60 protein-coding genes, 1 tRNA gene, 1 other RNA gene and 3 pseudogenes (1 of these 65 running past the window's edge) are annotated in these 56,010 nt (G+C 46.6%); 27 read left to right on the forward strand and 38 right to left on the reverse strand.

Annotated features, from left to right (window positions below):
* Positions 1-17 precede the first annotated feature (17 nt).
* The 6 genes from SK62_RS04480 (at position 18) to SK62_RS04505 (ending at position 4,326) form a co-directional block, all read left to right on the forward strand.
* Positions 18-94, forward strand: a tRNA-Arg gene (locus SK62_RS04480).
* A gap of 126 nt (positions 95-220) precedes the next feature.
* Positions 221-787, forward strand: a complete 567-nt coding sequence (gene yqaB, locus SK62_RS04485; protein WP_015571665.1) for a fructose-1-phosphate/6-phosphogluconate phosphatase — start codon at positions 221-223, stop codon at positions 785-787.
* On the forward strand, positions 784-1,212 hold the full coding sequence (locus tag SK62_RS04490) for a YqaA family protein (protein ID WP_017692791.1): 429 nt from the start codon (positions 784-786) through the stop codon (positions 1,210-1,212). Before yqaB ends, SK62_RS04490 begins: the two co-directional genes overlap by 4 nt.
* A gap of 83 nt (positions 1,213-1,295) precedes the next feature.
* Positions 1,296-2,840: a glutamate--cysteine ligase gene (gshA, locus tag SK62_RS04495; RefSeq protein ID WP_045331244.1), complete on the forward strand. Its 1,545-nt coding sequence runs from the start codon at positions 1,296-1,298 to the stop codon at positions 2,838-2,840.
* Positions 2,841-2,992: 152 nt separating this feature from the next.
* Positions 2,993-3,508 carry an S-ribosylhomocysteine lyase gene (gene luxS / locus SK62_RS04500; RefSeq protein WP_017382778.1) on the forward strand — a complete coding sequence of 172 codons (516 nt, stop codon included), beginning with the start codon at positions 2,993-2,995 and terminating at the stop codon, positions 3,506-3,508.
* A gap of 53 nt (positions 3,509-3,561) precedes the next feature.
* Positions 3,562-4,326: an AraC family transcriptional regulator gene (locus SK62_RS04505; protein ID WP_003862181.1), complete on the forward strand. Its 765-nt coding sequence runs from the start codon at positions 3,562-3,564 to the stop codon at positions 4,324-4,326.
* Here the strand turns inward: SK62_RS04505 and leuA are convergent.
* The 13 genes from leuA to SK62_RS04570 all read right to left on the reverse strand — a co-directional run bounded on the left by leuA (position 4,313) and on the right by SK62_RS04570 (position 19,156).
* A complete protein-coding gene (gene leuA / locus SK62_RS04510) occupies positions 4,313-5,968 on the reverse strand; it encodes a 2-isopropylmalate synthase (protein WP_032649278.1) in 1,656 nt (551 codons plus the stop codon). The two genes, SK62_RS04505 and leuA, sit on opposite strands and share 14 nt — an antisense overlap.
* 185 nt (positions 5,969-6,153) lie before the next feature.
* Entirely contained in the window at positions 6,154-7,701 is a 1,548-nt protein-coding gene (gene emrB / locus SK62_RS04515) for a multidrug efflux MFS transporter permease subunit EmrB (RefSeq protein WP_006811709.1), read from the reverse strand.
* Between the two features lie 16 nt (positions 7,702-7,717).
* Complete coding sequence (gene emrA / locus SK62_RS04520) at positions 7,718-8,890, reverse strand: multidrug efflux MFS transporter periplasmic adaptor subunit EmrA (RefSeq protein ID WP_017382776.1); 1,173 nt, start codon at positions 8,888-8,890, stop codon at positions 7,718-7,720.
* Between the two features lie 130 nt (positions 8,891-9,020).
* The gene (gene emrR / locus SK62_RS04525; RefSeq protein WP_017694792.1) at positions 9,021-9,551 is read right to left on the reverse strand and encodes a multidrug efflux transporter EmrAB transcriptional repressor EmrR; all 531 of its coding nucleotides are present in this window, start codon (positions 9,549-9,551) and stop codon (positions 9,021-9,023) included.
* A 314-nt stretch (positions 9,552-9,865) separates the two neighbouring features.
* Positions 9,866-11,050, reverse strand: coding sequence for an MFS transporter (locus SK62_RS04530; protein ID WP_047718541.1), 1,185 nt, complete (start codon positions 11,048-11,050; stop codon positions 9,866-9,868).
* Positions 11,051-11,255: 205 nt separating this feature from the next.
* Positions 11,256-12,251 carry a glycine betaine/L-proline ABC transporter substrate-binding protein ProX gene (proX, locus tag SK62_RS22780; RefSeq protein ID WP_017382774.1) on the reverse strand — a complete coding sequence of 332 codons (996 nt, stop codon included), beginning with the start codon at positions 12,249-12,251 and terminating at the stop codon, positions 11,256-11,258.
* 9 nt (positions 12,252-12,260) lie between these two features.
* Positions 12,261-13,325: a glycine betaine/L-proline ABC transporter permease ProW gene (gene proW, locus SK62_RS22785; RefSeq protein ID WP_015571659.1), complete on the reverse strand. Its 1,065-nt coding sequence runs from the start codon at positions 13,323-13,325 to the stop codon at positions 12,261-12,263.
* Entirely contained in the window at positions 13,318-14,520 is a 1,203-nt protein-coding gene (proV, locus tag SK62_RS04545; RefSeq protein WP_047718539.1) for a glycine betaine/L-proline ABC transporter ATP-binding protein ProV, read from the reverse strand. The genes proW and proV overlap by 8 nt, the downstream gene beginning before the upstream one ends.
* Before the next feature lie 333 nt (positions 14,521-14,853).
* Positions 14,854-15,813, reverse strand: a complete 960-nt coding sequence (nrdF, locus tag SK62_RS04550) for a class 1b ribonucleoside-diphosphate reductase subunit beta (protein WP_017382773.1) — start codon at positions 15,811-15,813, stop codon at positions 14,854-14,856.
* 9 nt (positions 15,814-15,822) lie between these two features.
* Complete coding sequence (gene nrdE / locus SK62_RS04555; protein WP_032669334.1) at positions 15,823-17,967, reverse strand: class 1b ribonucleoside-diphosphate reductase subunit alpha; 2,145 nt, start codon at positions 17,965-17,967, stop codon at positions 15,823-15,825.
* Entirely contained in the window at positions 17,940-18,350 is a 411-nt protein-coding gene (gene nrdI / locus SK62_RS04560) for a class Ib ribonucleoside-diphosphate reductase assembly flavoprotein NrdI (RefSeq protein ID WP_015571656.1), read from the reverse strand. The genes nrdE and nrdI overlap by 28 nt, the downstream gene beginning before the upstream one ends.
* A complete protein-coding gene (nrdH, locus tag SK62_RS04565) occupies positions 18,347-18,586 on the reverse strand; it encodes a glutaredoxin-like protein NrdH (protein ID WP_017382770.1) in 240 nt (79 codons plus the stop codon). The genes nrdI and nrdH overlap by 4 nt, the downstream gene beginning before the upstream one ends.
* Before the next feature lie 243 nt (positions 18,587-18,829).
* The gene (locus SK62_RS04570) at positions 18,830-19,156 is read right to left on the reverse strand and encodes an ElaB/YgaM/YqjD family protein (protein WP_017382769.1); all 327 of its coding nucleotides are present in this window, start codon (positions 19,154-19,156) and stop codon (positions 18,830-18,832) included.
* A gap of 158 nt (positions 19,157-19,314) precedes the next feature.
* Between SK62_RS04570 and SK62_RS04575 the strand changes: the two genes are divergently transcribed.
* On the forward strand, positions 19,315-19,659 hold the full coding sequence (locus SK62_RS04575; protein WP_006811693.1) for a DUF2002 family protein: 345 nt from the start codon (positions 19,315-19,317) through the stop codon (positions 19,657-19,659).
* 32 nt (positions 19,660-19,691) lie between these two features.
* Here SK62_RS04575 and alaE read toward each other — a convergent pair whose 3' ends face one another.
* Complete coding sequence (gene alaE, locus SK62_RS04580) at positions 19,692-20,141, reverse strand: L-alanine exporter AlaE (protein WP_015571653.1); 450 nt, start codon at positions 20,139-20,141, stop codon at positions 19,692-19,694.
* Positions 20,142-20,637: 496 nt separating this feature from the next.
* On the opposite strand from alaE, the gene stpA reads away from it, so the two are divergent.
* Complete coding sequence (gene stpA, locus SK62_RS04585; RefSeq protein ID WP_022651717.1) at positions 20,638-21,042, forward strand: DNA-binding protein StpA; 405 nt, start codon at positions 20,638-20,640, stop codon at positions 21,040-21,042.
* 37 nt (positions 21,043-21,079) lie between these two features.
* Here stpA and SK62_RS04590 read toward each other — a convergent pair whose 3' ends face one another.
* Positions 21,080-21,259: a YodC family protein gene (locus SK62_RS04590; protein WP_015571651.1), complete on the reverse strand. Its 180-nt coding sequence runs from the start codon at positions 21,257-21,259 to the stop codon at positions 21,080-21,082.
* 342 nt (positions 21,260-21,601) lie between these two features.
* On the opposite strand from SK62_RS04590, the pseudogene SK62_RS04595 reads away from it, so the two are divergent.
* A pseudogene (locus tag SK62_RS04595) lies at positions 21,602-21,765 on the forward strand (YqaE/Pmp3 family membrane protein).
* Here the strand turns inward: SK62_RS04595 and SK62_RS04600 are convergent.
* A complete protein-coding gene (locus tag SK62_RS04600; protein WP_023295311.1) occupies positions 21,762-22,691 on the reverse strand; it encodes a LysR substrate-binding domain-containing protein in 930 nt (309 codons plus the stop codon). The pseudogene SK62_RS04595 and the gene SK62_RS04600 sit on opposite strands and share 4 nt — an antisense overlap.
* A gap of 320 nt (positions 22,692-23,011) precedes the next feature.
* On the opposite strand from SK62_RS04600, the gene SK62_RS04605 reads away from it, so the two are divergent.
* The 3 genes and pseudogenes from SK62_RS04605 to SK62_RS22010 form a co-directional block, all read left to right on the forward strand.
* Positions 23,012-23,617 carry an ankyrin repeat domain-containing protein gene (locus SK62_RS04605; protein ID WP_015571649.1) on the forward strand — a complete coding sequence of 202 codons (606 nt, stop codon included), beginning with the start codon at positions 23,012-23,014 and terminating at the stop codon, positions 23,615-23,617.
* A gap of 108 nt (positions 23,618-23,725) precedes the next feature.
* Positions 23,726-23,908 carry a hypothetical protein gene (locus SK62_RS23115; protein ID WP_048249308.1) on the forward strand — a complete coding sequence of 61 codons (183 nt, stop codon included), beginning with the start codon at positions 23,726-23,728 and terminating at the stop codon, positions 23,906-23,908.
* Positions 23,884-24,078, forward strand: a pseudogene (locus SK62_RS22010) (tail fiber assembly protein); the annotation flags it as partial. The gene SK62_RS23115 and the pseudogene SK62_RS22010, both read left to right, overlap by 25 nt.
* Positions 24,079-24,153: 75 nt before the next feature.
* Here SK62_RS22010 and SK62_RS04615 read toward each other — a convergent pair.
* From SK62_RS04615 to SK62_RS04640, 6 genes are all read right to left on the reverse strand, one after another.
* Positions 24,154-24,684 carry a hypothetical protein gene (locus SK62_RS04615; RefSeq protein ID WP_048249310.1) on the reverse strand — a complete coding sequence of 177 codons (531 nt, stop codon included), beginning with the start codon at positions 24,682-24,684 and terminating at the stop codon, positions 24,154-24,156.
* Positions 24,665-25,696: an IS630-like element ISEc33 family transposase gene (locus SK62_RS04620; RefSeq protein ID WP_032425611.1), complete on the reverse strand. Its 1,032-nt coding sequence runs from the start codon at positions 25,694-25,696 to the stop codon at positions 24,665-24,667. Before SK62_RS04620 ends, SK62_RS04615 begins: the two co-directional genes overlap by 20 nt.
* An 83-nt stretch (positions 25,697-25,779) precedes the next feature.
* Complete coding sequence (locus tag SK62_RS04625) at positions 25,780-26,781, reverse strand: glucosyltransferase domain-containing protein (protein ID WP_048249312.1); 1,002 nt, start codon at positions 26,779-26,781, stop codon at positions 25,780-25,782.
* The gene (locus tag SK62_RS04630; RefSeq protein ID WP_023295272.1) at positions 26,782-27,696 is read right to left on the reverse strand and encodes a glycosyltransferase family 2 protein; all 915 of its coding nucleotides are present in this window, start codon (positions 27,694-27,696) and stop codon (positions 26,782-26,784) included.
* Positions 27,693-28,055 carry a GtrA family protein gene (locus SK62_RS04635; RefSeq protein ID WP_023295271.1) on the reverse strand — a complete coding sequence of 121 codons (363 nt, stop codon included), beginning with the start codon at positions 28,053-28,055 and terminating at the stop codon, positions 27,693-27,695. The genes SK62_RS04630 and SK62_RS04635 overlap by 4 nt, the downstream gene beginning before the upstream one ends.
* A gap of 63 nt (positions 28,056-28,118) precedes the next feature.
* Positions 28,119-28,358: a DinI family protein gene (locus SK62_RS04640; RefSeq protein ID WP_023295270.1), complete on the reverse strand. Its 240-nt coding sequence runs from the start codon at positions 28,356-28,358 to the stop codon at positions 28,119-28,121.
* 564 nt (positions 28,359-28,922) lie between these two features.
* On the opposite strand from SK62_RS04640, the gene SK62_RS04645 reads away from it, so the two are divergent.
* The 8 genes from SK62_RS04645 (at position 28,923) to SK62_RS04670 (ending at position 36,163) form a co-directional block, all read left to right on the forward strand.
* The gene (locus SK62_RS04645) at positions 28,923-29,768 is read left to right on the forward strand and encodes a DUF6387 family protein (protein WP_001067212.1); all 846 of its coding nucleotides are present in this window, start codon (positions 28,923-28,925) and stop codon (positions 29,766-29,768) included.
* A gap of 279 nt (positions 29,769-30,047) precedes the next feature.
* Entirely contained in the window at positions 30,048-30,254 is a 207-nt protein-coding gene (locus tag SK62_RS22020; protein ID WP_000795663.1) for a helix-turn-helix transcriptional regulator, read from the forward strand.
* A gap of 20 nt (positions 30,255-30,274) precedes the next feature.
* Positions 30,275-30,574 (forward strand): hypothetical protein, encoded by a 300-nt coding sequence (locus SK62_RS23120; protein ID WP_001019190.1) that lies wholly within the window; start codon positions 30,275-30,277, stop codon positions 30,572-30,574.
* Positions 30,575-30,869: 295 nt separating this feature from the next.
* The gene (locus SK62_RS04655; RefSeq protein WP_008322898.1) at positions 30,870-32,072 is read left to right on the forward strand and encodes a tyrosine-type recombinase/integrase; all 1,203 of its coding nucleotides are present in this window, start codon (positions 30,870-30,872) and stop codon (positions 32,070-32,072) included.
* Positions 32,065-33,369 carry a tyrosine-type recombinase/integrase gene (locus SK62_RS22025; RefSeq protein WP_047718536.1) on the forward strand — a complete coding sequence of 435 codons (1,305 nt, stop codon included), beginning with the start codon at positions 32,065-32,067 and terminating at the stop codon, positions 33,367-33,369. Before SK62_RS04655 ends, SK62_RS22025 begins: the two co-directional genes overlap by 8 nt.
* Positions 33,366-35,240, forward strand: coding sequence for a DNA-binding protein (locus SK62_RS04660; RefSeq protein ID WP_047718533.1), 1,875 nt, complete (start codon positions 33,366-33,368; stop codon positions 35,238-35,240). The genes SK62_RS22025 and SK62_RS04660 overlap by 4 nt, the downstream gene beginning before the upstream one ends.
* 14 nt (positions 35,241-35,254) lie before the next feature.
* Positions 35,255-35,641 carry a hypothetical protein gene (locus tag SK62_RS04665; protein ID WP_001062150.1) on the forward strand — a complete coding sequence of 129 codons (387 nt, stop codon included), beginning with the start codon at positions 35,255-35,257 and terminating at the stop codon, positions 35,639-35,641.
* A gap of 96 nt (positions 35,642-35,737) precedes the next feature.
* Positions 35,738-36,163, forward strand: a complete 426-nt coding sequence (locus tag SK62_RS04670; RefSeq protein WP_000360018.1) for a hypothetical protein — start codon at positions 35,738-35,740, stop codon at positions 36,161-36,163.
* A 50-nt stretch (positions 36,164-36,213) separates the two neighbouring features.
* On the opposite strand, the gene SK62_RS22030 is transcribed toward SK62_RS04670, so the two are convergent.
* From SK62_RS22030 to SK62_RS04690, 6 genes are all read right to left on the reverse strand, one after another.
* Positions 36,214-36,528 (reverse strand): hypothetical protein, encoded by a 315-nt coding sequence (locus SK62_RS22030; protein ID WP_000708681.1) that lies wholly within the window; start codon positions 36,526-36,528, stop codon positions 36,214-36,216.
* Positions 36,529-36,547: 19 nt separating this feature from the next.
* Positions 36,548-36,934 (reverse strand): hypothetical protein, encoded by a 387-nt coding sequence (locus SK62_RS04675; RefSeq protein ID WP_001078959.1) that lies wholly within the window; start codon positions 36,932-36,934, stop codon positions 36,548-36,550.
* 41 nt (positions 36,935-36,975) lie between these two features.
* Positions 36,976-37,248 (reverse strand): hypothetical protein, encoded by a 273-nt coding sequence (locus SK62_RS23125; RefSeq protein ID WP_007666384.1) that lies wholly within the window; start codon positions 37,246-37,248, stop codon positions 36,976-36,978.
* A gap of 224 nt (positions 37,249-37,472) precedes the next feature.
* On the reverse strand, positions 37,473-38,636 hold the full coding sequence (locus tag SK62_RS04680) for a relaxase/mobilization nuclease domain-containing protein (RefSeq protein WP_047718530.1): 1,164 nt from the start codon (positions 38,634-38,636) through the stop codon (positions 37,473-37,475).
* The gene (locus SK62_RS04685) at positions 38,605-39,042 is read right to left on the reverse strand and encodes a hypothetical protein (protein ID WP_001549549.1); all 438 of its coding nucleotides are present in this window, start codon (positions 39,040-39,042) and stop codon (positions 38,605-38,607) included. Before SK62_RS04685 ends, SK62_RS04680 begins: the two co-directional genes overlap by 32 nt.
* A 408-nt stretch (positions 39,043-39,450) precedes the next feature.
* Positions 39,451-40,011, reverse strand: a complete 561-nt coding sequence (locus tag SK62_RS04690) for a hypothetical protein (RefSeq protein WP_048249315.1) — start codon at positions 40,009-40,011, stop codon at positions 39,451-39,453.
* A 1,053-nt stretch (positions 40,012-41,064) separates the two neighbouring features.
* Here SK62_RS04690 and hxsD point away from each other — a divergent pair.
* Genes hxsD through SK62_RS04710 form a run of 5 tightly spaced genes read left to right on the forward strand, consistent with a single transcriptional unit; the run spans position 41,065 to position 46,088 of the window.
* Positions 41,065-41,337 (forward strand): His-Xaa-Ser system protein HxsD, encoded by a 273-nt coding sequence (gene hxsD, locus SK62_RS04695; protein ID WP_047718528.1) that lies wholly within the window; start codon positions 41,065-41,067, stop codon positions 41,335-41,337.
* Positions 41,337-42,725, forward strand: a complete 1,389-nt coding sequence (gene hxsB / locus SK62_RS04700; protein ID WP_047718527.1) for a His-Xaa-Ser system radical SAM maturase HxsB — start codon at positions 41,337-41,339, stop codon at positions 42,723-42,725. Before hxsD ends, hxsB begins: the two co-directional genes overlap by 1 nt.
* Positions 42,718-43,830 (forward strand): His-Xaa-Ser system radical SAM maturase HxsC, encoded by a 1,113-nt coding sequence (gene hxsC, locus SK62_RS04705; protein ID WP_023323122.1) that lies wholly within the window; start codon positions 42,718-42,720, stop codon positions 43,828-43,830. Before hxsB ends, hxsC begins: the two co-directional genes overlap by 8 nt.
* Positions 43,827-44,462 (forward strand): His-Xaa-Ser repeat protein HxsA, encoded by a 636-nt coding sequence (gene hxsA, locus SK62_RS22040; protein WP_001624497.1) that lies wholly within the window; start codon positions 43,827-43,829, stop codon positions 44,460-44,462. The genes hxsC and hxsA overlap by 4 nt, the downstream gene beginning before the upstream one ends.
* A gap of 18 nt (positions 44,463-44,480) precedes the next feature.
* Positions 44,481-46,088, forward strand: a complete 1,608-nt coding sequence (locus SK62_RS04710) for a TIGR04141 family sporadically distributed protein (protein WP_047718521.1) — start codon at positions 44,481-44,483, stop codon at positions 46,086-46,088.
* Positions 46,089-46,244: 156 nt separating this feature from the next.
* Here SK62_RS04710 and SK62_RS04715 read toward each other — a convergent pair.
* The 7 genes and pseudogenes from SK62_RS04715 to smpB all read right to left on the reverse strand — a co-directional run.
* Positions 46,245-46,469: pseudogene (locus tag SK62_RS04715) on the reverse strand (integrase); the annotation flags it as partial.
* A gap of 115 nt (positions 46,470-46,584) precedes the next feature.
* Complete coding sequence (locus SK62_RS04720) at positions 46,585-47,481, reverse strand: ParB/RepB/Spo0J family partition protein (RefSeq protein ID WP_047718520.1); 897 nt, start codon at positions 47,479-47,481, stop codon at positions 46,585-46,587.
* Entirely contained in the window at positions 47,478-48,374 is an 897-nt protein-coding gene (locus SK62_RS04725; RefSeq protein ID WP_047718519.1) for a ParB/RepB/Spo0J family partition protein, read from the reverse strand. The genes SK62_RS04720 and SK62_RS04725 overlap by 4 nt, the downstream gene beginning before the upstream one ends.
* Positions 48,364-49,920 (reverse strand): recombinase family protein, encoded by a 1,557-nt coding sequence (locus SK62_RS04730; RefSeq protein WP_047718515.1) that lies wholly within the window; start codon positions 49,918-49,920, stop codon positions 48,364-48,366. Before SK62_RS04730 ends, SK62_RS04725 begins: the two co-directional genes overlap by 11 nt.
* Before the next feature lie 282 nt (positions 49,921-50,202).
* Complete coding sequence (locus tag SK62_RS04735) at positions 50,203-51,432, reverse strand: integrase domain-containing protein (protein WP_048249317.1); 1,230 nt, start codon at positions 51,430-51,432, stop codon at positions 50,203-50,205.
* Positions 51,433-51,596: 164 nt separating this feature from the next.
* Positions 51,597-51,960: a transfer-messenger RNA gene (ssrA, locus tag SK62_RS22045) on the reverse strand.
* Positions 51,961-52,049: 89 nt separating this feature from the next.
* A complete protein-coding gene (smpB, locus tag SK62_RS04740; protein ID WP_003863115.1) occupies positions 52,050-52,532 on the reverse strand; it encodes an SsrA-binding protein SmpB in 483 nt (160 codons plus the stop codon).
* A 156-nt stretch (positions 52,533-52,688) separates the two neighbouring features.
* Between smpB and SK62_RS04745 the strand changes: the two genes are divergently transcribed.
* Positions 52,689-53,126, forward strand: coding sequence for a type II toxin-antitoxin system RatA family toxin (locus SK62_RS04745; RefSeq protein ID WP_003863117.1), 438 nt, complete (start codon positions 52,689-52,691; stop codon positions 53,124-53,126).
* Positions 53,116-53,403, forward strand: coding sequence for an RnfH family protein (locus SK62_RS04750; protein WP_003863119.1), 288 nt, complete (start codon positions 53,116-53,118; stop codon positions 53,401-53,403). Before SK62_RS04745 ends, SK62_RS04750 begins: the two co-directional genes overlap by 11 nt.
* Positions 53,404-53,464: 61 nt before the next feature.
* On the opposite strand, the gene bamE is transcribed toward SK62_RS04750, so the two are convergent.
* The 3 genes from bamE to nadK form a co-directional block, all read right to left on the reverse strand.
* Positions 53,465-53,803, reverse strand: a complete 339-nt coding sequence (gene bamE / locus SK62_RS04755; RefSeq protein ID WP_003863121.1) for an outer membrane protein assembly factor BamE — start codon at positions 53,801-53,803, stop codon at positions 53,465-53,467.
* A gap of 138 nt (positions 53,804-53,941) precedes the next feature.
* On the reverse strand, positions 53,942-55,603 hold the full coding sequence (recN, locus tag SK62_RS04760; RefSeq protein ID WP_015571579.1) for a DNA repair protein RecN: 1,662 nt from the start codon (positions 55,601-55,603) through the stop codon (positions 53,942-53,944).
* A gap of 85 nt (positions 55,604-55,688) precedes the next feature.
* Positions 55,689-56,010, reverse strand: partial view of an NAD(+) kinase gene (gene nadK / locus SK62_RS04765; protein ID WP_017383004.1) — the final stretch only. 557 nt of this gene lie beyond the right edge of the window; only the last 322 of its 879 coding nucleotides appear in the window; its start codon lies beyond the right edge, outside the window; the stop codon is at positions 55,689-55,691.

Raw genomic sequence — 56,010 nt, forward strand, 5'->3', positions numbered from 1 at the left:
CAGCAGTAAATCCCGATGCATCCGTAGCTCAGCTGGATAGAGTACTCGGCTACGAACCGAGCGGTCGGAGGTTCGAATCCTCCCGGATGCACCATCTCTTCTTGTGATCCCCTTCGATGTTTAGTTCTTAATCACTCTCATTGTTATCACTTCGCAATCAGCGACAAAAATCCCCTTTTACGATAAAGTAATGCTTTGTTAATCGTTTAGCGAGAGCACGATGTACGCACAGTATGACGGTTTGATCTTCGACATGGACGGCACCCTCCTGGATACCGAACCCACGCATCGTCAGGCCTGGACCGAAGTCCTGGGCCGTTACGGTATGCGTTTCGATTTACAGGCGATGATTGCCCTCAATGGATCGCCCACCTGGCGTATCGCACAGGCCGTGATTGAGCTGAATCAGGCCGATCTCGACCCGCATCAGCTCGCGCGTGAAAAAACCGACGCGGTAAAAGCCATACTGTTAGACACCGTGCAGCCTTTACCACTCATTGACGTCGTCAAGGAGTGGCACGGGCGTCGTCCTATGTCTGTCGGTACGGGCAGCGAGAGCGCGATTGCTGAAGCGCTACTCAACCACCTTGGCCTGCGCCACTATTTTTCTGCCGTCGTTGCCGCCGATCATGTTAAACATCACAAACCCGCACCGGATACCTTCCTGCTCTGTGCAGAATTAATGGGTGTTCCACCTGCAAAATGCGTGGTGTTTGAAGATGCTGATTTTGGCATTCAGGCCGCGCGTGATGCCGGAATGGCGGCGGTGGACGTTCGCTTACTGTGAGTGACGCGCTGTCACTCGCTTCATTATTCGCCAGCAGTTTTTTAAGCTCCACCCTCTTACCGGGGAATTCGGAAGTGGTGCTGGTGGCGATGCTGTTGTCCGGCGTAAGTCAGCCCTGGTTGCTGGTCTTAATAGCAACAATGGGTAATAGCCTTGGAGGGCTGACTAACGTTATTCTTGGACGTTTCTTTCCGCTACGCGAAAAATCTCGCTGGCAGGAAAAGGCAGTGGGCTGGCTAAAACGCTATGGCGCTGCCACGCTGTTATTAAGCTGGATGCCTGTAATAGGCGATTTACTGTGTCTGCTGGCGGGATGGATGCGCATTTCCTGGGGACCGGTGCTCTTTTTTTTGTGCCTTGGCAAGGCGTTACGCTATGTTTTACTGGCATGGGTAACACTACAGGGTATGACGTGGTGGCACTAATTGGTGGAATGAATTCGCGACCTTCAATCGTCAACCATTACAATTATGCTGAGTGACAATTTTTTGACAGGCGGGAGGTCAAATTGATCCCGGACGTATCACAGGCGCTGGCCTGGCTGGAAAATCACCCTCAGGCACTGAAGGGTATTCAGCGTGGGCTTGAGCGCGAAACGCTGCGCGTAAATGCGGATGGTAGCTTAGCGACTACGGGACACCCGAAGGCGTTAGGCTCGGCGCTGACACATAAATGGATCACAACCGATTTCGCCGAAGCGCTGCTGGAGTTCATCACGCCAGTAGACGGTGATATTGATCATATGCTGACGATCATGCGCGACGTGCATCGCTTCACCGCCCGCAACCTCGGCGACGAGCGTATGTGGCCGCTCAGCATGCCGTGCTATATCGAGCAGGGGCAGGATATCGAGCTGGCGCAGTACGGCACCTCGAATATTGGTCGGCTGAAAACGCTGTATCGCGAAGGACTGAAAAATCGCTACGGCGCACTGATGCAGACGATCTCTGGCGTGCACTACAACTTTTCGCTGCCGATGGCGTTCTGGCAGGCGAAGTGCGGTGAAACGGATAAAGAAGCGATCTCCGCGGGCTACTTCCGCCTGATCCGCAACTACTACCGTTTTGGCTGGGTTATTCCGTATCTGTTCGGCGCGTCCCCGGCCATCTGTTCATCATTCCTGCAAGGGAAACCGACCACGCTTCCGTTCGAGAAGACCGAATGTGGTATGTATTACCTGCCGTACGCGACCTCCCTGCGCCTGAGCGACCTTGGCTATACCAATAAATCGCAAAGCAATCTCGGAATTACGTTTAACGATCTGCACGAATATGTGGCAGGCTTGAAGCGGGCGATTAAAACCCCGTCTGAAGAGTACGAAAAAATCGGCCTCGAAAAAGACGGCAAGCGCCTGCAAATTAACACCAACGTGTTGCAGATTGAAAATGAACTGTATGCGCCGATTCGTCCGAAGCGCGTGACGCGCAGCGGTGAAACGCCGTCGGATGCGCTACAGCGCGGCGGGATCGAATACATTGAAGTGCGCTCGCTGGATATCAACCCGTTCTCACCGATTGGCGTTGACGAGCAGCAGGTTCGCTTCCTTGACCTGTTTATGGTCTGGTGCGTACTGGCTGATGCGCCGGAAATGAGTTCCGACGAACTGCTGTGTACCCGTGCCAACTGGAATCGCGTGATTCTGGAAGGGCGCAAGCCGGGTCTGACGTTAGGTATTGGCTGTGAAACGGCTCAGTTCCCACTGTCTAAGGTAGGGAAGGATCTGTTCCATGACCTGAAGCGCGTAGCCCAGACGCTGGACAGCGTGTACGGCGGCGAAGCTTACCAGAAGGTCTGCGACGAACTGGTTGAAAGCTTTGATAACCCGGAACTGACATTCTCAGCACGTATTCTGCGTTCTATGATTGAGCAGGGAATTGGTGGCACAGGGCGTTCACTCTCAGCGGAGTACCGTGAGATGCTGATGCAGGAGCCGTTAGAGATCCTGAGCGAAGCGGATTTTGTGACAGAGCGTGATGCGTCCGTTGTGCGTCAGAAAGAGGTCGAAGCGGCGGATACGGAGTCGTTTGAGGCGTTTCTGGCGAAGCAGGCCTGAACCAAAAAGAAAAAGGCCACATCGCTGTGGCCAAAATATACATCTCTGAATTCAGGGATGATGATAACAAATGCGCGTCTTTCATATACTCAGACGCGCATTCTGTAGAAGAGTTCAGTTTATTTTAAAAAAATCACTATCGGAGGTGACGTATGCCGTTATTAGATAGCTTTACTGTCGACCATACCCGTATGGAAGCACCAGCAGTCCGCGTGGCGAAGACCATGAACACGCCGCACGGCGACACGATCACCGTTTTCGACCTGCGCTTCTGCGTGCCCAATAAAGAAGTGATGCCAGAGAAAGGCATTCACACGCTGGAACACCTGTTCGCCGGATTCATGCGCGACCACCTGAACGGCAACGGCGTGGAGATCATCGATATCTCTCCGATGGGCTGCCGCACCGGTTTCTACATGAGCCTGATTGGTCAGCCTGATGAGAAACGCGTCGCGGATGCGTGGAAAGCGGCGATGGAAGACGTGCTGAAGGTGAAAGAGCAGAACCAGATCCCTGAGCTGAACGTTTACCAGTGCGGCACTTACCAGATGCACTCTCTGGAAGAAGCTCAGGAGATTGCCCGTCATATCATCGAACGTGATGTTCGTGTAAACAGCAATGACGAGCTGGCCCTGCCAAAAGAAAAACTTCAGGAACTGCACATTTAGTATCGTGCCTGTGGATGCCCGGTGGCGCTTCGCTGACCGGGCCTACAATCCTGATGACGACAACCACCACCTTCTCCTTTACCCATCGCCCGCTTGTGCCGTTTTCGCATGATTATGCTCATGGCGACAGCGAGCCGTGGCATCAGCACGACTGCGCGCAGCTCCTGCACAGCCTCACCGGCGTCGTGCGGGTCGATACCGCATCCGGCTGCTGGGTGGTGCCGCCCGGTCGCGGCGTCTGGCTACCTGCGGGTACGCAGCACGCCTTGCGCATCACCGGCAACGTTGCTGCCCGCACGCTGTTTATCGACCCGCTGGCGCGCGCCGATCTTCCGGCGACCTGCCAGATCGTGCAGATCTCGCCCCTGCTGCGCGAGCTGATCCTGACCTCCCTTACGCTTCCTGAATCTTACGCACCCGGAAGCCGCGATGAACGTGTTTATGAGCTGATCCTCGATGAAATTCGCCTCATGCCGGTACTGCCGTTTCACCTGCCCGAGCCGGAAAGCGAAGCGCTGCGCCACCTCTGCCAGCAGATCCGAATGGCCCCGGGAGAAAGCTGGAGCAGCGCCCAGGCCGCAGGTATTGTGGGGATGAGCGAACGCACGCTGAACCGTCATTTTCAGCAGCAGACAGGCCTGAGCTACGGCGAGTGGGTGAGAAGGGCGCGACTGCTGGAAGCCTTAGTGCGGCTGGCGCAGGGCCAGCCGGTATTACGCGTGGCGCTGGATCTGGGGTATGGCAGCCACAGCGCCTTTACGGCAATGTTTCGCCGGGTAATGGGTCTCTCACCCAGCGATTACTTCAGGAACGACTGACCGCGTTAAAAAGCGCCTGAATCGACGCGCGTGCCACGTCGCTGTCGATGCCCACGCCCCAGCGGCTGGTCCCATCCTGGAACAGGCAGCGGATATAGGCCACCGAGCGGCTGTCGCTGCGTTCGCCTAACGTATGTTCGTGATAATCCTTGATCACAAACGGTGCGTTGATCCAGCGGCTTAAGCCGTGAGCGGCGGCGGAGAGCAAACCGTTTCCCTGGCCTTCCAGCTGGCGGGTGCCCCCTTGCGTGGCGACGCTTGCCGTCAGCCGCAGCTGGCCGTCCTGCTGGCTGTCGCTGCGGTACGATTGCAGCGCTAATGGCGGGCTCGCCACCAGGCCGTAGCGGGCGCGGAACAGCTGCCAGAGCGCATTCTGCGTCATCTCTTTTCCATGGTTATCCGTTTCCTGCTGCACGTGCTGGCTAAAATCCTGTTGCAGGGCGCGAGGCAATTTCAGGCCGTGGTTTTGCTCAATAAGCCAGGCGCTTCCGCTTTTTCCTGACTGGCTGTTCACGCGGATCACCGCTTCATAGGTACAGCCAATATCCTGCGGGTCGACGGGCAGATAGGGCATCTCCCAGCGTTCGCCAGGCTTACGGGCATCGAAACCTTTCTTGATGGCATCCTGGTGCGAGCCGGAGAAGGCGGTGTAAGCCAGACGACCCGCCCACGGATGGCGCGGATGGACGGGCAGCTGGTTGCAGGTTTCTACCGTTTCAACCACCCGATTCATATCACTGAAATCCAGATTCGGGCTAATGCCCTGGCTGTAGAGGTTCATCGCCAGCGTCACCAGGCAGACGTTGCCCGTGCGCTCACCGTTACCAAACAGGCAGCCCTCCACGCGGTCAGCCCCGGCCATGACGGCCAGCTCTGCGCTGGCGACGCCGGTACCGCGATCGTTATGCGGGTGCACGCTGATACAGACGTCACTGCGGCGGCTGAAGTGGCGGCAGAAATACTCGATCTGGTCGGCATAGACGTTCGGCGTGCTCACTTCGACGGTAGCGGGCAGGTTGACGATCATCGGACGCGCCGCGCACGGCTGCCAGATCTCCGCTACGGCTTCACAAATCTCCAGCGCAAACTCCGGTTCGGTAAAGCAGAAGGTTTCCGGGGAGTACTCGTACTGCCAGCGGGTGTCAGGGTTCTCTTCACACAGCTGACGAATCAGGCGCGTCGCGCGCGTCGCCAGCTCGACGATTTGCGCTTTCTCCATGCCGAATACCAGACGGCGGAACAGCGGGGCGGTGGCGTTATACAGATGGACGGTGGCCTGTTTCGCACCGCGCAGGGAGTCGAAAGTGCGACGGATAAGATCGTCCCGCGCCTGCGTTAACACCTGAATGGTGACGTCATCCGGGATGCGGTTCTCCTCAATAAGCTGACGCACAAAATTGAAGTCCGTCTGCGAGGCGGACGGGAAGGCGACTTCGATTTCTTTAAACCCGCAGCTCAGCAGCAGATCCCAGAATTGCAGCTTGCGCGCGCTGTCCATCGGCTCGGCCAGCGCCTGGTTACCGTCGCGTAAGTCGGTCGAGAGCCAGCGCGGGGCGCGGGTGATAATCTGCTCCGGCCAGCGGCGGTCGGGCAACGAAAGGGTGGGGTAAGGCTGGTATTTGTCGGCGGGTGTGTTCAGCATGGTGCGCTCCTGTTGTCTTTTCACTATCGTGAATCGATTTCAGGCGCGCTGCTTTATCGGAACTGACAATCGCTGTCGCGTTTTGGACAAGGGGGGCGATTGTTGCCCGGTGGCGCTGCGCTTACCGGGCCTACGATCGTAGGCCGGGTAAGGCGTAGCCGCCACCCGGCAACCCGTGCACAGGGCTAGTGCGCCCCACCGCCCCCGCTACCGGCCCCAAACGGTGGTTTGGCAAACCACACCAGCCCCAGCAGGACGATGAAGATCCCCGCCGATATCCAGAAAATCTCGTTTGCCGAGATAATCAGCCCCTGGTTGGTGATCTGCTGGGCAAGCCAGCCGGACGCCTGCTGCTCCGTCATCCCCATCCCCTCAAGCTGGCTATACATCTGCTGAGCGTTAGGGTTGAACGGGTTCACCGCTTCGGTGAGTTGAGCATGGTGCATCGATTCCCGGTTGGTCCACAGCGTGGTGGTGATCGAAGTCCCGATGGAGCCCGCCAGCGTACGGGTGAAGTTCGACAGGCTCGATGCCGCCGCCATCCGCTCAGGCGGTAAGCCGGAAAGCGTAATGGTGGTCAGCGGCATAAAGAAGCACGCTACGGCGAAGCCCTGAATAAACTGCGGCCACGCGGAGGCGCCAAAGTCCATTCCCGGTTCAAACGTATACGCGCGCCAGTAGAAGCACACGGCGTACATGATGAAGCTGAACGTCACCAGCCTGCGCATGTCGAGCTTATGGGCGAAACGGCCAATAATCGGCGACAGCAGAACCGGAATTAACCCCACCGGCGCGGAGGCCAGCCCCGCCCAGGTTGCGGTATAGCCGTACACCTCCTGCAACAGCTGCGGCAGCAGAACAATCGCGCCGAAGTAGAGCATATAGGCGAGACTGATACAGAGGCAGCCGATGGTGAAGTTTCGCGATTTAAACAGCGAGAGGTCGACTATCGGATTATCGTCCGTCAGCTCCCAGACAATCAGGAAGCTGATGGCCACCACGGCGACCACCGTCAGCACAATGATTTCCGTAGAGGCAAACCAGTCCAGCTCTTTGCCGCGGTCGAGCATGATTTGCAGGCTGCCGATGCCGACAACCAGCAGTGCCAGCCCGATGCCGTCGATCCGCCGCTGTTCGGTCCGCGTTTCGCGACCACGCAGAGACTGTAGCGTCATCAGCACCACCAGCGCACCGATGGGCACGTTGATGAAGAAGATCCAGCCCCAGTGATAGTTATCGCTGATATAGCCGCCGAGGATTGGCCCGCAAATTGGGGCGACGATCACCGTCATCGACCACAGCGCGAGCGCGATGGAGCGCTTGGCGGGCGGATAGTTGTTCAGCAGCAAACTCTGCGACAGCGGAATCAACGGCCCGGCGACAATCCCCTGGATGACGCGGAAGAAAATCAGCATCGTCAGGCTGCTGGACATGCCGCAGGCCCAGGAGGCCAGCACGAACAGGATCGTCGACCAGAGGAACAGCTTCACTTCACCGACGCGCTTCGCCAGCCAGCCGGTGATGGGAATGGAGATGGCGTTCGCCACCCCGAACGAGGTAATGACCCAGGTCCCCTGGCTCAGCGATGAGCCAAGGTTCCCGGCGATCGTAGGGATCGCCACGTTTGCGATGGTGGAGTCCAGCACCTGCATGAATGTCGCCAGCGACAGCGCAATGGTCATAATGACCAGCTGCGCCCCCTCCAGCGGTTTTTGCGGCTTTTGCTGTTGCATAACGCTCACCTTCGGCTTAACCGGCGTTTGCCTTCACGATGTCATCGATCAGCTTATTGACCGGATCGAGGCTAATTTCACGGGCGTTACTTTCATAAGCTGGCGTACTGCGCACCTGGCTTGCGAGGATCTGACCGTCGCGGTTGGCGGTATCGACCGTCACCAGCGTGGAAAGGCCAATTCGCAGCGGATGGTCTGCCAGCTGCTTAGGATCCAGCTCGATACGCACAGGCAAGCGCTGTACCACTTTGATCCAGTTGCCGGTGGCGTTCTGTGCAGGCAGCAGGCTGAACGCGCTGCCGGTCCCCATGTCCAGACCGACCACTTTTCCGGTGTACTTGACGTCATCGCCGTAAATATCGCTGACCACGGTCGCGGTCTGGCCGATACGCATATGCGCCAGCTGGGTCTCTTTGAAGTTCGCATCGACCCACAGATTGTTTGCCGGAACGACCGCCATCAGCGGCGTGGTGGTGCTAATCTGCGCCCCTGGCTGTACGGAACGACGGGAAACGTAGCCGGTCATCGGGCTGACGATTTTGGTACGTTGCAGGGCAAGCCATGCGTTACGCACTTCGGTCGCCGCCTGTTTCACCGCTGGCTGGTTTTCCAGAGAGGTACCCAGCACCATCGCCTGATTAGCGTTGTACTGTTGGATCGCCACGTCCAGTTGCGCCTGTGCGCTGGCCACCGCGTCGCGGGCGTGCTGCAACTCTTCACGGCCAATCAGGTTGGCGGTGCCGAGAGGAACACGACGATTGAGGTCGCTCTGCGCCTGAGCCAGGGCCGTTTTCTGCACGTCGATATTGGCCTGAAGCTGCTTGCTGTTGATCATCAGCTGGCGGGTCTGGCGAACGCTGGAGGCCAGCGCCGTCTGTGCTTTTTCAAACGCCTGTTGGGCGTCGGTCGGGTCGAGCGTGACCAGCACATCGCCTTTTTTCACAAAGTCGGTGTTATCAGCCCAGACTTTCGTCACGCTGCCTGACACCTGGGCCATGATTTGAACCTGATTCCCTGCCACGTATGCATCGTCTGTCTCTTCAACATGACGCAAGACTAAAAACCAATAGATCCCATATGCCACGGCAATAATAATAAAGAGCAAGGTCAGCAGAATAAGGGCGCTCTTACGTTTGCCCTTTTTGTTGGCCGGTTGCTGCGGGAGGGTGTTCTCCGCATTTGCGCTCATTGTTGTTCTCCACGATCTTTTTATTTTCACATCGGCTGAGCCGACCTGTTGTCAGAAAGGCCAGCAGTTTCACGTGCTGGCCTGTCAGTTTTTCTTTTTAGCAATCTGGAATGTTGAGCGGATCGTCGCGTTAGCGCAGCGCCTCAAGGATGACGCCGTCTTCATCCATCTGGTCCAGACGGGTGAGCAGCTTGCGAGTAATGTGCTCAAGCTGGTCGCGCTCGGCGGTGCTGAGGGCAGACCAGAGCTGGTGCAGGCAGTTGTGCTGCGGTGGCAGCACTTCGCGCAAGAATTCGTGACCTTTCTCGGTCAGTTGCAGATGCAGGCAGCGGCGATCGTTATCGCTTTCACGGCGTTCAATCCAGCCGCGCTTTTCCAGTTCATCCGCGATACGGGTCGCATTGGTACGGGATGACCCCAGCGCACAGCTCAGTTCCGACGGCTGAATGCTGTGATTTTCCTGAGACTCCAGCGTAATCAACGCCATAAACAACGTCTCGTTAATCCCCTGCGCTTTCAGCATCTTGTTACGATTTTCCAGCAGCTTACCCTGCATGTGCATGCACAGGCGGGTCAGCAGGATTTCCTGATACGGGAAGTCCTCATGACGACTGGCGCGGAACTTAAGCATTTGTTCAATGGGCGTAAACGAACTATCCATTTTGGGCATAACCTCATTAATTACAGCCGATATAGTAACGACAGTGACAAATAATGTAAATGAATTATTTGTGCGGTTATATCCGCCAAACGTATGTCACCATCAGAAAGCGCCGGGTAAATCCGTGACCCGGTGAGCACAGAGAGCGTGGGGTGTGTACCCGCGAAAGAGGGGATGTGAGGACAGGGGTCTGAACTATTCATGCCGGTAGTAAATATGTCACCCACAGTAAAATTTCTGGGATAAATGATTACCGTTACCTTAACAGATGCAGGCCCCCTTTACACCCCAGGGGGCCCAAAGCAATGTAAAACTTAGTGAATTGCTTCCTGACGGTGATAGCCGCGCCACCATACCAGCAGATTTATCGCCGCGACGATGGCGCCGATGGCGCACACGCCCGTCCAGCCCGCATGCTGCCAGGCGGAGGCTGAGATGAGCGAACCCGCCGCGCCGCCGATAAAGTAGCTGGTCATGTACCCGGCCGTCAGACGGTTGCGGGCATCCGGCTTAACGCGGTAAATCACGGTCTGGTTGGTGATATGTACACCCTGCACGGTGAGGTCGAGCACCAGAATACCGACAATCAGCGCCAGCACAGATACGTGTCCGTACCAGATGGCCGCCCAGGAGAGCAGGAGTAAAACCAGCCCTGCGGAGGTGGTCATATGAGATTTGCCTTTGTCGGCCAGCCCACCCGCCGGGCGCGCGCCCAGTGCGCCAGCCGCGCCTGCCAGCCCGAACAGGCCAATCACGCCTTCTGAGTAGTTAAACGGCGGCGCGGCGAGCAGAAACGCCATCGACGTCCATAAGATGCTGAAGTTAGCGAAGGTGAGACACCCCAGAATGGCGCGCGTGCGCAGGAGTTTATCCCGGGTAAAGAGGCTGAAAACGGAGGCGAGGAGCTGCGGATAGTTCAGGTGATTTTCCTGCTTCACCCTTGGCAGGCCGCGCCACAGGGCCAGCGCCATGATAACCATCAGCACGCTCGCCACCCAGTAAACGGTGCGCCAGCCGCCGAGGCTCGCCAGCAGCCCGGCAACGGTTCGCGCCAGCAGGATGCCCAGCAGCAGGCCGCTCATGATAGTGCCGACCACTTTGCCGCGTTTTTCCGGGGAAGCCAGCGTCGCGGCGAGGGGAACCAGAATTTGCGCCACCACCGAGAACAGCCCCGTCAGCGCGGTGCCGATAATCATCATCGTTAACGACTGGCTGCTGGCGGTGATCAACATCCCGCCCGCCGCCAGCAGCGTCATGGAGACGATAAGCATCCGGCGCTCAAACATATCGCCTAATGGCACCAGGAACAGCAGCCCGGCCGCATAGCCGAGCTGTGCGGCGGTGACAATAAACCCGGCGGAGCTGGCTGAAAGATCGAAGGCGCGTGCGATGGTGTCGAGCAGTGGTTGTGCGTAATAGTTGCTGGCGACGGCCAGACCCGTTACCACGGACATTAAAAGGATGAGTGCGGGGCTAAGCCCTTGAGTTGTTTTTGTCATTAGTTTCAGGAATCGTGAGTTAAGTGATTATTTTTCCGGAAACATAATAACCAATGATGGTGAATGTTGGGGAATTGTTACGTGGTGGATTGTGCGGTTAAGGTTGGGTGCGGTTTGATCCCCTCACCCCGACCCTCTCCCAGGGGGAGAGGGTGGTCATCGTTCCCTCTTCCCCTGGGAGAGGGTTAGGGTGAGGGAAAATGTTTTACTTCTGCGCCTCAAGCGCCTCTTTCACCCAGCCATCGAACTGCTGCTGGTGGGCTTTGATCCAGCCATCCACGTGGCCTTTGATATCAGCTTCGGATGATTTACCCGCGTGCATCATCGCGTTCTGGGCGTTAATGTCTGCCAGCGGCAGTTTCATCACCGAGAACAGCTTCGCCGCCGCCGGGTTTTTCTCGGCCCAGGCTTTGTTCGCCACAATATGCATGGTGTTCACCGGGAAGCCATAGTTCATGCCGTTTGGCAGTTTGGTGTCGATATCTTTCTGCTCGCCTGGCAGGGAGGAGAAGGGCACCTGCAACCACACCACGTCTTTGCCCGGCTTCAGCACGTCGCTCACCCAGTACGGCGTCCAGGTGTAGTAGATCACCGGCTTGCCTTCTTTAAAGCGGGCGATGGTGTCGGCCATCATCGCAGAGTAATTGCCGTGGCTCACGTCGACGGTCTTCGCCAGATCGAAGGCTTTGTTCTGGTGGTTAATCACCGCTTCACAGCCCCAGCCCGGCGAACAGCCCATCATGTCGGCTTTACCGTCACCGTTGGTATCAAACAGTTTTGCGATCTTCGGATCTTTCAGCTGTTCAATATTGGTGATGTGATATTTATCGGCGGTTTTCTTGTCGATCAGATATCCCTGCGCAGCGCCGGTCACAAAGGTGCCTTCGCGGTAGAATTTCTTGTCACCGCCTGCGGCGGCATACATGTCGTCGTGCAGCGGCTGCCAGTTCACGGCGGTAAAGGTGGCATCACCGGAGGCAATGGAGGTATAGCCCACGTTGTAATCCACTTCGCTGGCGGTATTCACCGTATAGCCCAGTTTCTCCAGCGCACGGCTGACAATCTGGGTCTGGAAGGACTCTTCCGAAATGGTGCTCTGCACCGGCTGCACGGTAATGCCTTTGCCCGGCAGGTCAGCGGCAACTGCGCTGGTGGAGACAAGGGTCGCAAACGCTGTGGCAAAAAGTACGTTATGTCGCATCGTTGTTCCTTATTTTGTAAATGGGCGGGTGAGTAACCCGACAGGGCCGGTGGTGTACCAGCGACGGTTGCCGCGACTACGTGAATCACGACCGACAGCCTGGGTCAGGCGGTCAAGAATGATGGCGAGGATCACAATCCCGACGCCGCCGACGGTCGCCAGCCCCATATCGAGACGGCCAATGCCGCGCAGTACCATCTGACCTAACCCGCCAACGGCAATCATCGAGGCGATCACCACCATCGACAGCGCCAGCATCAGCGTCTGGTTAACACCTGCCATAATGGTCGGCATCGCCAGCGGAAGCTGAACCTTAAACAGCATCTGACGCGGGCTGGCGCCGAACGAGCGCGATGCCTCTATCAGATCCGCAGGCACCTGGTTAATGCCCAGAATGGTCAGGCGAATAATCGGTGGCAGGGCGAAGATAATGGTCACGACCACCCCCGGTACGTTACCGATGCCGAACAGCATCACGATAGGCACCAGATAAACGAACGCTGGCGTGGTCTGCATCGCATCCAGCAGCGGGCGGATAATCTTCGCGGCCCTGGGGCTGCGCGCCAGCCAGATCCCCATCGGCAGGCCGATCACCACGCAGAACAGCAGGGCGGTCAGCACCAGCGCCAGGGTGATCATCGCCTGAGACCACGCGCCAATCGCGCCGATGGCAATCAGGGAGATGAGCGTGGCGATCCCCATACCCGCGCTGCCGAACTGCCATGCGATCAGCGAGAACAGGATAATCGCCACCGGCGCGGGCATGCCCAGCATCAGCTGCTGGAAGCCGTTCAGGATGTAATCCACCGGGATGCGGATCCCCTGGAACACCGGACGGAAGTGGGTAACGACCCAGTCGATCCCCTCCGTTACCCAGCTATCCAGCGGGATCAGCGTCTTGTGGAACGGATCCATAATATTGAAATGCTCTGGGGCAGGCGCTGGTGCGCTGTTGAGCCAGTCTGCCGCGCCGCCGCCATCGGCAGGCGCAGGCGTCGACCCCCACGCATCGGCAGATTGCGCCGCGCTGTCCGCTGCTTCAGTGGTGCCCCATGGGTTTGATTGATCAGCCATTGTTTGTCCCCTCGCGATCTAAAGCCTGTAGCAGCATCCGTTTTGAGATGATGCCAACGTACTGTTGTTCTTCACCGACGACCGGCACGGCGCACGGCGCCTGACCCACGTGAGAGAGCAACTCGCTGAGCGGCGTTTCGGCGTCCACGGCAAGCGGAGCGTCAATCAACGCTGCATCGATTCCCAGGTTTTCGCTCAGGGCGGTTTTCAGAGAGTCGATGGAGACCACGCCGACAAATTTATTGCCGCGTTCAACCAGATAACCGTATTCACGGTCTTCGTCCTGCAACAGCTTCAGCGCGGAGCGCGGGCCAAAACCTGGCGTTTTACGAATAATGCCGTTTGGTGTTCGACGGGCAATATCTTTCGCACTGAATACGTGGCTAATATCCACGCCGCGGAAGAAGGTGCGCACATAATCATTCGCCGGATTATTGAGAATTTCATCCGGTGTGCCGACCTGCACCACTTCACCATTTTGCATAATGGCGATACGGTCGCCAATACGCATGGCTTCATCCAGATCGTGAGAAATAAAAACAATGGTGCGCTGATGTTTGGCCTGTAATTTTACCAGCTCATCCTGCATCTCGGTGCGAATTAAGGGATCGAGCGCCGAGAAGGCTTCGTCCATTAATAAAATGTCCGGATTAATCGCTAATGCACGCGCTAATCCCACACGCTGACGCATACCGCCGGAGAGTTCATCCGGATACGCATGAGCATAATTTTCCAGCCCGACCTGACGCAGTGCATCAAGGGCTTTTTCCTGACGTTCCTGAGCGGGCGTGCCGGCTAACTCCATGCCAAAGGCGGTATTATCGAGTACCGTCATGTGCGGCATCAGTGCAAATGACTGAAACACCATCGCAATTTTCTTTCTGCGCACCTCGCGGAGATCTGCGTCTGATATTCTGGCGATATCCACGCCGTCTATCAGCACCTGTCCGCGGGTGGGTTCAATCAGGCGATTGAGAAGGCGAACCATAGTGGATTTACCCGAACCGGATAATCCCATGATGACAAAAATCTCGCCTTCTTCAATGGCCAGACTGGCGTCTTTAACGCCAAGCGATAGCCCGGTTTTTTCCAGAATTTGCTCTTTCGTAAGGCCTTTCTCAATATATTTGAATGCGCGCTGCGGGTGCTCGCCAAATACTTTATAAAGATTTTTCACTTCTAATTTAATTGCCATGCAATAGAGAGTGTCCTGTTATTTGTTTATGTCGATATGATTACCATGGTAAATAGTTAACTGGCATTACCCTAACATACTCAGAATCTGAGACAACCCTGGACCGGCCTGAGGCCGGAATTTTGCCGCAAGCGAAACGGCTGAATTTCCCATGAATAAAGGGCTGAGGGCGGTTTGAATTTTTCTCAATTTTTTGCTGTTGCATGGGAGAATTTCGCCTGAATCGGTGTGATTCAGGCGAATATGACGGGGAAATTACAGTGTAGTACGTCGTGGAATATTCGGCTGGAAATAATGAAATGCAGAGTTAATTAATGAACGTTAATTCATTCATTAAAAATCCCAGTCCTCGTCTTGCGTTTCCACCGCTTTACCCATCACGTACGACGAGCCGGACCCGGAAAAGAAGTCGTGGTTTTCATCGGCGTTGGGCGACAGCGCCGCGAGGATCGCCGGGTTCACCTCCGCCATTTCTGGTGGGAATAACGCTTCGTAGCCCAGGTTCATCAGCGCCTTGTTGGCGTTATAGCAGAGGAAAGCTTTTACGTCCTCTTCCCAGCCCGTTCCGGCGTACAGCTCTTCGGTATAGCTCAGCTCGTTGTCATACAGATCCATCAGTAAATCGAGGGCAAAACCTTTGAGTTCCTCGCGTTTTTCCGCGCTGACTTTCTCCAGCCCTTTCTGATACTTATAGCCGATGTAATACCCGTGTACCGCTTCATCGCGGATGATGAGGCGAATCAAATCGGCGGTGTTGGTGAGCTTGCCCCGGCTCGACCAGTACATAGGCAGCCAGAAGCCGGAATAGAAGAGGAAAGATTCCAGGAACACGCTGGCGATCTTCTTCTTCAGCGGCTCGTCGGCCCGGTAATATTCCAGCACCAGATCTGCCTTGCGCTGCAATGACGCGCTCTCTTCACTCCAGGCGTAGGCCGCGTCCACGTCTCTGGTCTGGCACAGGGTGGAGAAAATCGAGCTGTAAGAGCGGGCATGCACCGCCTCCATAAAGCTGATATTCGACATTACCGCCTCTTCGTGCGGGGTTAGCGCGTCGCTCATCAGCGCGGGCGCACCCACGGTATTCTGAATGGTGTCCAGCAGCGTCAGGCCGGTAAAGACGCGGATTGTCAGCTGCTGCTCGGCATGGCTCAGGGTTTGCCAGGCCGGAATATCGTTGGAGAGCGGGACCTTTTCCGGCAGCCAGAAGTTGCTGGTCAGGCGGTTCCAGACCTCCAGGTCTTTATCATCCTGAATTTTGTTCCAGTTAACGGCACTTACGCGTGACAGTTTCATCCTTTCTCCTTACAGCGCGCAGGACACGCAGCCTTCAATTTCGGTGCCTTCCAGCGCGAGCTGGCGCAGGCGAATGTAGTACAGCGTTTTGATGCCTTTCTTCCACGCGTAGATCTGCGCTTTGTTGATATCCCGCGTGGTGGCGGTGTCCGGGAAGAAGAGCGTCAGCGACAGCCCCTGATCCACATGTTTAGTCGCCTCGGCGTAGGTATCAATGATCTTTTCCGGGCCAATCTCATAGGCGTCCTGGTACAGCGCCAGATTCTCGTTGGTCATAAACGGGGCAGGGTAGTAGACACGCCCGGTTTTGCCTTCCTTACGGATTTCAATCTTCGACACGATGGGGTGGATGCTCGACGTGGCGTGATTGATATAGGAAATGGAGCCGGTTGGCGGCACCGCCTGAAGGTTCTGGTTATAAATGCCGTAGCGCATCACCTCTTCACGCAGCTGTTGCCACATCTCACGCGTCGGCAGGGTGATGCCAGCGCGGGCAAACAGCGCGCGTACTTTTTCGGTTTTCGGCTGCCAGTCGCCTTCCAGGTACTGGCTGAAATACTCTCCGCTGGCGTAGCGGGACTGCTCAAAGCCTGCGAACCGCTGGTGGCGTTCGCGCGCCAGCATCATCGAGGTATGCAGCGCATGCCATGTGATGGTGTAGAAATAAAGGTTGGTGAAATCCAGCCCTTCCGGGCTTCCGTAGGCGATGCCCTCCCGCGCCAGATAGCCGTGCAGGTTCATCTGCCCAAGGCCGATGGCATGCGACGCGGCGTTGCCCGCCTCAATGGACGGTACGCTGCGGATGTGGCTCATGTCCGATACCGCCGTCAGCCCGCGAATGGCGGTCTCTACCGTGCGGCCAAAATCGGGTGAATCCATGGTATGGGCAATATTTAGCGACCCGAGGTTACAGGAGATATCCTTGCCCACGTCCGCGTAGTCGAGGTTCTCGTCGTAGCTGGACGCGCTGTTGACCTGCAAAATCTCCGAGCACAGATTGCTCATGTTGATGCGCCCGGCAATCGGGTTAGCGCGGTTCACCGTGTCCTCGTACATGATGTACGGATAGCCGGACTCAAACTGAATTTCAGCCAGCGTCTGGAAGAAATCGCGGGCGTTGATGGTTTTTTTGCGAATGCGATCGTCGGCCACCAGCTCGTCGTACAGCTCGCTTATCGCCACGTCGCCAAAGGCTTTGCCGTAAATCCGCTCAACGTCATACGGTGAGAAGAGCGCCATGTCGGCATTCTCTTTAGCCAGCTTAAACGTGATATCCGGGATCACCACGCCAAGCGACAGGGTTTTGATGCGGATCTTTTCGTCGGCGTTTTCACGTTTGGTATCCAGAAAACGCAGAATGTCCGGGTGGTGCGCGTGCAGATAAACCGCGCCCGCGCCCTGACGTGCGCCGAGCTGGTTGGCGTATGAGAAGGCATCTTCCAGCATCTTCATCACCGGGATGACGCCGGAAGACTGGTTTTCGATGCGCTTGATTGGTGCGCCCGCTTCCCGCAGGTTCGAGAGCAGAAACGCCACGCCGCCGCCGCGTTTCGAAAGCTGTAGCGCCGAATTCACCGCACGGCCAATCGACTCCATATTGTCTTCAATACGCAGCAGGAAGCAGGAGACCAGTTCGCCGCGCTGGGCTTTCCCACAGTTAAGGAACGTTGGCGTGGCGGGCTGGAAGCGACCGGAGAGGATCTCCTCCGTGAGTCTTTCGGCCAGCGCTTCATCGCCCTGCGCCAGCGTCAGCGCCACCATCACCACCCGATCTTCAAAGCTTTCTAAATAGCGTTTGCCGTCAAAGGTTTTCAGGGTGTAGCTGGTGTAATACTTCCACGCGCCGAGAAACGTCTGGAAGCGAAAACCGCTGGCGTGCGCCCGTTCAAACAATGCCACCACGAAGGCGCGGTCGTAGCGTGTCAGGACACGCTCTTCGTAATAACCCTCTTTTACCAGCCAGTCGAGACGTTCCTGCTGGCTGCCAAAGACGACGCTGTTCGGGCGTACATGAGCGGCAAAAAAGGCGTCCACCGCCTCATGATCTTTGCCAAACTGAATGCGCCCCTCCCGGTCATAGAGGTTTAGCATGGCGTTTAATGCGTGGTAATCCGGCGTCGCCTGAATCACGCGTTCTGCGGTTGTCGTTGCCAAAATTCGTTCACTCCTTTACGCACGTTCTCTACGTCCTGCTGTGTCCCCATCAGTTCAAAACGATAGAGATACGGCACGCCGCATTTTTGAGAGATGACATCCCCGGCGCGGGCAAAGGCCTCGCCGAAGTTGCGATTGCCTGCGGCGATCACGCCGCGAATCAGCTGCCGGTTATGGGGATCGTTCAGAAAGCGGATCACCTGACGAGGCACAGCCCCTGCGGTGCCGCCACCGCCATAGCTGGGCACCACCAGAATGTAGGGTTCGTCTACCTGAATACGCTCCCGCTCGTTCAGCGGAATGCGTATCGCGGGCAGCCCGAGACGCTCCATAAACCGAAGCGTGTTTTCCGAGCTGCTGGAAAAGTAGACCAGCGTGCTCATGCACTGACGCCCTGAGCGGCAAGGCGGTTGATCATATCCGGACGGAAGCCAGACCAGCTGGTGTCGCCGGCAACGACAACCGGAAGCTGACGAAACCCCTGCGCCCGCAGGGTGTCTGCCGCGTCGGGCACCTGATCAATATTGACCATCTCAAATGCCACGCCGCGGCTCTCCATCGCCCGTTTCGTGGCGTGGCACTGAACACAATCGTTACGAGTGTAAATAATAATGCTCATGATTCGTATTTCCATTTAGAATGAGAGAACGGCGCGAGTAAACGCGTCATGTTGTGTGTGTCTTGCTAAAGGGAATACTAGATGTAGTTGCGATAAGTTTCAACCACACAAGATATGGGAAATACAGATTAATAAGGCCCCAACGATGAGCCTGGCGGGGCAGGGTGGGCTGTGCGGGTTTTTCAGGCTGTCAGGCAAAGAAAAGCCCCGGCGCCTGAGGCGACCGGGGCTGAGAACGCGCGCTTACTTACGCAGGCTAAGTAGGGCGCCGACAAAAATCCCGACCGCCGCGACCGTTCCCAGCGTACAAAGTGGTTTTTCACGTACGAAGGTGGTGGCGCAGCTGGCCATGTCGCAGGCCGCCTGAGTGGTACGTGAGCGGCCATTCATCCTTGCCCGCGTTTCACGCAGCAGAGACTGAGCCTTACGTTTCGCGGCATCTGCTTCGTCCTTCGCGTCAGAGCCCCAGGATTTCAATACGGCTTCCAGCGTGTCCGCTAATTGGCTGACATCGTTACGAATATCCTGTGTGTCGTCATTAATATCGTTTCGGTTCGGTCTGTTAAACATACGATCCTCCATAATTTGTGTTCCCGTTTAGTTTAGTCCAGAAATGTAATATCTGAAGCGAGTCACGGCTTATCGGGCAGTTTATGGAATATTCTGAAAGCCCTGCTAATGCTGAATACTGTAAGGTTGCCGGGCAGGAATGATAATGAGGAAAAGATATGTATTTACGACCCGATGAGGTGGCGCGCGTTCTTGAAAAAGAAGGGTTCACCATGGATGAGGTAACATCAAAAGCGTACGGATATCGCCGTGGTGAGAATTATGTTTACGTCAACCGTGAAGCAAGAATGGGGCGTACTGCTCTCATTATTCACCCGACACTCAAAGACAGAAGCCTGTCATTTGCTGAGCCCGCCTCGGATATTAAAACCTGCGATCATTATCAGCAATTTCCGCTCTATTTAGGCGGCGAGACGCATGAACATTATGGTATTCCGCACGGTTTCAGCTCGCGTATGGCGCTGGAGCGGTTCCTGAAAGGGCTGTTTGGCGACGTACAATAACTCTGCGACTGGCCTGAGCCAGTCGCCTTACCTTACGCTTTTGCCTGGCTATAAGGGCTGACTTTAAACAGGCGGCGGCAGTAGTCAAGAAAGTAACCGTACACCGCACCCATCAGCATGGATACCACGATATTTGAACTTACCGCAGCGGCGATTTGATGCCAGTCTGCGCCCACCGTCAGCAAAATAACCACATACACCGGGGACTGGAACGTTACGTAAGCCAGCACGTCCGCCAGGTTTTTTACCCAACCCGCCGGGCTAATACGCCGGGCTAAACGCATCACTGCATCGCGATACAGGCCGTACGGCCAGGCAATCATGATATTCACCGGAATGGCCACCAGGCGCGACGAGAGGGATTGCTCAAAGGACATTCCCGACAGGAAAATTTCAATCAGCATATTCACGACGGAACAGTAAACGACCATCGCGAACGTATCCGCTACCGCATGGCGCAGGCGAGACTGCGGTGAGAACATGTCTGAACTCCTCGAACAGGACAAAAAAGTGGCGTTTTACCTGCGGCCTTTAGTGCTTTAGGTTGGTTTGCTATGAGTGTATAGCGTATCTCTCTGGCTTTTAACTAACAAGTAGTGATTAATTTTTATTTGCAGTCGCTTTGGCCATAAAACTCTCTAAAGTTGTGCGTTTTTTGCGCGCTTCGTTATTTTCTCTCCCTGTCCATATTTTATTAAAATAAATCAATGGATTAGTTTATCAGTGCGCGTGTAAAACCTCTGTTGTGTGGGAGAGTGGAGGCGGTTTTTTGAACTGTTTTAAACAGGGGTTTTTGGCCTGGGGAAGGGCGGTATATTACGCATTAAAACAGACATATATATCGGGGTTATATTAACGGGATATTCTAAAACATTTACAATAATGTCAAAACGTCAGGGTGGGTAGATATCAGAACCAAAATCAATTATTCTGTTGCCTGATTTATGTTATACACACGAAGAAAGGTTTTTCATTATTATGGCTTTAACGTTACAGAATCTTAATAATATTCGTACCCTCCGGGCGCTGGCACGTGAATTATCCATGGATGTTCTGGAAGAAGTGCTGGAAAAATTCCGGATTGTCACTGAAGAAAAACGCAGCGAGCAGGCTGAATTAGAGCGTCAACGCGCTGAACAGCAGGATAAAATTAATGCTCTGCTGGAACTGATGAAAGCTGACGGTATTTCTCCGAGCGATCTGTTAGGCAGTGATCTGGCGCAGGCGGGTCAGCCGACGAAAAAACGTAAAGCGCGTGCGGCGAAATATCGTTTTATTGACGCGAACGGTGAAGAAAAAACCTGGACCGGCCAGGGGCGTACGCCAAAGCCAATTGCAACCGCACTGGCAAACGGTAAATCGCTGGACGATTTCCTGATCTGATGATTATTCGGGCGGTGTATTCCGCCCGTTTATTGACTTAGCAGACGCCAAAGTCACCGTCTTCGGAGTACAGAACCACGTCCGCCGCTTTCAGGTGATATTTCTCGCCCTGCTCATTGCTGGCCTGCACAGCCACAATGTTTTCACCATTCACTTCGAGCACTTTCAGTTTCGGACCGCCCTGACGCGGTTGGACATAATCACCGACAGAAAACATAGCACCTCCTCATCATTGTCATGATCTTCACCATAGCCCACGTCCGGGGGCGGGGTACAGCCTAATCTTTCAGATACTCCTTATCAGGTACGTCGGTTCCACGGTATCACTTTCAGCAATCAGCGCGTTTGCCTGCTGCGGCGAAATAAGAGGAAGAGACATTGCGTTTCCTTACCGTCAATTTCAGAACAGTAGAGCATTTAAGGCGGGGGTTTAAGCCAGTGTAAAGAGGGTAAAGGCAGGTAAAAGCGCGAGAGACGCATGGCAGTTAACCGTAAACTGGCTACGCTTAGAGAAGTGTCTTTTATAATTTTCAATTGGTTAGCTTGCACGGAGTTTTTTATGGGTTTTTGGCGCGTTGTTTTTACGATTATTCTCCCGCCGCTGGGCGTGCTGCTTGGCAAGGGGCTGGGCTGGGCTGGGCGTTTATTCTGAATATCCTTCTGACCATCCTGGGCTACTTCCCCGGTCTTATCCACGCGTTTTGGGTTCAGACGAAGAGCTAGGTACGCCACAGTAAGTCACTGTAGATCCGGGTCAGCACGCCTTCCGGGCCAAACTGCTGTTTGATCCAGCGCGTGACCTGACCGGTCGCCGCATGCTGCGTGGCGAGCAGCATGCGCGAATCCTGACGTGGATTATTGATCCGCCGCGTTACCAGCAGCCCTTCCTCCACCGCCTCACGCGTCATATATTCCGGTAAAAAGCCAATACCTTCCCCCAGGATCTGACACTGGCATTTCGTGTTGAAGTCCGGCACCAGAATCGCCTCCTGACCGTGAAGCAGCCAGCCCACCTTCTTGTTGATGGTATGCGCGGTGTCCTCGACCATGATATTGGGATACAGACGCAGCTGACTTTCGGAAATGGGCTCCGGGGCGAACGCCAGCGGATGCGTGGGCGCGATGGCAAATACCCAGCGGATCGCCCCTATCTCGGTGTAATCAATGCCGCCGCCGTCCAGCAGCGTATCCGGCGCGCCAATGGCGATATTGGCCTGATTATTAATGATGGAATCCCAGACGCCGTTATACACCTCGGTCGTCACCGTGATCTGGCAGGTGGGAAACTGTTTTTTCAGCACCTGGAGCAAACGCGCGGTATGGCGTGGCGTATACAAAAGCTGGTTTATGCAGATGCGCACCCGCGTCTCAATGCCCTGAGAAATGGTATCAATCCCGCGCTTGATGGCATGAAAGTCATTCAGCAGGTCGGTCGCTTTACGATAAAAATAAAAACCGGATTCGGTCAGCTCAATGCTGCGCGTGTTGCGTACAAACAGCACCACGTCCAGTCCGGTCTCCATGCGTTTGATGGTGTAACTGATGGCGGAGGTGGTCACGCCCAGTTCGGCAGCCGCTTTGCTAAAACTGCCAAAACGTGCCGCGGTGGTGAAGGCCAGCAAATTCTCTTCGGTAAAGATGGAATTCATATTATGGCTCCTGGTGACCATCAGTTTTGAACATATTTTAACGGCGGCGTTACATCATAGTTGATGTCGATCACAGTTCTGGATTTTTACGTAGAGCCGCGCTGTGTAAGGCTTTTTCAGCCATAAGGATAATGCAGCCTGAAGCGCGTAAAAGCGGTAAAACATAAGAAAAAGGTTGCACAGACGCACATTTCTCCCGGACTGTTGAATTTAACTCAACAATGAATTGCGTGTCGATGAATCATTTTTAAGCGGATTCTTTTATGACCAGGCTGTTGCTATTCTCAGGTCATCAGAAGTGAAACATAGGGAGTCTGAATATGTCTGCAACTGCACTGGTTACAGAATTTCTGCTGGCGGCAGAAGAGGGCAATATCGACGCGCTAAAAGCCTGCCTGGAGAAAGGCGTGGATATTAACGCGACCAACCGCCAGAAAAGAACCGCCATTATTATTGCCAGCCTGAAAAAGCATTACGCCTGTGTGGAGTTTTTAATTGCCGCCGGGGCGGATATTGATAAACAGGACCAGACCTGTTTTAACCCCTTCCTGATCGGCTGCCTGACCAATGATTTAACCCTGCTGCGCATTGTCCTTCCGGCAAATCCGGATCTCGATCGTCTGACGCGCTTTGGCGGCGTGGGCATTACCCCTGCCAGTGAAAAAGGGCACGTTGAAATCGTGCGTGAGCTGCTGGAAAAAACCGACATCAACGTCAACCACACCAATTTTGTCGGCTGGACGCCGCTGCTGGAGGCCATCGTATTAAACGACGGCGGCGCAAAGCAGCAGGAAATTGTGAAGCTGCTGCTCGATCACGGCGCGAACCCGCACATGACCGATAAATACGGCAAAACCCCGCTCGAGCTGGCGCGGGAAAAAGGCTTCAACGCGATCGCAGACCTGCTGCTGGCGGCAGGCGCATAGTGCATTCGGTCAGCCTTCCCCTGGCTGGCCGTTAATCAATAAACGCATTGTTACCGACGTGCATTTAGCACGACGGCGGCCCCCTTTTATCTTAAACAGGTGAAAATAATGCCAACCAAAATCGTCATAAAAAAGAATACGTATTTCGATTCGGTTTCCTTAATGTCGGTTTCCACCAAAGCCAATAAATTGCCGGGCGTCGAGCAGGCGCTCGGCGTACTTCACACCGCGCGCGTTTGCTTCCATTTTGGAGAGGGGCTCAGCAAGCCGAACTCCAGAAGCAAACCCTGATTAGCCAGGCGAATGAATACATTGATAGTAAGCAATGGCCGTCGAAACTGGCACTCGGCCGCCTGAAAGATGATGAAAAGGCCTCATTTAATAAGTGGCTTGATTATCTTGATGCGCTCGAATCGGTAGACCCATCAAAAGCACCAGAAATAGTCTGGCCTACAATATAAAGTAAGACATCAAGGGTAATTTACGCCCTTGATGTCTTCATGTGCTTGTTAATAGTTTAAACTATCCTAAGATCTTCATTTATTACAGATGCTCCCGCCGAGATAAATTAGTAAATTTTTATCATTCTCGAAAATGGAGTATTGAGGCATGGAGTAAATAAGATTCATCTCACCATTGCAAGCCATTTTCTCTAATTCATAGGAAATCTGCCTGTCCTTGCCAGAGAACTTTATGTTCCTAATCCCATTGTTAACTAATGACTGACTTAATGTCATGTCATAGTAGTTGTTCTTTATGTGATCTAGTATTGGGAATACTCTATTTGAAGTTTTTGACGCCTCTGAATAGTCTGTTGCGCCGAATATGTATGTATTTTTCTTTGATTTTAAAAGTGAAAGCTTTTCGCTTAAGGAAAATAATACATATGAATCGTAGCGTTGCTGATGATAAAGTGAAGATGCAGTGGCATAAATCACTGATGTTGATGAGAATATCAGTGCGATAGATAAATATGCTGCGATACGATTAAAGAAATCATTGAATGTGGCGGGGATGGCAAGGGCTAAATAGCTGCGCCTAATACCGCTACACTTTTGCCTGACCATGTTTTCCTCCGGGGAATGGGCTGGCGGTTTCCATAAAATGGCGGACCTTTTTCAGTAACTGCCACATTGAGCGGCACTGATGATTACGGGTTATCGTGTCATGAAGTGCCTGCCATAGCCGTTCCACATGATTCACCCACGGCGAGTAAACCGGCTGGTAAATTACCCTGAACTTGGGATTTGCTTTCAACCAGCGCTGTGTTTCGCGGCTTTTATGGATAATGTAGTTATCAACGATCAGCGTGATTGTTTTCGCCCGCCGGTAAGTGGCTTTCAGGTGCTTCAGCAGAGCGATAAACAGCGCTGAACTTTTGCTGTTGCCGCCCACGTAGCTGACTTTACCCGTGCCACTGTGCAGTGCGCCGGCCAGATAGTATTTTTCGTTCTGCCCCGGCGTCACTACCCGTTTCTGCTGTCCGCGCAACTGCCAGTCCGCACCGATTTTAGGATTAAGGTGGATATCCACTTCATCTTCATAAAATACCGGATGCTCTGCGCTGCATTCATCCAGCGCTTTGTGGATTACCGCCATCTTTTCATCTTTATGTGGGTCACGGATACGCAGAGTTGGCGCGGCCCTGCGCCATACAAGCCCCGCAGATGGCAACCAGCGGCGAACGGTTCCTGCATGTAACTGGCAACCGGTTATCTCATTGATTTTTAATGCCAGTAATTCGGTGCTCCAGCGTGAACGTTGATAACCAAAATCGCCGGGAGAATGCTTTATCAGCTCACGTAACAGGGTGCAGATATGTTCAAAAGGCCAGCGTCGGGAGCGCCCTGCGGGTAAGGATTTCAGGCCTTCAATACCTGAGTGCGTAAACCAGTTAATCCAGCGACCAACGGATGAACGAGCACAACAGAGAGTTCTGGCAACATCGCTGACCCGTTCACCCCGATGAAGCATCAGCATGGCCGTGAGTCTGCGGGCATGATTTTTATCGCGCGTTTTATGAATAGCTTTCTGCATCAGGCGTCGTTCGCCACGGGGTATTGGTGCTATGATCGGCATCGCTCAGTCCGGTTGGTGGTTTTGGTTGGTTTGGCGATTGATCAGATCGCACAATCCGGGCTGAGTTCCCTTTCAGTGATCTACTATTCCGCGCATCTATTTAGGAAAACTATAAACGCTATTGGAAATAAAACTCGCGTTGGATAGTACCCATTACTAAGAATCAGATTTACTCCAGCAGAACAAATTAATATTACAACTGGAGCAAATACCATTAGTGAAAGGTTTAAAAACCTTGAATTCCCCGCGCCCTCTTTAACTACTACAATAATATGTTTTGCGTATACAATGATAAAAGCTAACGTTGCTACTGCTATTAATATAGCAGCGACGTGACCATAAGATTGCAATGCTGTTGAAATAGAGGTCTTAATTCCTATGTAAATGTTACTTGCTAATCCAGTAGTTAAGTCTGCCCTCTTTTCAGTGGATTTAATGGTATTAAGTACAACAACGAAATAGTATAAAACGCAAGACACTACGGTTAGCCCAGCAGATTTTATTATGTACTCTATGTTTTTGTTGTTGTGTTTTTTGGATTGAATAAATGTAGTTATTACCAATATCGGGAATATTGCAATGGCTGGTTGGTAAAAAGAAAGACATGCAATAAGTGATGCTAGCGCATATATAGTCCTGTTTTTGTTTAGCAAATCCCACGCTAGAACAGGTAACAACATGGACAATATCATTGATAATGAATCAAACCTGAACAACATATTACCAAGTAACAGTGGGTTTACTGCTACAGTTATACATATTAGAACATTCCCAATGGTGATTTTATGGAATGTATTTTTAAGTAAAAGAATTGTTAAATAAGATAACGCAACAATACTCGATAACTGAGGCAAAGGTGTAATGTCGGCAAGGCGGTCAGAACTGGTGCTCAAGAATATAGCAAGCCATTCTGTTAGTGGTCTGCCTAATTCAATCCACCCAAAGTATCCTTTAATTGACCTAGTGATATCATCAACCAGATAGAGCCTGTCATTGATCAGTGGGTAGTATCCGATCGATATTATTATGAGCGAGAATATCCACGCACTGAACAATGAAAATTCTTTTTTGTGAAAGCTAACCATTTAATTTCCCTTCAAAATATAACGAGGTCTGTTTTTAACCTCAATATAAATCCTGCCGATGTACTCGCCGAGAACTCCAATACCGATTAATTGCACACCGCCGAGGAACAAAATTGATACCAATATAGAAGGATAGCCTCTTACTGGATTTCCGAATGCTATGGTGTCAATAATCATCCACGCTCCGTACATAAAGGCCATGCCGGCAACGAACAAACCGATATACGTCCACATGCGCAGTGGAAAAGTTGAGAAACTTGTAATGCCCTCTAATGCAAGGTTCCACAGCTTCCAGCCATTGAACTTAGAATCCCCGGCCACACGTTCTGCGCGGGCATATTCAACAACATCAGTGCGGCCGCCAACCCAACTCAAAACTCCTTTCATGAAAAGGTTGCGCTCTGGCATCAGCTTGATGTTTTCAACCACATTTCGAGACATCAGGCGGAAGTCGCCAACGTTTTCCTCGATCTGCGGATTGCTGATTTTGTTGTGCAGCTTATAGAACCACTCTGCGGTCTTACGCTTGAGTCGCCCATCGGTGGATCGGTCAGAGCGTTTAGCCAGCACCATATCTGCCCCAGCCTGCCACTTCTCAATCAGGTGTGGAATGACCTCAATTGGGTCCTGCAGGTCTACATCAATCGGGATAATCGCGTCACCGGTTGCATTGTCAAGCCCGGCGAACAGCGCTGGCTCTTTACCGAAGTTGCGAGTGAATGACAGCGGAACTACAAGAGGGTCAGCTACAGCAAGCGCGTTTATGATTGATTCTGTGGCGTCTTTACTGCCGTCATTGATGAAGATGATTTCAACATCATGCTGCTGCAGACCTTCAAATTCCCGTACAGTTTTATAGAAGATTGGAATGGCTTCCTCTTCATTGAACACCGGCACGACCAAAGAAATTTTCATTTCGCATCCCTAAAGACAATGAATTTTGAGTATATGAACCCGGCAACAAGACTGAATCCTGAGAACGCTAAGAGGGTTAAAATAGGCGACGCACCAATCGCATCTGCGATGTACCCTGTCATTCCAGCCATGATGCCCATGAATGCGACGAACGCGATATAACGCCCTGACGTTGCCTGTGATTTGAACGTCCATCTTGCGTTAGCGAAGAAACTAAACGTAACCGCAATGAAGAATGCGGAGACGTTTGCAACAGCCTGAGTAGCTTCGAAGAAATGAAGAAGCGCGCCGAAGCATACCCAGTGCATAGCAGTGTTAATTACGCCTACTGAAATGTAGCGACTAAATAACTTTAACATTTGAAAAATCAGTCAATTCTGAAAGATGACAAGTTTAGCATTGCGTATGAGAGTGTTCTAGATTTAATCCTGTACAAGCCACATATCGGCCTCTTCAAACATTTCCTCCAGCATACGGTTCAGTTTTTCCCGATCGCTTTTGCTGGCATCGCTATTCAGGGCGTTTGCCTGCATCGGCTTCACCTTCACCTCGGCATCAGGGAAAATCTGGTGCACTCGCTTCGTCAGCTCTGCCAGGATAATCTCTCTGGCCCCTTCGAGCCCCTCTACATTACGTTTGTCATAAACCAGTTCAACGAACATAAAAGCCTCCGGAAAACCACTGTGGTTGTATACAGTATTTTTAATGTGATAATAAACAGTGTCAAGGCGAGCGGAGCGCGAAAGGGGGTAGGTGTTTTTGTTACCCTTAGTTACAAATAGAAAAACCCCAGACCGTGAGATCTGGGGTTTTTTTAAAGTGCACGTGCATTTCACGTGCATATTTTTGTCTTTTCTCGGTCTGCGCACTGTCTGGTCAGTGTTCGTAAGTGGCTGTTTTTATTGCCGCTGTCCGGTTGCAGTCCCATCAAAGTGGGCTGGCGTCCCTGTAATTAGCCATTCATTCCATTGATTTTTAATGGTATTTATACTTTGAATTTTATGTGTGGTTCTAAAAAGGAACCATAAATCGTAATGGTATGGGTTATCACGATTAGCGGATTGGAGAATTGTATCAAAAGGAAACAAATTCTTCAGTTCAACTCCCTGCTAGTAGCTGAACTGTGCAAGCAGGATCTGCTTTTCACCGATTAGTGAATGCGGTAGTTTTTCAGCGAAACTGAATTCTATCCGTAGGGCAGTACCAGCATAGGTGGAGAATGGATTTTGAACAACTGGTCACCAGAGCACACAAAAGACATCAAGAGTTGGTTTAAGATTGATACATATCGCAAATTTGAAGACCTCTCATTGCTCCAGTTTTACCATGAGATATGGGCTCGTAACTTGTTCTTTAAGGAGTATCGGGAAGAGTTTGAGAGCAGAACTCTTATGGGTTACTTCTCAAAAATTTTCAGTGGCAATCCTTTTTTAATTGAAGAAGGGCAACTGGGATACATGACTCCTGCCAATAAACTTTTTCAGCCTCCCCATTTTTTTCTAACAACTCTTGATCGCCTTGCTGAAACGAGCATCATTGCTATGCAACGCGGAGGTTTTGTTTGGGATGGTGATGACAATTATTCAATAAACAGAGATCTTCGGGAAGAATCACTTTCAGATATTATGCCAGATCAGTTTTCACGAACAGTCATGTTCGAGATTGATTTGGCAAGTGGCACAGACGAAGAGATTGCAGAGTCGCTTAAAGCTGCATTACCGCAGTGGCGTAAAATCAAAGGTATCGAACCAGATCCTTTAGAATCAGTTCGCTTTGGGTATGGAACTATCAAGAAACTCATCAGTTATCGTGTGATACCTATGCTGGATATCCTGGTGTGGGCAGCCGTTAAAAAAATCCGTGTCTCTGACGACAGGTTATCCAGACTGCTATATACAGACGATGACGAAGAAAGCGAAATGAGGCAGTCTAGCCAAATCAAAGATACCGACAGGCCTTTGGCTCTTAAATCCTGCACAACTGACTTTATCCGACAATTCCATTACTTCATGAACAAAAATAGCCATTTGAAGCAAATGAAAGTCTCTGATGTAATGAAACTATCTGATTAGAATTACATTTATAACTATTTGTTTTAATTGTTAAAATTAACTAAAGGCATCATTGTGAATGGTGCTTTTTTTGCGATTTTTACTTTAAACCGGGCATTTTGACACTTGCTATAAAACGAGGGAATTTCAGCTACTCTCAAGTTCCCCTTTTCTGTACGGCACCAACTTCGAGAAAACCATCCTGCATAGCTACGAAGAACCTCCGCTTCAGGAGCTTCGCTCTTTTCTTTTCCCAACTGTTCGTATAGTGACTTCACCGCAACGACAAGGGATAACGAAATGAAAAATCAAGCAACCCGCCTAATACGATTACCAGAAGTTCTCGAACGAACTGGCTACGGAAAAGCCTGGATATATCGTCTGATCAACGATGGTAAGTTTCCTGCTCCTGTCAAAATTGGAAGTCGTGCAGTAGCTTTCGTTGAAAGTGAGATTGATACCTGGATTCAGTCTGTTATCGAAACAAGTCGAAATAATGTTGCTTAATTGAACTTAGGAGTGATTTTATGAATATCGAAGAATTTGTAAGCGAAGAAAACCATATGTGCAATTTATGCGGAGATCTTTTTTACAAGATCTTTGACCAAGAAGTGATTTATGACTTACCTAATAACGAGTTTAATAAAGAAATCATTTACTGGCTCAGTCAGTACCTTGTAGGAAATCTGAGAGAACCTTTAGACTCGATCTCTGAGCTTAATGCTTGCAAACAGATATATGTTTACGAGACCTGGTTATCTCTAATTAAATGTCCTGATGAATTGAAACTCCTAGCGAAGCGGATAATTTTATATCTAATGGATTAAGAGCTTTTTATGAAAATGTAAAGTTTGGCTGCATAATTTATCTTAAAACTTTACAGAATAACTTACATTATTTTGGTTGCCGTTTATTAGCAAGGCAGTGAGATAGTTTTCGAAGTATTAGGTGTACATAATAATAACTAGATCTACCAGATGATAATTTGACAAGAATAATCGTCTATCTCACTGTTTTAATTTAAATAAATATCTTAATCGAACCAAATAAATTTGTAAATCTACGAAATGCTTATTATTAATATATTGGAATTATACTTTTTGTAAAGTTTAGGAGGAAAATATGTGCAGTATTTGTGTGGATTCTTTTATGTTCGAAAATGGTGAGAGATATTGTCATGTTGTAAATAAAGATACTGGTGAGCCATTGTATTATCCAAACTTGTATATAACAACACAAGTCAGGAATCGGTCAGAGTCTATATCAACAATGAAGGTTATCGCTGGGAGCATTTCATTGTTATATCGATTCTTTATGAGAAAAAATATCAATATTGATGAAAGAATTCAGAAAAGGATATTTCTGGCTCCTCATGAAATTGAAGATTTGATCGAATTCACTTCATTCAATTTTCGAGATGGCGAGAATGATAATTTTAGAAGTTCAAATGTCAAAAAACCAACTAAGTACTTTCGGATAACAACCATAGCTAACTATCTGGAATGGCTGTGCAAAATACATCTTTCTCATACAGGACAGAAGGATACTCTCAAATATATTTTAGATTTCATTAACAACATAAAACGAAAGAAACCGAGAAATAATGATAAATATAATATGGATATAGAAAAAAGTTTAAATAATGAACAATTGGATTCTTTGTTTAGCATTCTTGCACCGGGTAGCAAATTAAATCCTTTTTCAGAAAAAGTGCAAAAAAGAAACAATCTAATATTCCTGCTATTACACTGCTTTGGCCTGAGAGCAGGTGAACTTTTGAATCTGCGAATTGGTGATATAGATTTTGCAGAATCGACAATTGCAATAAGAAGAAGAGCAAATGATAAAACAGATCCGCGAGTGTATCAGCCTTTAGTTAAAACTTGTGAGAGGAAATTAATTGCTGATAAAAAGCTCATGTTTGAAATTTCAGATTATATTCTGAATGATCGAAGAAACATAAAAAATTCTAACAAACATGATTTCCTGTTTATTACTTATAAGGAAGGAAAAACTCAAGGGCAACCTATTTCATTTTCTTCATATCACAAAGTGGTGAGTGTTGTTCGTCAATCCTCCTCACTTCTAGGGGGATTGACAGGTCACAAACTCAGACATACATGGAATTATGAGTTTTCGAAAGCAATAGACAAGAATCAGGACATATCCGATGAAAAAGAGCAACAAATCCGTTCTTATCTCATGGGATGGCGACCGGGTTCAGAAACTTCAATGATTTATAATCGCAGGCATATTTATGAGCTATCGAAAAAAACTGCACTTGAACAACAAGAGCAACTATTCAAAGGAGAATTTGATGAATAATTTAATTAAAAATAAATCTGATAAAATGTCTTTGCATGAACATAAAATCGTCAGTTCGATTGAAAATAACGGAATCAATCTTACAAACTTAATATGTGCTATGAACGAAAATTTGGTTTGTGGGTTTGTATATACAGTACAATATTATTTTAATAGCTACAGCTATTTGTATGTGAAAAATATTGTTAGAAATATGGAGAGTCTTATCCGTAAACTATCTCCTACTCATATTGATGATAAGGTTCTAATTGAATATCAAAATAAGAAATTATCAAAAGCCTCAGCATCATTTCGCGTTTTACGACCATTTTTGATTAAATGGTTTGAGTTAGGATATCCGGGAATAGATGAAAGTGCGGTAGAACTGTTAAAGCATTTGGACCTAAAAATAAAAAAATCTGGTCAGTCTGTGCTTCAAGATGATCCAACAGAGGGACCATTAAATAAAGAAGAACATACTTCTTTGATTAAGGCTATGAATCATGCATATAGAAAAGGTGAACTGTCACTGCCACATTATGCAATATCACTATTGATCAGTCTTACAGGTAGAAGACCTCAGCAGTTAGTTATGTTGAAATATAAAGACCTTCTTCAAAAGAACTTAGATAATGGCAAAGTAGAATATGTAATTTCAGTGCCACGAGTAAAACAACGGGGTAAAGAACTACGATATCGAGAACTTGCAATAATATCAGAGGTTGCATCAATTGTTCAATTGCAAGCTAATCAATCAGTGAAACTTGTTGAGCAAGCTCTTGGAAAAACTCTTGATGATTATTCTAAACGAGAAGTTCCTATTTTCTTAAATGAGGAAAAACTCTTAGATTTATCCATAACAGGTTCAATTCTTCTGGAATATAATAAATTATATGCGAAGCCTACAATTGCTAATGTAGCATTGAAAAGTATTGTTAATAATGGGAATGTAATATCCAACCGTACCGGTTCGATACTAAATATTACTCCTCGTAGGCTTCGTTATACAATAGCAACTATGCTGGCTAAGAATGGGCATAATGTTAATACTATAGCTGAATTATTGGATCATTCATCTACTTCAAGTGCGGGGATTTATATTAAAAATCATGCTGACAGTGTTGAAAGGATTGATTCCGCTGTTTCAGAACAATTGTCATTTGTCGCTGATATTTTTATGAACGGAATCAAATCGAAAAAGAGTAGTCATTTCAAATTTTTTTCTTCAAGTAGATGCCAGAGTCAGAATTCAGGATTTCCTTGCAATCAATGTATGTTTTTTATTCCGATTGATCGCAGTGAGGTGAATCAACTATGAATAATATTATTTTGTTCAAATCAAAAAAACATATTCTTGTAGAAGAAAATTATAATGAGTTCATAAAATTTTGTCGCTATCAACTGTCCGGACTAACCCAAACTCAGGATTGGGAGCAGTATGCCTGGAAAGGATATGTCACATTTAGAAAAATAGGGATTGGAAATAAAATCTTTGATTCCATTGATGCAATGCACGAAGATTATATCAATTTTGCGAAAGCATATATCAGATATCAACACACATTGAAACCATTAAAAAATTATGGGGTTATTATGATGGCCTTGCGATGTCTCGAACAGGCCCTTTTGCAGGTTCAGAACACTGGTCTCATTTATAATGTTACAGCCGTTGTTTTCGATGAGGCAATGCAGATCGGGAGTAAATATTTTGAAGGTAACGTTTTGGCTAAATGTGGAATACAGCTTGAAAAAATATCAAAGTTTCTGTGTGAACATAATCTTGTGAAGTCAGGATATATCTCATGGAAAAACCATGTAAAACAGAAAGTCAAAAACAATTATCTTACTGAGATTGAGGATTATCACCGAAGCGATAAGTTACCAGATGAAGAAGCATTGCTCGCTATTGCTGATATTTTTTCTCAAAATGATGAGTTACTGAGTCCAAGGGATAAGTTCACCAGTTCAGTATTTGCACTTCTACTTTGTTGTCCGAGCAGAATTTCTGAAATTTTAGCCTTACCTGCTGATTGTGAGATTACACAAATAGATGGCAAGGGTATCGAAAGATATGGTTTGAGATTTTATTCGGTAAAAGGGTATGGCCCTAATATCAAATGGATTCCACGGGTTATGATACCAGTTGCAAAGAAAGCGATTAGAAGATTACTTTCCTTATCACAAAATGCAAGAGCACTTGCTCACTGGTGCGAAAAGTACCCGGATAAATTTTACCGACATGAGCTTTGCCCAACAGTTGATGAAAAAGCTAAATTGACCGTTGTACAAGTTTGCCATGCACTGGGGTATAATTTATTTGATCATAAATCATGTGTTTTAAAAATTAAAAGAACGAGTTTGGATGGTGGGAAAAGTTTCTTAAACCACAATGATTACAACTATTCATTGAGTAATTTGTGGGAAATTATTAGTTCTAATTTTAGCAGAGATTTTCCATGGTATGATAAAGAAAAATCCATAAAATTTAGTAATGCTTTATGCTTGCTCAATACTGATCAATTTTCTTTATCAAGAATGACTTCAATTTTCACATTTTACAAACCTACTAAAAGTTTCTTTTTCAGTGACATACAAAGAAAAAAAAGCTATGAGATGAATTATAAAAATATATTTTCCCGATATGGATATTATGATGATGAAGGTAAACCACTACTTATTCGCTCACACCAGCCACGGCACCTTTTAAACACAATAGCCCATTATGGTGAAATGTCTGAACTGGATATAGCTAAATGGTCTGGTCGTATCAATGCGAATCAGAACAGAGTTTATAACCATGTGTCGGAAGAAGATATGTTAGATAAAATCAAAGCTATTAAATTGAATAGGAGTAATTACTGTCAAAGGGAGTCAATACCCACAAATGAATTGACAATTGATTTTGATAACCTTAATCAAGGTGCAATACACTTAACTGAATTTTGTTACTGTGTACATAACTATTTAATCAAGCCTTGTGCAAAAATTAATCATCTTATTGAATGTGATAATGAAACACCGGACATTAACTCAGTAGATAGAATTAGACTGCAATCTGTCCGAGGGAAAGTAATGCAATTAAAGAGAATAACTCAGATCGCTTATGAAAATGGTGATTATGGTGCAGACAAATGGTTGCAACACCACAAAAAAAATTTGGAAAGAATTAATAAACTATTGAATAATTGAAACAGGAGATGCATATGGCAAAACATTTAAACAGGAGTGAAATAAAGGCAATTAAACACATTATACTGACTTGGGACGGTAAAATCACATGGAGCGATTTATGTGAATCAGTTTATAAGAATCTAAACAGAACTATCACAAGGCAATCTCTAAGTGCTCATGATGAAGTTGTTGAAGCATATAGAACAAAGAAAAATTTGTCTAATTTGAAAAAATCTGGCCTTAAAAAGCCAGCTAACTTAACGATTGCGGCACAACAAATAATAAATCTTAAAGCCGAAAATGAAATGTTAAAAAAACAGAACAATAGATACAAAGAGCAGTTTAGCTATTGGCAGTATAATGCTTATAGACATGGTCTCACTATGGAACAATTGAATAGACCATTTAATAAAAAATAATAGTTGATAGGTTACACCTATTGACAAGTTAAATAAATACGATAAATATAAATATATGGTCAGGATGACTATTTCAATTATGCAAGGATGCATTTTATGGACAAAAACATCATCAATTCAGAGTTTACTCTGGAAGAGCAACTTATCATTATAATTGATAAATATATCTCAAAACGGTACCAGCCCGGAGATAAAAGTTTCTCATATCAACTTTACTTAATTTTTGTGGGATACCATTTAAAATATTTTTACCCTAAAAGGATTTATTCCAAATCCAATCGTAATATTGATAACATAATGACTATGTTTAGCTCGGTATACAAAAGTCTGACAAGCAATCTTCTACAACGATTAAATAACAAAGAAGGAGTTATTAGGGAACTAAACTCGCTTGTTAATTACATAGATAACAATCAAGAAAAAGCAGAGGAAATCTATGCTACTGTCAGAGCACAATATGAAATGAAAGTAATTGAGAAAGAGTTAACCCATGAAGTTCGCGTAAGAACCGTCAGGTTATAGGCAATAAAAAGCCCCTAAGCAGGGGCTAAAAGACTTCTTGATATAGGCTACTACTGAACTTCTTTCCAGACACCATCAGATTTGATTAGTTTTACTGGTTTTGTTTGTTTCATATTACTAATAGAGGCATCGACAATGCAGTTATAAACATTGTTTGCTTCTTCTGTGCAACTAACTTTCTTCACGTAATCGATTCTTAAAAGATCTTTTTCTGTAACTCTTGAATCAAGAGCTTTCATACTTGTATTTGTTCTATCTACAACACTTTTGAAAACATTGTATATATCGTCTTGCGATGGTTCATTGTTACATGCGGTTAGAAGGAAGGTGGTAATGATAACTGTGATAATTGAGTATATTTTCATTTTCTTATCCAAAAAACAATTAATTAAGAATGCCAGTTTTGGTGTTGTTATTGTCAGAGGAAAAAGTCCATTTACTTACAGTCTCTCCCTTGAAGTCGATTTCAAGAGTTTTAGACTGAGTTTGGGAACCGCCAGTAAACAGCCCCACAACAGGAATGAAAGTCGTTGCATTGAACTGATTGTTAGACATGAAATATTTCCATTGCTCATTTCCGTCATCGAGTGTGGTTCTTGTATCAGGCTCACCTAACTTAGTGAGTAATTCCGTCTTAGTTGTTTTGTTTTTAATGATCTTTGACTGGAGGCTTTGTGGTGTTTCGTTTTTAAGGTTCTGGTTCCCTGATGTTGAACAGCCAGAAAGCAGGAAGACAATAATAAAAAAAGAGGACGTTATAAATCGGTTCATTTACTTTCTCATTTTATGTTTGCGGTTGTGTGAAATTAATTTCACCGTATAAAAACAACTCTGTCTGCATACATTCTTTTGATTTTATAGATAAGAATAATGATGCTTACGAAAAACGTAATGACTGATACAAGAGTGCTGCCGGTCCACGAAAATGCTAACCACGCGAGACCAAATGCCACGAATTGAAACAGGAATGCCACACTGAGCGGGCTTTCACCGTAAGCGACCTTTGCATGACAGCCTTTGCAAATCCGCACACCATGAGGACTTTGTGTAAAGCAGAACGGGCACTTTATTGTTTCGTTTTCCATAGCTATCCCAATCTGGAAGATTAAATGGTGCGTTTACAGAGATTCTCGATGACCGACTCGCTTTAGTAAAATTGCTTGTACCGATCGATGGTTGTTTCTTGATAGTTGAAATCTATCATTAATAGTTTATTGATCTGTAATAACGATCAATATTTTCTTGACTAAACACAAATCTATTACTAGAGAATAGAGTGTGGTTACGAAAGGTGTTTACAACTAGCTGTCTATAAACGAATTTTTCTCGCCTTTTTTAAAGGTTGGATTACATGAATTTTTGAGAAGTGTGTGTGGGTTTTGTGAAGAATGGACTTCCCATAGCTTCTGAGAAGCTCTGCGAGCCTTCTGAGAAATGGAATCCAGCCGATAAGCCTGAGATGCTTTTGCTGTTGTACTGAGTTTTTTTGAAGAATCTTTTCTACGATTTCGTTTCTTCTGTCTTCTTTGAGTCGTAGTTCGAGTTCAGCAATTTTTTCACTTATGCTTTCCTTTGAAATATCCGTTGTTGAAACATCTTTTGCAGGAGCAGGAGCAGGAGCAGGAGCAGGAGCAGGAGCAGGAGCAGGGATAACTCCCTTTGTTGTTCGCAGAGCTTCTAAGTGATCTGGGTTGTAGTTAAGCTGCTTTTGAAGATTTACCCAAGAGTATGCCTTTCCAAGTTTGGATGCCTTGAAAGCGATATCGCGGTATTCGAATGAGAAGCCGTTCATCTTACCGGTAGAAGCAATGTTAGCCGTCCAGCCGACTTCAGCTTCTTCCAGTCGTTTTATAAAAGTTAAAAGATCAGGTGTATCTGCCAAACTTTTATCAAGTATCTGTTGTAGAGCTTCTTTAGGGGAGGGAAGGCCAGTCCGTTCTGCAAGCATCTGTTCATTACGGGAAACTTTTCTTCGCTTCTGTTGCTTTGGTGTAATGGAAGGGGCTGGCTTGGTCACTGTCAGACCGTGAGCGATTTCGAGTTCACTAATGATCCGTGTGCTGATAAGGTTTTCATTCCTACCCAAGTAGAGCTTCCCTCCATTGAGGTCTATGCGACTTGCGATAATGTGTATGTGCTGACCAGCCGGATCGTCATGAAGCACATAGCAACGAACATGAGTATCACTGAATCCCATTCTCTTCATGTAGTCGTCAGCTATCCTTGCCCATTGGTCATTCGATAATGATTCACCATCAGGTAAGCGAAGCGAGTTGTGCCAAACTGGTTTTGCGACATCCTGGCGAAGATGCTTGGTGCTATCGAACTCTGCAATCATTTCATGGGCGGTGTCACCCAGCATATTGCCCCCGATTACGACTGGATCGCATTTATGATGTGCTCCCGGTTTCAATGCGTATTGGACCACACCAGCAAAGTTCTTACCCCTGCGAATCTTCCGCATACCCTTCATTCGGGAGGCTCCATATACTGTCACTTAAAAGATTCGTGCGAAGCTCTTCCAGTTGTCGCTTCACAGCGAACAATTCAGTATGGGTAAGCTGACTGTCCTTGCTTTTACAATCTATATGGGTCGCAATTCGATTTAGCTTTTGCGATATATCAGTTAAAGCTTTCCAGGCTTTGGTATTAATCGTTGGTATAACAGGAGGCAACTTTTGAAGGGAAGCCATGCGAAGCCACTCGCCTTTTTTATAAGAGCCTCGCTTTATATTAAGGAGTTGCAGTTCTTCAACATTCAATCGGACACTGACACAATAGCTTCTTACTGCTTCTGAAGGAATTTTACTTTTATTAAAACTACCACGGCGGGAAGTTTTGGATAGATCTATATCATCGCTATAATTTATCTTATGCATATAAACTCCATTTTGTATGATATTAATTAGTTAGCATAATCCATATGCTTTATATATCACTTATATAACGAATGAGTTTTTTGTCAATCTATAGGATGGATTGTTTTGATTTCTTTTATTGTCTGACTGAAAGGAAGCAAGAAAAGCAAGAGCTTTATAGAACGGTGCAACCGCTTCTATAAATTAGCTCTTGCTTTTTATGGATGGGGTATTGACAATACGTGAAAAAAAATTATAGGTATATATGAAAGTTAATTTAGCATGAGGAGTCGGATATGCATTTTTTTTTGTTAATGGCGGTGTTTAGTTTATTTAATTTGCTAGGGTATTTATTACCATTTATTAAACCAACAGTTTTTGTGTTTGATATATTCATAATGCTATTAGGAATGATCGGTCTTTTGTTTTTTAGGAAGGATTTTGATGATTTTTAGAATGGTTTTCTTTGATGTTGCGTAATAAAACTATCTCGTTGGATATATTAGATATTAACTCTTCCTTTGTATTGTGTTTTTTATTGAATTCGATTTTTTTCTCTAAATAAAATTCCATAGCCGATATGAAAAATTTAGCAAATGAGCATAGTAAGATGAGAGATTTGAATAAAGCTAATGTGTGAATGTCAATGGCTTTTTCTATTAATGTTATAAGGTCATTAGAGTTTTGCTCATAAGTTTTATAAACGACAATTGACGCAGAGAAAAATAACACGCAGTCGTTCAATGATTTTATGGGTTTACCTATTTTTTTAAAAAATATTGAAATCAATAAACCACCCAGGAATAAACAAGTGAAAAGAATGTCTTCTTTATTTATTGTTATCATTGAGCTTGTAAAGTTTAAAATCTTTGGATCAAATTTATCAATGAGAAATTTTATGATGACATTTATTAAGAGTAGAAATAATACGAGCAAAGAGATTTCTAACGATAATTTTTTATAAAAAAGTAGTCTTAATGATGATTTCATTTAAAACCCTCTGTATTTTTGAATATCCATTATGATAAAAGAATGTTTTGGTTCTGACTGATGTTTAAAACTTATATCGTATTTATTTCACAGAATTAATATCGCGTCGCGATTTTTCAACGCTTAATGATTAGTATATATACTTATACGGGTAAGGCTCATGTTTAATTCTCCAGTTGACAGTTTTTTTTATTTTTAGGTAGTAAATGTGTAAGGTATAATTTCAATTAATAAAAATCCCTTAAAGAATAAAAGATTTTTATTTGCAGCCATAAACAAACTTTAAAATTCTGTTTACGTCTGTAATGTAGTTTACATATTCATCTTCAGTTTTTCAAGAGAAAGGCCACTTAGGTGGCCTTCAATGGGACTGCTTATGCATATTGTGTTAACTTCCAGGTTACGGCTTTACCATCATATGGAGGGAAGCGGTTTCCTTTTGCTATTGGTGCAGTTGTTGATGGTGTCCCTACAACAGTCCACACTCCACTCTCAGGGCAACTCTCGCCAGTTCTCCCGGTAGTGCCCAATGGTGCTTTTGCCATTACGGAATCTCCATGTCATATGTGTTTAGCTATGTGTGTCGAAATTTAGCAGCGTGACGATTATATGGCGGTTACATACTTTGGTTTATTAAGAATTTATTATTTTTGAGAGGTGAATCGATTAAATTATATTGATATATTATGCATTGTGTTTCATATATTTAAAGTTTTGACATTGGTATTTGTCATGCAATATACAAATATGCAGTTATTAACTGTTAACTTTACCTATCGAACCCATTTTATCTCACCCACTTAGGTATGCCATATGTAGATCATTACATTGAAAGTAAATATTTAGTCATATAATTCAATTTGATAATTACATCTTATGAGTACAGCTGCATCATGTGAGTGCGTGATTCGATTAATTTTAGTTGAACTGAATCTTAGAATTTTGACATACTCAGTAACATGTTTTGAAAAGTGTTATATCATTAATCTATAAGAAAAAACCCAAATGGAATAAGTTTCTTTCCGTTATTATTTCTTTTGTAAGGTAATAGTGATGTGGGAAAAGATATTACAAAAAAATCTTTATTCTGAATGGGTTATCCGAAACACCCTATACTGGATGACTTCTGTAAGCCCATGGAAACTTGAAGAAAACATATCCTCGTGGATTATCTTCTTTGAGATAGGTGGTCCTGAATGTGAGTTTGAATTCGCAAGGTTGTTAAACGATTTTAGCCTCCGTGAGAAACTTCACCATCAAACTGGTCAGTTGCGTGATGCCATCATCAGCAAGGTTCTCCGAAGCATAGATGACAGGCTTGCATAATGAAACTCATGCCTTTTAACTTCGACAGGATGCCTGACGGCCGGGTATTCATCAGTAACCTCGCTGGCTTTCATCATTTTTTAGGAGAGCAGGAATTTCTCGATCTGGTAAACGGTCACATCAGTCAAGAACAGTCCTCATCGCTTGAAAGCAAACTTTTCATTTGCGGAGATGAATCTTCCTCCGTTACCCCTTATGCACTAAGTTCGGCTTTTGCCAAACGACTCATGAATGAACTGGCGATCAGGCCAATCTTCATGATTGTACCTACTCTTCGGTGTGATCATACTTGCAAATATTGCCAGGTCAGTAGGGCATCGGTCACCGCTGATGGTTATGACCTCAATCCTGAACTGATACCGCAAATTGTCAGCACCATTAAGAAACTAGGTACACCTCCCTACAAGATAGAAGTACAGGGCGGTGAACCACTTCTCAGGTTCGATCTTGTTCAGTCAATCTATCACGAGTGTGAGATTTCATTGGGTAGTGATGCTTTTGAAATGGTGATTGCTACAAGTCTGTCATTACTCGATGAAAGCATTCTCTCATGGGTTAAAGAGCGGAATATCACCTTCTCGGTCTCGCTCGATGGGATTGAAGCTGTCCATAACAAGAATCGCATCCTTACTGACTTTCAAGCTCATAACAAAGCAGTAACTGGTATTCGGAAAATCACAGAAGAACTTGGCGCAAACCGGGTAGCTACGGTTACCACAGTTACTAAGGAGCTGACTAAAGAGCCAGCTTCCATAGTAGATGCTCATTTGTCTCTGGGTCTTACAGACATGTTTATCAGGCCTGTTAGTCCTTATGGGTTTGCTCAGAAGCAGAGCTTCACTTTTTCAATGCCAGAGTATTTTGCTTTTTATAAAGAGTTGATGCAGGAAGTGTTGATTCAGAATGAAAAGGGAATACCTGTCATTGAGCACTCGGCTGCTATTCATCTCAAGCGAATTTTCAATCCAGGCTTCAGTGGTTATGCAGATCTAAAATCGCCAAGCGGAGTTGTGCTGAACTGCATCCTGTTCAATTATGACGGTAAAGTCTACGGTAGTGATGAAAGTCGTATGCTTCAGAAAGTAAACCCGGAAGCAGATTTCAGTGCAGGAGAGTTTGCCTCACTCTCATTCAGTAGCAACGAATACTACCGTTCCGCTCTCTCATCTTCATTTAACTTCGCCATGCCAGGTTGTGACACCTGTGCATACCAGCCTTTCTGTGGAGCAGATCCTTGCCAGAACATTAGTGTTCATGGCGAACCTGTTGGTGACAAGAGTCGTTCTACTTTCTGCCAGTATCACAAAGGCATGTTCCGCTTCCTTCTGAATGAAATCTCTCAGGATGGACCGATGGCAAAGATGCTTAAAGGGTGGGCTTATGTCTGAGGTGCTGAGAAACGACATTTTCAGATTTACGGCAGATCTGCCAGTTCAGCAAGGTTTCTATCGCTTGTGCAAATCTAAGCCCGAAAATCCTCAATTCTATCTGCCAAATTTACTGGTCAGTGAAACTCAACTTGATTCCAGACTTCCTGCATATTTTGCAGACTTCGTTGTGAGCACTGATCTTTTCAATTCCATAGAAGATGGTGATATAGGGATTGTTAATAATGGCAACATGATTAGGGTGATTTTGTCACGGAGAGCAAACCATAACACTGTTCTGGTAACTGAAAGGTGCAACAACCGTTGCCTTTTTTGTTCTCAGCCTCCTAAGACAGGAAACGATGACTGGCTTCTTAACCAGTCAGCACTTGCCATCGCCTCTTTCTCCCTGAATGGTGTAGTAGGAGTGAGTGGGGGAGAACCTCTACTGTATGGCGAAGATTTCTTGCAATTTCTTGACTTCATAATCGAAAACTCACCTGAGACAGCTTTGCATGTTTTGACCAATGGACGAAAGTTTGCAGATGTCAGTTTTACTCAACAGATGAAAGAGCGAAGCGAAAAGCTCAAAATAACTTTCGGTATTCCGCTTTATTCTTCAAGGTCGTCAGTTCATGACTATCTGGTTGGAAGCGAAGGGGCATTTGATGAGACAGTTATGGGGCTTATCAATGCCGGTAACTCAGGGATCAACATTGAGTTAAGAATCATTCCGACACTGGCTAACTATATGGAACTGGACAAAATCATAGAGTTCGCTGGTCGCGTGTTTTCCAATATCAACCAGATTTCTCTTATGGGCTTAGAATCTATCGGCTGGGCACGTAAAAACTGGTCATCAATCTTCATTGAGCATGATAGCTATAGTGAGAAAATTCTCTCTGCCATAGGAACAGCACAAAGGTCAGGCATCACCCTAACAATCTTCAATTACCCATTGTGCCATCTTCCTGAAAGAGCTTGGGGATTTGCTACTCAGTCAATTTCTGACTGGAAAAATTACTACCCCAAAGAATGTGATGAATGTACTCAGAAGTCTTCCTGTGCTGGTTATTTCAGTTCATCAAAAGGCCGTTTTCATCAACCACCGAGACCAATTTTATGAAAAAATTTAATTTCGCTGCTCTGCTTCCGGGATTTTTAGCACTCAATAATTCTGTATGGGCAAGTGATTCCTCCACTGGTGCAAGTGATTTGCCCGGTATGACTCTTAATGAGCATGATTTAGTTATAGCTCCACTTAACACGGAAGTACCTTTCTACATTGCAGGGCATCGTAGTCATAGCTCCCATCGAAGCCATAGTTCTCATAGATCTTCGTCTGGTGGTGGGTACTATGGTGGAAGCACTCCTTATTATCCTAAAACATACAGTTCACCAAGCTCATCAGGCTCATCCACTTCAGGTACAAATTCGCCATCGTCTTCTTCATCTGTTCGTTCGCTTCGCTCTAATGACACCGATGCCTCTACGACCACAAACTCTGCTGGAATGAATGGAACTACTCGTGCAAGTAGTGGGCTGGCTTCTGATACTGAAAAGCGTAAGCGTTTGATCATGCGAGTGCAGTTCGCATTACTGGATAAAGGGTTTTATAACGGCAATATAGACGGAAGTATGGGGCCTGCGACACGAACTGCTATCAAAAATTACAGAGTTGCATATGGGCTTCCTACTCCAGTAAGAGAAACATTAGATGCTCAGTTATTGAACTCTTTGAATATACTGGCTCGTTAAAATGTTAGGTAAAATAGAATGAAGATAAAACTCTCTATTTATAAAACAAAAAGGTTTAGCGATGCTATTGATCAGGTTTTGAATTTGGAAAGGGTCAAAAGACCTGTTGAATTCGAGATGGAGGATGCACGAGCATATCTATATGTAAAGGAGTACATGGACCCAAAACCTCCTGAATGGACCACCTTTTTTATGGGCCAAAATCCTGGCATAGAACCTGATTTCTTCGGTATGAATAGTAGCACAGGAGCAGTATTAGTTATTGAAGCTAACAATTCCAGATATCTTATTCCCTTTGGAACCGGTCATCACTTAATCAATGATGGCAGCATTGTCAAAGGATTTGGGCTTAAAACAACTCTTAATAGTATAGAACATAAAAAAATTCGCAGTTTAGATAAAGGCAGTCACAACGAAACGAACCTGTTAACTCGCAGTCAGAGCAGTAAAGAAGTCGATATATACAACCTAAAAATAGATTCTGAGATGGATATTCTCACAACTCTCACAGGCACTTCGACAGAAGATATTTTAGGAAGTAAAATTACTGGCAAAGATGCTTTTGTGATCATGCCGGATATTGAATTGAAGGCTATTCCAGCACTGTTGACCAAAATAGACTCTATTTACTTATTACCTCTTCCTGAAGAATTCGAATGGGTTAACAATATCAAGGAGGCTGATGAACAAGAAGTTGAGATATTGGATTCGCTTTTGATTGATCGGATAAAGGAAAAAGACTTCAATGATTTATGGCTTGGAGAGCCAGAAATAATTGACTGGGAAAATCAAATAGGCTATTGCTTTGATAAGAGACAAAGATTCATTCATGAAACCTTATCAATATACCATGTTTGTGATTATTTTGATGGTAAGAAAACTGAAGTAACTGTTGATGAACTCAAAAAAAATTACCTGCATGTTTTGAATGCCGATTTTGAATCGATAAAAAAATGGTCTTTATATAGGTGCCTCTATGCCGAGATAAAAGAAGGTGATCAGAACTATATTCTTCGAGACTCTATATGGTATGTTGCAGATAGGAATTTTGTATCGACTATTGATGATGAAATGAAAAAAATAATTCATTATGAGGAGTCGGATAAATTCCCTGTATATTCATATAAACGAGAGGAGGATTATAATAAAAAACTTTGCCAAGATGATAATTCCTTTACACACATGGATCAGAAATTCATTCATCATGGTGGTGGTAAAAGTAAGATTGAATTTTGTGATCTTATCAGAGGTCAATCAGATTTTATCCATGTAAAATATTATACTGGTTCGCAAAGTATGAGCCATCTTTTTTCACAAGGATTTATAGGTTCTGAACTTTTTATAAGTGACTCTGAATTTCGAGGCAAACTTAATGAGAAACTACCTGCTCATATAAAATTAGCCGATCATATAAATAGACCAGATGCTAAAAAATATAAACTAGTTTTCGCCATAGCTTCTAATAAAAATCTTCCCGAAGATTTACCTTTGTTTTCTAAAGTAAACTTGAAAAATTTCCACAAGAGTATTACCAATTTTGGGTATGAGGTCAGGATCTGCAAAATTGCTGTGGACCCAGATATTTATAAAAAGAAGCTATGTAAACCACAAAAGAACAAGCTTTAAATAAATTTTTCAATGCCAGAGACGTTTGCCAGTTCATGCAGAAAATCGCTTTTGTAAGTTACAGCCCATGTATCTTGGTTTAGAACAAAGTGGTGTCAAAAAAGGTTTATGTCTTGGTGGATAAGGGGCTGGGAGATTTAACCCCTTATAGAGTTGTTATGCCGCAATAGCTTTAAATTTTTGAGCAATGACATAATCACTCCACCACTGCATGAGAATCACTCGTTCTGCCAGATATTCCGGGCGATTGTAAGCTGCAATTATTTCATCTTTCTTCGAGTGGGCAAGGGCCGCTTCTAAGACACCAGTCCTGAACTTACCAGATTCGTCTGTCGCCGTTCTCACAATAGATCTCATTCTATTAACCATAAGTTCACCTCCTTAAACCGTTCGAATGATTACGGCTTATACTGCCTACTTATGCTAATATCTAAGAGAAGCCATTATGGTTGTGTAAGTATACTTCATGGTTTATTTCGGATATATAAAACCATACCTATGACTGGCTGTTTTCAGCAAGAGTCTTCTCATCTAAAGAATTAATTTTCGAAATTCTTTTTAACTCATTAAGATAATCAACCTCGTTTTCCAAGAACCAATGAAGAACTTTAGAGTTACCCAGTAATTTATTAATATATGACTGGATTATCACGAATTTCAACATATCTGAACCATACTCGGTTTGAAGTTTTTTTGTTTCTTCCGAAGTTGTTGCCATTTCCTGTTCCAGACGAAGTATGGTTTTTTTTATGTCCTTTTTATAGGGAGTGTTTTTCCCTTTATTTACTATCATTGATGCCGGTGTAGCATCCAAGATGCTCATTGCAAATTTTTTACTATAATTATCAAAATTAATCATTGTACCGACTGCTTCAATTTGACGAATTGGCTTCATTTTCCTCAAAACATCAAATGTAGCCTTAGGTATAGGTTTATCAGAAAGTTTCGCAATTACACTTGGATCTATACCGTTCATCACATTAGCTTTATCTTTTATAGCATCAATAGATATTCCCAAAGCAGCACTAAGTTTTTCAATTGAAACTTTTGCCAAGGACTTGATTATCATTCTATGTTCTTCAACTACATTTATATGATTGACTTGTTTGTTAGGAGTGAACGCATCATCTATGCTCGAAAGTAAACATGGAGCTTTTTCTATGCCTAAGTCTTTTAAAGCCTCAACCCTCAAATGGCCATCGAGTATCTTAATGGCATCTTTATCTTTGTCATAGAACACTATTATTGGTTCAATAATACCTAAGCTTTCAATAGAGGTAACTATTTGATGATATTTATGACTTAACTTTACATTTTCTAACAATTCCTTAGAGGGAATTAACTTGTTAGTTTCTAAATAAATAAAATTGTCGCCAAAACGTATCTGAATCATTTTAATGCCTCTTTGTTTATTGGATTGAGGATTTGAGATGGTAGTTCTGATAGATTCTCTTGTTCAAGTAAATTTTGAAAGCTTTTATTCATCATTATGATGTTAAAAATCTCATTTACTATCAGTAAATTAGTTTTTATAAATTTAGAGTTGTTATAAACAGATTTATGTTCAGCGATACTATTTTCATAAAGCCCAATTAACTCCTCAGCAGTCATTCTTTTTGATGGTTTGTGATAATAAAACCCGGCTGCTTTTGCACCTTTATTCCCAATTGTTCGCTGATTTAGAATGTGTTTTATCTTTATAATGTCCCGGCTTTTAATTAATTTTTTATCATATGCTTCGGTAAGAATATCTTGAGCTTCTTCAGTTTCACATCTTGCAAATTGCACTGCAAGATATAGAGGCAAATTCCCCCGTTCGACTGCAGAGAGAAGTTTATGCTCTCCCTTATCAAGAAGCATATTTATACTGCTCACCCAGTTCGATGAATACCCAGTAATCTCACTTATTTCGGAGTCTGAAAGTCCTCTGATTTTCATATCTTTTATTACCTGTAATAACTCATTGGAACGTGGTCTCCTCCTTGCAATGTTTTCAACTAAACTCATAACGTAAGCATCTTCTTCTGATACATCTCTTATAATTGCTGGAATAATGGTTTCACCTAATGCAACGAGAGCCTCTATTCTCCCTTGACCACAAATTAAAGCATATTTGAAATCGTCTTCATCAATCGCTCTCACGCTTATAGGCTTGCTTAATCCTCTTTTTTTTATGCTTTCCTTAATTTCTTCATGCACTACCTTATTTCTAGTTCTTGGGTTAAGGAATTTTATTTTTGCAATCTCAATTTGTATTATTGGGAATTCATTTGTTTCAGGCAGCATATAGTTCCCTCACTTTCATGCGAGTAATAATTTGTAGAAGTTTATCCAGATTATCAAATCTATAGAGATCTAATCGAATGTTGTTTGTTTCCGTCATGCACATTTTACTATATTCGTTTTCTATCTTTGGTATGATATAAAAATCAAGAGGCGAAATATTTTGTGAATCCATTCGTATAACAATTGTTATGTCTGCTTTCTGTGAGTTATCAAACCGGACCTTCCATCTAAGTTTACCTGATTTCATATGTATGCATTTAGTAATAAGGACGGAAATTAAAAGCTCATCATTGATGTAAAGCATTGGGGCATATTTATATTCGTCTATATAGCAGTTACTTTTTAAAATCCTCCCCTTAAAATCCTCAATTATACCTGAGTAAAATGATCTTAGTGCTTCATTTATTTGGAGATAACTGTAATCATGTTCTGGCTTATAACCAATCAAAGTATATGCTCTTAAAAGACCACCAAATCGGGTTCTGTAAACAGAAGATGAAGGGCCTGTATCATCTTCATCAATGATAAATCCTGATAGTTTTCCATTAGATTCCAATTTTTGTTTTAGCTTTTCTAAAAGCTCTTCATTAGTCAAATGTATGGATCGGAGCTGAATTATATCTTGAGCTTTATTATATTTTTTCTTTGAAATAATGGGTTTATATGCTTTGTCACATCTAACCCATTCATGTTTGGGGTTTTTTACAAGTCTACTTTTTAGTTTAGATGAGGTTTTGTTATATATGTTGTTTCCAATATATTTTTCATTTGTCAAGATTTGATGTATTTTTGCACGAGTCCATAATGTTCCATTTTCTGCAGGTATATTCTGTTCATTTAATCTCTCAGCAATAATGAATTCTGGTACGTTATAATCTATAAAGAGATCATAGATTCTATTTACAATTTTTATCTCATTTTTGGGGCCCGGAATTAATATTACTCTATCTGTTTGAATACTCTTTCTTTTGCGGAAACTCAATATTTCTTTAGCTATGCCATTTTCATCTACTAAAAGACGTCTCAGCCCATAACCAGCCATGCCGCCTTGATGATAACCAAGCTTTATTAAATTTACTTGTCCTATAAATACCTTTTCTGATAAATTCCTGCTGTGATATGCAGCACTAGATCTTTTTATATTCAGTATTACAGAAGACTCTAAAGGGAAATCTTTAGTGGGTATAGGTTCAGAACAGTATATAAGGTCTACACCGTTTCTCTCAAATAGAAAGGAATAATATGCAGCTTCATCACTGTTTTGAAAACGACCAAAACGACTCACATCATAAAATAATACAGCCTGTATATCTATTTTCTTTTGTTCTACATCACTAAGTAACTGCTGCAAAGAATGCCTGCCTACGATACTGACTCCGCTCTTACCTGCATCATCGTAGGTATAAGCGATTTCCATATTGTTCTTTTCAGCATAATCTTTGATGTATTCGGACTGATTATGTAAAGAATATTGCTGATGGTCGGTAGACATCCTCAAGTACTGTGCGACTCTAACTTTATGATTTTTATCATTTTCGCTAGCCATGCACGAAACCTCATGGATGATTCAATACAATGTAGAGGATAAAATTGATCAATTTTTAACCAAATTCAACTCTTTTATCATCGATTAGAGCGAATTTGGTAAATCTTCGAGGTGTATGATAATCGAGAAGAGATGTGAATTATTTAGCTGATATGACCTACAGCTTTCGTTATGTGGACTCAAGGTCCCCATTTGTGAATGGCTATGCTTAGTCCACATAGGTTAATGGTGTGATTATTAATTCTTTAACTAAATCAAGATAGTTAACCCATCATGGGAGATTTATGCGGCAATAACTTTGCATTTTTGAGACGAAACATAGTCACTCCACCATTGCATGAGAACCACCCGTTCAGTGAGATACTCTGCACGATTGTAGGCTGCAATGATTTCATCTTTCTTCGAGTGGGCAAGGGCGGCTTCTAAGACATCAGTTCTAAACTTGCCAGACTCCTCAGCAGCCGTTCTAGCAATGGATCGCATACCGTGAGCTACAAGCTCACCTCCGAAGCCCATACGGATTATGGCCGCATTGGCTGTTTGTTCATGCATGTGATTGAGTGGAGCTTTGATACTGGGGAAAACCCACTCTCTACGTCCGCTGATGGCTTTCATTGAATCCAAGACTCGCAAAGCTTCTTTACTTAGTGGAACTTTGTGAGGCTTCTTCATTTTCATGAACTCCGCCGGAATGTTCCACATTGAGTTGTCAGTATCTATATCGGCCCATCTGGTGCGAACAGCCTCACCAGGACGAACCCAAGTTAGTAACTGCCATTCAATCAGCAATCGTGTCTCCATACGGACTGAGGCGTTGTTTAACACTGTAAGGAAGCGGGGGAGTTCGGTTGGGGGCAGGGCTGGCATGTTCTGTTTCTTCGGCTTACTAAATCTCTGGGCAAGATTGTCAGCCGGATTGAATTCTATGAGTTCTTCTGTTGCTGCATAGCGGAAAACTTCATTCAGGCGGGATATGATGCGGCGAAGTGTTTCAAGGACACCTCGTTTTTCTATGGGGTCTAAATGCTGTTTAAGCATTTTAGGGCGAATCTCCTTAATGGGGGTATCACCCAACGTTGGAAAGATATTTCTTTCTAGGCTTCGCCAGATGTCGTTAGCATGATCCTGGGAGATGCCTGACGTTTTGACTTTCTCATCAAGCCACTTCTTGGCTACTGCTTGAAATGTATGTTCCGTTGCATCTTTTAGGGCATTGGCTTTCTGGGTGTTATGAACTTGTGGGTCTATATCATTTGCAAGCAACGACAAGTATTCATCACGTAAAGCTCGTGCCTTAGCAAGTGTAAGATGAGGATAGGTTCCTAAGCTCACCTTAGTTCGCTTTTTGGTCACAGGCACTGCATATCTGAAATACCAATTTTTCTTCCCTCCCTTCGCCAGGGGAGCGATTCGCAGGAGCAAACCATCGCCGTCAAAAAGGTTAACCTCTTTCTCGGCAGGTTTGGTGCTTTTGATTTCAGTGTCAGTGAGCTTCTTAGCGATTTTTGCCATTTGGGACCCTCGATTTTTGGACCCTTCTTAGTGGGTCCTATTCAGGGTGCCATAACTCATAGTTCTCAGCAATTCTCACTGGACGACAATAGACGTAAAAAAGCCCGCAGAGCTTGTGCTGTGCGGGCTTAGTAGACTTCATTGTACTTCAAACAACTAAAAAGTGGTGGAGCTGGCGGGAGTTGAACCCGCGTCCGAAATTTCTACATCCTCGGTACTACATGCTTAGTTTGTCTTTACATTCGCACGCCAGCTGCGGACAAACACGCCACTAACGAACTAGCCTGATTAGTTTTAACGCTTCAACCCCAGGCAGGATTTCCACGCGATCTCTTTTGGGTTTGACCTCTCTTTGATCCCCGTCTTAAGAGCGGAAGCTAGGGAGAGAGGGCTCTTAGCAGGTTATTAAGCTGCTAAAGCGTAGTTTTCGTCGTTTGCGACTATTTTTTTGCGGCTTTTAACGAGGCAAACCGCCCCTCGGCATGCACCTTGGGTTTCGCAAATCCCGTCGAATCCAGAATCAGCCCCAATAGTGTTAAACTCAGTATATCAGATTTTACTTCCTCGACACCAGCCCGAAACGCTAACTTATTGAATAGTACAATAAGTGCGCAGAATCAACGTCCTGCGTTTTTCATGATACGTGCTTTGTCGAGCTGCCACTCGCGTGCTTTCAGGTCAGTACGTTTGTCGTGCTGTTTCTTACCTTTCGCCACGCCGATTTTCACTTTGCACCAGGCATTTTTCCAGTACAAAGAGAGCGCCACCACGGTGAAGCCTTCGCGGTTGATGCGTCCGTAGAGGGATTCCAGTTCGCGCTTGTTCAGCAGCAGCTTACGGGTGCGGGTAGGATCGCAGACGTAATGTGAAGAGGCGACGGTCAGCGGCGTAAAGTTCGCGCCGAACAGGAAGGCCTCACCGTCTTTCAGGATCACGTAGCTGTCGCCGATATTGGCTTTCCCGGCACGCAGCGATTTTACTTCCCAGCCCTGCAACGCAAGGCCGGCCTCGAATTCTTCTTCGATGAAATACTCGTGGCGAGCACGCTTGTTAAGCGCAATGGTCGCCGAACCAGGTTTATGTGCTTTTTTCTTCGTCATAAGTGTCGTAAAGCCGTCGGTAATCTGATTTTAAAAAGTCACCTCATTGCGTCCTGTGAGGTCTAACGCGCTATCTTAGCACGAGATAAGGCTTAGCGTTTTTTTAACAGGTGATAAATGTTATTATTTGTCTGTTGTGTGACCATGGAAAATGCTATGCCTCAGATTAGCCGTACCGCGCTTGTTCCCTACAGCGCGGAACAAATGTATCAGTTAGTGAACGACGTTCAGTCCTATCCGGAATTTATTCCGGGATGCACCGGTAGCCGGGTGCTGGAATCCGGCCCGACGCAGATGACTGCGGCCGTGGATGTCTCCAAAGCGGGGATCAGCAAAACGTTCACCACGCGCAATACCCTGACGAGCAATCAGAGTATTTTGATGCATCTGGTGGATGGTCCGTTTAAAAAACTGATGGGAGGGTGGAAGTTTACGCCACTGAGCGCTGACGCCTGCCGCATTGAGTTTCATCTGGATTTTGAATTTACCAATAAGCTGATCGAACTGGCGTTTGGCCGTATCTTTAAAGAGCTGGCCTCGAATATGGTTCAGGCGTTCACCACGCGCGCCAAAGAGGTTTACAGTGTCGCATAAGATTGCTGTTGAGGTGGTGTATGCGCTGCCGGAGAAGCAGTATTTGCAGCGCGTGACGCTTGAAGAGGGCGCCACCGTTGAGGCGGCTATCCGGGCCTCCGGCATCCTTGAACTTCGCCGTGATATTGACCTGGCGAAGAATAAAGTCGGGATTTATAGCCGTCCGGTAAAGCTCGGTGATGTGCTGAAAGAGGGCGACAGGGTTGAAATCTATCGTCCGCTGATTGCCGACCCGAAAGAGCTGCGCCGTCAGCGAGCAGAGAAATCCGGTAAGTAGCCAAAAAAACATTCACAAAAAAGGTGCTCATTGAGCACCTTTTTGCGTTGCTGACGCCTGATTATTTGGTCAGGGCAGGCTTGTTGTCGATGTTGGTCAGCACGCCGGCACTGCTGAAGGTCAGCGTCAGGGTTTGCTGGGTCACATCTTCATGACCAGGCTGCTGGCGGAATACATAGAACCAGGTGTTTGTGCCGAACGGATCGGACATCATCGGGGTTCCCAGGGCATAAGCGACCTGCTGTTGTGTCATACCCACGCGGATTTTGGACACATCGTTGGGGGTAAGGTAGTTCCCCTGGTTGATGTCAGGACGGTAAACCACTTTCTCCAGAGTGGAACAGCCTGCGGTCAACATCAGAAGAACCGCTGCGGCAGCGGTCAGCGTTTTACAGCGCATAGTGATTTGATTCCTTTTCGGGCCCGAGCAGTACGCGGCTCATATGTAATATGCCGATGATAATAGACCTTGCCCCACTTTGAAACCGGTCTGGCGGCGTTTTTGTTGTTCTGTATGACCCTGAGATCCCGAAAAAGTTTATGCCGCCAGCAGTTCTTTCGCATTCGCAAGCGTATTGCGGGTGACTTCACTGCCGCCGAGCAGGCGTGCCAGCTCCTGCAAGCGTGAGCGTTTATCCAGCGGCTTCATGTGCGTTTCCGTCATTTCGCCATCGGTTTCCTTGCTGACGATAAAGTGGTGATGACCACAACCGGCGACCTGCGGCAGGTGAGTCACACACATGACCTGCGTCGATTCACCTAACTGACGCAGCAGTTTGCCGACAACGGCCGCGGTCGGGCCGCTGATACCCACATCCACTTCATCGAAAATCAACGCCGGGGTTTCCATTTTACGGGCGGTAATCACCTGAATGGCCAGGGCGATACGCGACAGTTCACCGCCGGAAGCCACTTTCGAAATCGCCTGCAAAGGCTGGCCCGGGTTGGTGGTGACGCGGAATTCTACGCGATCTGCGCCTTCCGCCGTCAGGTGATTCTCTTCAAAGCGAACATCTATGGTGAACACCCCATGCGGCATCGCCAGCGTATGCATGCTGTCGGTAATGTGCTGGCTAAGCTCCAGCGCATAGTGTTGCCGCACGTCATGCAGCCGTTTCGCCGTTTCCAGCGCCTGCTGATGATGCAGATTAACCGCCAGAGACAAGGTTTCAAGGGAATCGGCCTGATCGTCCAGCTGCTGCTGTTCCTCCAGCAGAGACTGATAGTAATTCGGCAGCTCTTCCGGGGTTACGTGATGCTTACGCGCCAGTGAAATCTGACGGGAGATGCGTTGCTCAAGTTCGAACAGACGGTTCGGGTCGAGATCCAGACGTTCACAATAGTGGCGCAGCTCATCCCCGGCTTCTGAAATCTGAATCGCGGCCTCTTCCAGCATTTCCAGTACGCCAGAAAGCTTATTGTCCATGCCGGTCAGTTCGGTCACAAGCTGACGCACGTTATACAGCTGGCTCTGCAAATTCACGTCTTCGCCATCCGCCAGCATGTTAAGGGCAGTCTGGCTGGTGGAAAGCAGCTGACCGCTGTTGGCCAGACGCTTGTACTCTTCGTCGATTTGCTCAAATTCACCCGCCTGCGGGTTAAATTCGTTCAGCTCTTTCAGCTGATATTCCAGCAGCTCGGCGCGCGCGGTACGCTCCTGGCTTTGCTGCTGATGCTGCGCAAGTTCGCGGCAGCTTTGATGCCACTGACGATAGTGCTCCGCCATGAGTTGAGTAAGCGCGTACTCACCTGCGTAGCCATCAAGCAGGGCTTTCTGTTGTTCGGGTTTGATTAACTGCTGGTGCGCATGCTGACCATGGATCTGGATGAGCAGCTGGCCCAGCTCGCGAAGCTGGGAAAGGGGAACCGCTGTACCATTGATAAAACCGCGGGAGCGGCCATCGCTGCTGATGACGCGGCGAAGTAAACACTCACGTCCGTCTTCGAGCTGGTTCGCTTCCAGCCAGCGCAGGGCGGCAGGTGTGTCTTTCAACGAGAAGCGGGCGCAGAGATCGGCACGGGCGGCGCCTGTGCGCACCATATCCCCCTCAGCACGACCGCCGAGGCACAAGCCGAGGGCATCAATGGCAATGGATTTACCTGCACCGGTTTCTCCGGTAATCGCCGTCATTCCGCTATGGAAGTCGATCTCAAGCTCACGAACAATGGCAAAGTTGCTGATGGTCAGTTGTGCCAGCATAATTGTTTTCCTGTATGAAAAACCATAACTGTGTTTGTATACAGTATAAACTGGTTTTATATACAGTAAAGTGCTGGATGCAAAATCAGAACAATTTTTTTGACCAGCCGAGCTTGGAGCTTAATGTGTTGAAATAGCTGTAATCTTTCGGGTGAATCAGGTTCAGATGGTAATCGCAGCGGCGAATGAGGACATCTTCACCTTCCTGAATGGGGAGCGCAATCTGACTGTCGCAGCTGATCTCCAGGTCGTTACGGCGATGGGAAAAACGCAGGCGGATGGTGCTGTCGCCGTTGATCACCAGCGGACGCGCCGAGAGCGTATGCGGGAACATCGGCACCAGGGTAATGGCATCCAGCGATGGCGTCAGGATTGGGCCTCCGGCTGAAAGCGAGTAGGCAGTTGAC

It is taken from the genome of Enterobacter sp. BIDMC109, assembly GCF_001037885.1.
In the GTDB taxonomy this organism is placed as follows: Bacteria; Pseudomonadota; Gammaproteobacteria; order Enterobacterales; family Enterobacteriaceae; genus Enterobacter; species Enterobacter hormaechei_C.

Excerpts from the sequence above, each read along its gene's own strand:
- yqaB (WP_015571665.1), top strand. The coding sequence starts at position 221 with ATGTACGCACAGTATGACGGTTTGATCTTCGACATGGACGGCACCCTC.
- luxS (WP_017382778.1), top strand. The coding sequence starts at position 2,993 with ATGCCGTTATTAGATAGCTTTACTGTCGACCATACCCGTATGGAAGCA.
- SK62_RS04505 (WP_003862181.1), top strand. The coding sequence starts at position 3,562 with ATGACGACAACCACCACCTTCTCCTTTACCCATCGCCCGCTTGTGCCG.
- leuA (WP_032649278.1), bottom strand. The coding sequence starts at position 5,968 with ATGCTGAACACACCCGCCGACAAATACCAGCCTTACCCCACCCTTTCG.
- emrB (WP_006811709.1), bottom strand. The coding sequence starts at position 7,701 with ATGCAACAGCAAAAGCCGCAAAAACCGCTGGAGGGGGCGCAGCTGGTC.
- emrA (WP_017382776.1), bottom strand. The coding sequence starts at position 8,890 with ATGAGCGCAAATGCGGAGAACACCCTCCCGCAGCAACCGGCCAACAAA.
- emrR (WP_017694792.1), bottom strand. The coding sequence starts at position 9,551 with ATGGATAGTTCGTTTACGCCCATTGAACAAATGCTTAAGTTCCGCGCC.
- SK62_RS04530 (WP_047718541.1), bottom strand. The coding sequence starts at position 11,050 with ATGACAAAAACAACTCAAGGGCTTAGCCCCGCACTCATCCTTTTAATG.
- proX (WP_017382774.1), bottom strand. The coding sequence starts at position 12,251 with ATGCGACATAACGTACTTTTTGCCACAGCGTTTGCGACCCTTGTCTCC.
- proW (WP_015571659.1), bottom strand. The coding sequence starts at position 13,325 with ATGGCTGATCAATCAAACCCATGGGGCACCACTGAAGCAGCGGACAGC.
- proV (WP_047718539.1), bottom strand. The coding sequence starts at position 14,520 with ATGGCAATTAAATTAGAAGTGAAAAATCTTTATAAAGTATTTGGCGAG.
- nrdF (WP_017382773.1), bottom strand. The coding sequence starts at position 15,813 with ATGAAACTGTCACGCGTAAGTGCCGTTAACTGGAACAAAATTCAGGAT.
- nrdI (WP_015571656.1), bottom strand. The coding sequence starts at position 18,350 with ATGAGCACGCTGGTCTACTTTTCCAGCAGCTCGGAAAACACGCTTCGG.
- nrdH (WP_017382770.1), bottom strand. The coding sequence starts at position 18,586 with ATGAGCATTATTATTTACACTCGTAACGATTGTGTTCAGTGCCACGCC.
- SK62_RS04570 (WP_017382769.1), bottom strand. The coding sequence starts at position 19,156 with ATGTTTAACAGACCGAACCGAAACGATATTAATGACGACACACAGGAT.
- SK62_RS04575 (WP_006811693.1), top strand. The coding sequence starts at position 19,315 with ATGTATTTACGACCCGATGAGGTGGCGCGCGTTCTTGAAAAAGAAGGG.
- alaE (WP_015571653.1), bottom strand. The coding sequence starts at position 20,141 with ATGTTCTCACCGCAGTCTCGCCTGCGCCATGCGGTAGCGGATACGTTC.
- stpA (WP_022651717.1), top strand. The coding sequence starts at position 20,638 with ATGGCTTTAACGTTACAGAATCTTAATAATATTCGTACCCTCCGGGCG.
- SK62_RS04590 (WP_015571651.1), bottom strand. The coding sequence starts at position 21,259 with ATGTTTTCTGTCGGTGATTATGTCCAACCGCGTCAGGGCGGTCCGAAA.
- SK62_RS04600 (WP_023295311.1), bottom strand. The coding sequence starts at position 22,691 with ATGAATTCCATCTTTACCGAAGAGAATTTGCTGGCCTTCACCACCGCG.
- SK62_RS04605 (WP_015571649.1), top strand. The coding sequence starts at position 23,012 with ATGTCTGCAACTGCACTGGTTACAGAATTTCTGCTGGCGGCAGAAGAG.
- SK62_RS23115 (WP_048249308.1), top strand. The coding sequence starts at position 23,726 with ATGCCAACCAAAATCGTCATAAAAAAGAATACGTATTTCGATTCGGTT.
- SK62_RS04615 (WP_048249310.1), bottom strand. The coding sequence starts at position 24,684 with ATGGTCAGGCAAAAGTGTAGCGGTATTAGGCGCAGCTATTTAGCCCTT.
- SK62_RS04620 (WP_032425611.1), bottom strand. The coding sequence starts at position 25,696 with ATGCCGATCATAGCACCAATACCCCGTGGCGAACGACGCCTGATGCAG.
- SK62_RS04625 (WP_048249312.1), bottom strand. The coding sequence starts at position 26,781 with ATGGTTAGCTTTCACAAAAAAGAATTTTCATTGTTCAGTGCGTGGATA.
- SK62_RS04630 (WP_023295272.1), bottom strand. The coding sequence starts at position 27,696 with ATGAAAATTTCTTTGGTCGTGCCGGTGTTCAATGAAGAGGAAGCCATT.
- SK62_RS04635 (WP_023295271.1), bottom strand. The coding sequence starts at position 28,055 with ATGTTAAAGTTATTTAGTCGCTACATTTCAGTAGGCGTAATTAACACT.
- SK62_RS04640 (WP_023295270.1), bottom strand. The coding sequence starts at position 28,358 with ATGTTCGTTGAACTGGTTTATGACAAACGTAATGTAGAGGGGCTCGAA.
- SK62_RS22020 (WP_000795663.1), top strand. The coding sequence starts at position 30,048 with ATGAAAAATCAAGCAACCCGCCTAATACGATTACCAGAAGTTCTCGAA.
- SK62_RS23120 (WP_001019190.1), top strand. The coding sequence starts at position 30,275 with ATGAATATCGAAGAATTTGTAAGCGAAGAAAACCATATGTGCAATTTA.
- SK62_RS04655 (WP_008322898.1), top strand. The coding sequence starts at position 30,870 with ATGTGCAGTATTTGTGTGGATTCTTTTATGTTCGAAAATGGTGAGAGA.
- SK62_RS22025 (WP_047718536.1), top strand. The coding sequence starts at position 32,065 with ATGAATAATTTAATTAAAAATAAATCTGATAAAATGTCTTTGCATGAA.
- SK62_RS04660 (WP_047718533.1), top strand. The coding sequence starts at position 33,366 with ATGAATAATATTATTTTGTTCAAATCAAAAAAACATATTCTTGTAGAA.
- SK62_RS04665 (WP_001062150.1), top strand. The coding sequence starts at position 35,255 with ATGGCAAAACATTTAAACAGGAGTGAAATAAAGGCAATTAAACACATT.
- SK62_RS04670 (WP_000360018.1), top strand. The coding sequence starts at position 35,738 with ATGGACAAAAACATCATCAATTCAGAGTTTACTCTGGAAGAGCAACTT.
- SK62_RS22030 (WP_000708681.1), bottom strand. The coding sequence starts at position 36,528 with ATGAAAATATACTCAATTATCACAGTTATCATTACCACCTTCCTTCTA.
- SK62_RS04675 (WP_001078959.1), bottom strand. The coding sequence starts at position 36,934 with ATGAACCGATTTATAACGTCCTCTTTTTTTATTATTGTCTTCCTGCTT.
- SK62_RS23125 (WP_007666384.1), bottom strand. The coding sequence starts at position 37,248 with ATGGAAAACGAAACAATAAAGTGCCCGTTCTGCTTTACACAAAGTCCT.
- SK62_RS04680 (WP_047718530.1), bottom strand. The coding sequence starts at position 38,636 with ATGAAGGGTATGCGGAAGATTCGCAGGGGTAAGAACTTTGCTGGTGTG.
- SK62_RS04685 (WP_001549549.1), bottom strand. The coding sequence starts at position 39,042 with ATGCATAAGATAAATTATAGCGATGATATAGATCTATCCAAAACTTCC.
- SK62_RS04690 (WP_048249315.1), bottom strand. The coding sequence starts at position 40,011 with ATGAAATCATCATTAAGACTACTTTTTTATAAAAAATTATCGTTAGAA.
- hxsD (WP_047718528.1), top strand. The coding sequence starts at position 41,065 with ATGTGGGAAAAGATATTACAAAAAAATCTTTATTCTGAATGGGTTATC.
- hxsB (WP_047718527.1), top strand. The coding sequence starts at position 41,337 with ATGAAACTCATGCCTTTTAACTTCGACAGGATGCCTGACGGCCGGGTA.
- hxsC (WP_023323122.1), top strand. The coding sequence starts at position 42,718 with ATGTCTGAGGTGCTGAGAAACGACATTTTCAGATTTACGGCAGATCTG.
- hxsA (WP_001624497.1), top strand. The coding sequence starts at position 43,827 with ATGAAAAAATTTAATTTCGCTGCTCTGCTTCCGGGATTTTTAGCACTC.
- SK62_RS04710 (WP_047718521.1), top strand. The coding sequence starts at position 44,481 with ATGAAGATAAAACTCTCTATTTATAAAACAAAAAGGTTTAGCGATGCT.
- SK62_RS04720 (WP_047718520.1), bottom strand. The coding sequence starts at position 47,481 with ATGATTCAGATACGTTTTGGCGACAATTTTATTTATTTAGAAACTAAC.
- SK62_RS04725 (WP_047718519.1), bottom strand. The coding sequence starts at position 48,374 with ATGCTGCCTGAAACAAATGAATTCCCAATAATACAAATTGAGATTGCA.
- SK62_RS04730 (WP_047718515.1), bottom strand. The coding sequence starts at position 49,920 with ATGGCTAGCGAAAATGATAAAAATCATAAAGTTAGAGTCGCACAGTAC.
- SK62_RS04735 (WP_048249317.1), bottom strand. The coding sequence starts at position 51,432 with ATGGCAAAAATCGCTAAGAAGCTCACTGACACTGAAATCAAAAGCACC.
- smpB (WP_003863115.1), bottom strand. The coding sequence starts at position 52,532 with ATGACGAAGAAAAAAGCACATAAACCTGGTTCGGCGACCATTGCGCTT.
- SK62_RS04745 (WP_003863117.1), top strand. The coding sequence starts at position 52,689 with ATGCCTCAGATTAGCCGTACCGCGCTTGTTCCCTACAGCGCGGAACAA.
- bamE (WP_003863121.1), bottom strand. The coding sequence starts at position 53,803 with ATGCGCTGTAAAACGCTGACCGCTGCCGCAGCGGTTCTTCTGATGTTG.
- recN (WP_015571579.1), bottom strand. The coding sequence starts at position 55,603 with ATGCTGGCACAACTGACCATCAGCAACTTTGCCATTGTTCGTGAGCTT.